General features: G+C 44.6%; 53 protein-coding genes (1 of these 53 only partly in view). 44 read left to right on the top strand and 9 right to left on the bottom strand.

What is annotated here, in order from left to right:
• Nucleotides 1-331 precede the first annotated feature (331 nt).
• The 12 genes from JKP82_RS09765 (at nucleotide 332) to JKP82_RS21015 (ending at nucleotide 16,136) form a co-directional block, all read left to right on the top strand.
• Nucleotides 332-2,272 (top strand): TonB-dependent receptor plug domain-containing protein, encoded by a 1,941-nt coding sequence (locus JKP82_RS09765; protein ID WP_218396811.1) that lies wholly within the window; start codon nucleotides 332-334, stop codon nucleotides 2,270-2,272.
• A gap of 176 nt (nucleotides 2,273-2,448) precedes the next feature.
• A complete protein-coding gene (locus JKP82_RS09760; RefSeq protein ID WP_218396809.1) occupies nucleotides 2,449-3,603 on the top strand; it encodes an HmuY family protein in 1,155 nt (384 codons plus the stop codon).
• A 3-nt stretch (nucleotides 3,604-3,606) separates the two neighbouring features.
• Nucleotides 3,607-4,713 (top strand): heme/hemin ABC transporter substrate-binding protein, encoded by a 1,107-nt coding sequence (locus JKP82_RS09755; RefSeq protein ID WP_218396807.1) that lies wholly within the window; start codon nucleotides 3,607-3,609, stop codon nucleotides 4,711-4,713.
• 98 nt (nucleotides 4,714-4,811) lie between these two features.
• Complete coding sequence (locus JKP82_RS09750; RefSeq protein ID WP_159534738.1) at nucleotides 4,812-5,963, top strand: FecCD family ABC transporter permease; 1,152 nt, start codon at nucleotides 4,812-4,814, stop codon at nucleotides 5,961-5,963.
• Nucleotides 5,950-6,768: an ATP-binding cassette domain-containing protein gene (locus tag JKP82_RS09745; RefSeq protein WP_218396805.1), complete on the top strand. Its 819-nt coding sequence runs from the start codon at nucleotides 5,950-5,952 to the stop codon at nucleotides 6,766-6,768. Before JKP82_RS09750 ends, JKP82_RS09745 begins: the two co-directional genes overlap by 14 nt.
• A 21-nt stretch (nucleotides 6,769-6,789) precedes the next feature.
• Nucleotides 6,790-7,518 carry a HugZ family pyridoxamine 5'-phosphate oxidase gene (locus JKP82_RS09740; RefSeq protein WP_218396804.1) on the top strand — a complete coding sequence of 243 codons (729 nt, stop codon included), beginning with the start codon at nucleotides 6,790-6,792 and terminating at the stop codon, nucleotides 7,516-7,518.
• 347 nt (nucleotides 7,519-7,865) lie between these two features.
• Nucleotides 7,866-9,221, top strand: a complete 1,356-nt coding sequence (locus JKP82_RS09735; protein WP_159533781.1) for a GH1 family beta-glucosidase — start codon at nucleotides 7,866-7,868, stop codon at nucleotides 9,219-9,221.
• 52 nt (nucleotides 9,222-9,273) lie between these two features.
• A complete protein-coding gene (locus tag JKP82_RS09730; RefSeq protein ID WP_218396802.1) occupies nucleotides 9,274-10,620 on the top strand; it encodes a glycoside-pentoside-hexuronide (GPH):cation symporter in 1,347 nt (448 codons plus the stop codon).
• A 56-nt stretch (nucleotides 10,621-10,676) separates the two neighbouring features.
• Entirely contained in the window at nucleotides 10,677-11,678 is a 1,002-nt protein-coding gene (locus tag JKP82_RS09725; protein ID WP_159533777.1) for a LacI family DNA-binding transcriptional regulator, read from the top strand.
• Between the two features lie 79 nt (nucleotides 11,679-11,757).
• Nucleotides 11,758-12,840, top strand: coding sequence for a methyl-accepting chemotaxis protein (locus JKP82_RS09720; protein WP_218396801.1), 1,083 nt, complete (start codon nucleotides 11,758-11,760; stop codon nucleotides 12,838-12,840).
• 59 nt (nucleotides 12,841-12,899) lie between these two features.
• On the top strand, nucleotides 12,900-14,405 hold the full coding sequence (locus JKP82_RS09715; protein ID WP_159533773.1) for a sensor histidine kinase: 1,506 nt from the start codon (nucleotides 12,900-12,902) through the stop codon (nucleotides 14,403-14,405).
• A 150-nt stretch (nucleotides 14,406-14,555) separates the two neighbouring features.
• Nucleotides 14,556-16,136, top strand: a complete 1,581-nt coding sequence (locus JKP82_RS21015) for a methyl-accepting chemotaxis protein (protein ID WP_159533771.1) — start codon at nucleotides 14,556-14,558, stop codon at nucleotides 16,134-16,136.
• Nucleotides 16,137-16,224: 88 nt separating this feature from the next.
• Here JKP82_RS21015 and JKP82_RS09705 read toward each other — a convergent pair whose 3' ends face one another.
• A complete protein-coding gene (locus JKP82_RS09705) occupies nucleotides 16,225-16,512 on the bottom strand; it encodes a YebG family protein (protein ID WP_129740309.1) in 288 nt (95 codons plus the stop codon).
• A 327-nt stretch (nucleotides 16,513-16,839) separates the two neighbouring features.
• Here JKP82_RS09705 and JKP82_RS09700 point away from each other — a divergent pair, with 327 nt between their 5' ends.
• The 6 genes from JKP82_RS09700 to JKP82_RS09675 all read left to right on the top strand — a co-directional run bounded on the left by JKP82_RS09700 (nucleotide 16,840) and on the right by JKP82_RS09675 (nucleotide 24,092).
• A complete protein-coding gene (locus JKP82_RS09700; protein WP_218396799.1) occupies nucleotides 16,840-18,012 on the top strand; it encodes a GAF domain-containing sensor histidine kinase in 1,173 nt (390 codons plus the stop codon).
• A 339-nt stretch (nucleotides 18,013-18,351) separates the two neighbouring features.
• A complete protein-coding gene (gene rpsF / locus JKP82_RS09695; protein ID WP_013786398.1) occupies nucleotides 18,352-18,750 on the top strand; it encodes a 30S ribosomal protein S6 in 399 nt (132 codons plus the stop codon).
• Between the two features lie 11 nt (nucleotides 18,751-18,761).
• Entirely contained in the window at nucleotides 18,762-18,989 is a 228-nt protein-coding gene (rpsR, locus tag JKP82_RS09690) for a 30S ribosomal protein S18 (protein ID WP_013786397.1), read from the top strand.
• Nucleotides 18,990-19,015: 26 nt separating this feature from the next.
• Complete coding sequence (gene rplI / locus JKP82_RS09685; protein ID WP_218396797.1) at nucleotides 19,016-19,468, top strand: 50S ribosomal protein L9; 453 nt, start codon at nucleotides 19,016-19,018, stop codon at nucleotides 19,466-19,468.
• Nucleotides 19,469-19,860: 392 nt separating this feature from the next.
• The gene (locus JKP82_RS09680) at nucleotides 19,861-23,001 is read left to right on the top strand and encodes an efflux RND transporter permease subunit (RefSeq protein ID WP_218396796.1); all 3,141 of its coding nucleotides are present in this window, start codon (nucleotides 19,861-19,863) and stop codon (nucleotides 22,999-23,001) included.
• 14 nt (nucleotides 23,002-23,015) lie between these two features.
• The gene (locus tag JKP82_RS09675; protein ID WP_218396794.1) at nucleotides 23,016-24,092 is read left to right on the top strand and encodes an efflux RND transporter periplasmic adaptor subunit; all 1,077 of its coding nucleotides are present in this window, start codon (nucleotides 23,016-23,018) and stop codon (nucleotides 24,090-24,092) included.
• On the opposite strand, the gene JKP82_RS09670 is transcribed toward JKP82_RS09675, so the two are convergent.
• On the bottom strand, nucleotides 24,089-24,730 hold the full coding sequence (locus tag JKP82_RS09670) for an MOSC domain-containing protein (RefSeq protein WP_218396793.1): 642 nt from the start codon (nucleotides 24,728-24,730) through the stop codon (nucleotides 24,089-24,091). The genes JKP82_RS09675 and JKP82_RS09670 overlap by 4 nt on opposite strands.
• Nucleotides 24,731-24,862: 132 nt before the next feature.
• Between JKP82_RS09670 and JKP82_RS09665 the strand changes: the two genes are divergently transcribed.
• The 5 genes from JKP82_RS09665 to dnaB all read left to right on the top strand — a co-directional run bounded on the left by JKP82_RS09665 (nucleotide 24,863) and on the right by dnaB (nucleotide 29,299).
• Entirely contained in the window at nucleotides 24,863-25,438 is a 576-nt protein-coding gene (locus JKP82_RS09665) for an RNA polymerase sigma factor (RefSeq protein WP_159533759.1), read from the top strand.
• Nucleotides 25,431-25,991 carry a hypothetical protein gene (locus JKP82_RS09660; protein ID WP_218396791.1) on the top strand — a complete coding sequence of 187 codons (561 nt, stop codon included), beginning with the start codon at nucleotides 25,431-25,433 and terminating at the stop codon, nucleotides 25,989-25,991. The genes JKP82_RS09665 and JKP82_RS09660 overlap by 8 nt, the downstream gene beginning before the upstream one ends.
• Before the next feature lie 11 nt (nucleotides 25,992-26,002).
• Nucleotides 26,003-26,983: a DUF4097 family beta strand repeat-containing protein gene (locus JKP82_RS09655; protein WP_246604382.1), complete on the top strand. Its 981-nt coding sequence runs from the start codon at nucleotides 26,003-26,005 to the stop codon at nucleotides 26,981-26,983.
• 270 nt (nucleotides 26,984-27,253) lie between these two features.
• Nucleotides 27,254-27,724: a hypothetical protein gene (locus tag JKP82_RS09650; RefSeq protein WP_218396788.1), complete on the top strand. Its 471-nt coding sequence runs from the start codon at nucleotides 27,254-27,256 to the stop codon at nucleotides 27,722-27,724.
• 189 nt (nucleotides 27,725-27,913) lie between these two features.
• The gene (gene dnaB, locus JKP82_RS09645) at nucleotides 27,914-29,299 is read left to right on the top strand and encodes a replicative DNA helicase (protein ID WP_013786388.1); all 1,386 of its coding nucleotides are present in this window, start codon (nucleotides 27,914-27,916) and stop codon (nucleotides 29,297-29,299) included.
• 124 nt (nucleotides 29,300-29,423) lie between these two features.
• Here the strand turns inward: dnaB and JKP82_RS09640 are convergent, their stop codons facing one another.
• The 5 genes from JKP82_RS09640 to rsd form a co-directional block, all read right to left on the bottom strand.
• A complete protein-coding gene (locus JKP82_RS09640) occupies nucleotides 29,424-30,605 on the bottom strand; it encodes an OmpA family protein (RefSeq protein ID WP_159533751.1) in 1,182 nt (393 codons plus the stop codon).
• Nucleotides 30,606-30,695: 90 nt separating this feature from the next.
• Nucleotides 30,696-31,142: a secondary thiamine-phosphate synthase enzyme YjbQ gene (locus tag JKP82_RS09635; protein WP_218396787.1), complete on the bottom strand. Its 447-nt coding sequence runs from the start codon at nucleotides 31,140-31,142 to the stop codon at nucleotides 30,696-30,698.
• Nucleotides 31,132-31,596: a chemotaxis protein CheX gene (locus JKP82_RS09630; protein ID WP_159533747.1), complete on the bottom strand. Its 465-nt coding sequence runs from the start codon at nucleotides 31,594-31,596 to the stop codon at nucleotides 31,132-31,134. Before JKP82_RS09630 ends, JKP82_RS09635 begins: the two co-directional genes overlap by 11 nt.
• A complete protein-coding gene (locus tag JKP82_RS09625; protein ID WP_159533745.1) occupies nucleotides 31,586-32,059 on the bottom strand; it encodes a transcriptional repressor in 474 nt (157 codons plus the stop codon). The genes JKP82_RS09630 and JKP82_RS09625 overlap by 11 nt, the downstream gene beginning before the upstream one ends.
• A gap of 74 nt (nucleotides 32,060-32,133) precedes the next feature.
• Nucleotides 32,134-32,580: a sigma D regulator gene (gene rsd / locus JKP82_RS09620; RefSeq protein WP_159533743.1), complete on the bottom strand. Its 447-nt coding sequence runs from the start codon at nucleotides 32,578-32,580 to the stop codon at nucleotides 32,134-32,136.
• Between the two features lie 170 nt (nucleotides 32,581-32,750).
• On the opposite strand from rsd, the gene nudC reads away from it, so the two are divergent.
• The 3 genes from nudC to JKP82_RS09605 all read left to right on the top strand — a co-directional run bounded on the left by nudC (nucleotide 32,751) and on the right by JKP82_RS09605 (nucleotide 35,506).
• Nucleotides 32,751-33,584, top strand: a complete 834-nt coding sequence (gene nudC / locus JKP82_RS09615; protein ID WP_159533741.1) for an NAD(+) diphosphatase — start codon at nucleotides 32,751-32,753, stop codon at nucleotides 33,582-33,584.
• Between the two features lie 243 nt (nucleotides 33,585-33,827).
• Entirely contained in the window at nucleotides 33,828-34,919 is a 1,092-nt protein-coding gene (gene hemE / locus JKP82_RS09610; protein WP_013786381.1) for a uroporphyrinogen decarboxylase, read from the top strand.
• A 56-nt stretch (nucleotides 34,920-34,975) separates the two neighbouring features.
• Nucleotides 34,976-35,506, top strand: a complete 531-nt coding sequence (locus tag JKP82_RS09605) for a hypothetical protein (protein WP_159533739.1) — start codon at nucleotides 34,976-34,978, stop codon at nucleotides 35,504-35,506.
• 44 nt (nucleotides 35,507-35,550) lie between these two features.
• Here JKP82_RS09605 and queG read toward each other — a convergent pair whose 3' ends face one another.
• On the bottom strand, nucleotides 35,551-36,702 hold the full coding sequence (gene queG, locus JKP82_RS09600) for a tRNA epoxyqueuosine(34) reductase QueG (protein WP_159533737.1): 1,152 nt from the start codon (nucleotides 36,700-36,702) through the stop codon (nucleotides 35,551-35,553).
• Nucleotides 36,703-36,708: 6 nt separating this feature from the next.
• On the opposite strand from queG, the gene JKP82_RS09595 reads away from it, so the two are divergent.
• The 15 genes from JKP82_RS09595 (at nucleotide 36,709) to JKP82_RS09525 (ending at nucleotide 54,512) form a co-directional block, all read left to right on the top strand.
• Nucleotides 36,709-38,208: an NAD(P)H-hydrate dehydratase gene (locus tag JKP82_RS09595; RefSeq protein WP_218396785.1), complete on the top strand. Its 1,500-nt coding sequence runs from the start codon at nucleotides 36,709-36,711 to the stop codon at nucleotides 38,206-38,208.
• A 75-nt stretch (nucleotides 38,209-38,283) separates the two neighbouring features.
• Nucleotides 38,284-38,766, top strand: coding sequence for a tRNA (adenosine(37)-N6)-threonylcarbamoyltransferase complex ATPase subunit type 1 TsaE (tsaE, locus tag JKP82_RS09590; protein ID WP_159533733.1), 483 nt, complete (start codon nucleotides 38,284-38,286; stop codon nucleotides 38,764-38,766).
• A gap of 65 nt (nucleotides 38,767-38,831) precedes the next feature.
• Nucleotides 38,832-40,211, top strand: coding sequence for an N-acetylmuramoyl-L-alanine amidase (locus tag JKP82_RS09585; RefSeq protein WP_218396784.1), 1,380 nt, complete (start codon nucleotides 38,832-38,834; stop codon nucleotides 40,209-40,211).
• 35 nt (nucleotides 40,212-40,246) lie between these two features.
• Nucleotides 40,247-42,007, top strand: coding sequence for a DNA mismatch repair endonuclease MutL (gene mutL / locus JKP82_RS09580; RefSeq protein WP_218396782.1), 1,761 nt, complete (start codon nucleotides 40,247-40,249; stop codon nucleotides 42,005-42,007).
• The gene (miaA, locus tag JKP82_RS09575; RefSeq protein WP_159533727.1) at nucleotides 42,000-42,956 is read left to right on the top strand and encodes a tRNA (adenosine(37)-N6)-dimethylallyltransferase MiaA; all 957 of its coding nucleotides are present in this window, start codon (nucleotides 42,000-42,002) and stop codon (nucleotides 42,954-42,956) included. The genes mutL and miaA overlap by 8 nt, the downstream gene beginning before the upstream one ends.
• Nucleotides 42,957-43,033: 77 nt before the next feature.
• The gene (gene hfq / locus JKP82_RS09570) at nucleotides 43,034-43,285 is read left to right on the top strand and encodes an RNA chaperone Hfq (RefSeq protein ID WP_013786373.1); all 252 of its coding nucleotides are present in this window, start codon (nucleotides 43,034-43,036) and stop codon (nucleotides 43,283-43,285) included.
• Between the two features lie 17 nt (nucleotides 43,286-43,302).
• Nucleotides 43,303-44,592: a ribosome rescue GTPase HflX gene (hflX, locus tag JKP82_RS09565; protein ID WP_057795589.1), complete on the top strand. Its 1,290-nt coding sequence runs from the start codon at nucleotides 43,303-43,305 to the stop codon at nucleotides 44,590-44,592.
• A gap of 71 nt (nucleotides 44,593-44,663) precedes the next feature.
• The gene (hflK, locus tag JKP82_RS09560; protein ID WP_159533725.1) at nucleotides 44,664-45,815 is read left to right on the top strand and encodes an FtsH protease activity modulator HflK; all 1,152 of its coding nucleotides are present in this window, start codon (nucleotides 44,664-44,666) and stop codon (nucleotides 45,813-45,815) included.
• A gap of 5 nt (nucleotides 45,816-45,820) precedes the next feature.
• Nucleotides 45,821-46,702, top strand: a complete 882-nt coding sequence (gene hflC, locus JKP82_RS09555; protein ID WP_013786370.1) for a protease modulator HflC — start codon at nucleotides 45,821-45,823, stop codon at nucleotides 46,700-46,702.
• Between the two features lie 287 nt (nucleotides 46,703-46,989).
• The gene (locus JKP82_RS09550) at nucleotides 46,990-48,591 is read left to right on the top strand and encodes an AbgT family transporter (protein WP_220099906.1); all 1,602 of its coding nucleotides are present in this window, start codon (nucleotides 46,990-46,992) and stop codon (nucleotides 48,589-48,591) included.
• Between the two features lie 157 nt (nucleotides 48,592-48,748).
• A complete protein-coding gene (gene hemH / locus JKP82_RS09545) occupies nucleotides 48,749-49,828 on the top strand; it encodes a ferrochelatase (protein WP_159533723.1) in 1,080 nt (359 codons plus the stop codon).
• A gap of 36 nt (nucleotides 49,829-49,864) precedes the next feature.
• Nucleotides 49,865-50,278 carry a DUF4112 domain-containing protein gene (locus tag JKP82_RS09540; RefSeq protein WP_159533721.1) on the top strand — a complete coding sequence of 138 codons (414 nt, stop codon included), beginning with the start codon at nucleotides 49,865-49,867 and terminating at the stop codon, nucleotides 50,276-50,278.
• 95 nt (nucleotides 50,279-50,373) lie between these two features.
• Nucleotides 50,374-51,252, top strand: coding sequence for a dioxygenase family protein (locus JKP82_RS09535; RefSeq protein WP_159533719.1), 879 nt, complete (start codon nucleotides 50,374-50,376; stop codon nucleotides 51,250-51,252).
• 179 nt (nucleotides 51,253-51,431) lie between these two features.
• Complete coding sequence (locus tag JKP82_RS09530) at nucleotides 51,432-53,072, top strand: acetolactate synthase large subunit (protein ID WP_159533717.1); 1,641 nt, start codon at nucleotides 51,432-51,434, stop codon at nucleotides 53,070-53,072.
• A 9-nt stretch (nucleotides 53,073-53,081) separates the two neighbouring features.
• On the top strand, nucleotides 53,082-54,512 hold the full coding sequence (locus tag JKP82_RS09525; protein WP_218396781.1) for an aldehyde dehydrogenase family protein: 1,431 nt from the start codon (nucleotides 53,082-53,084) through the stop codon (nucleotides 54,510-54,512).
• 57 nt (nucleotides 54,513-54,569) lie between these two features.
• Here the strand turns inward: JKP82_RS09525 and JKP82_RS09520 are convergent, their stop codons facing one another.
• A complete protein-coding gene (locus JKP82_RS09520) occupies nucleotides 54,570-54,929 on the bottom strand; it encodes a DUF2237 family protein (RefSeq protein WP_159533713.1) in 360 nt (119 codons plus the stop codon).
• A gap of 167 nt (nucleotides 54,930-55,096) precedes the next feature.
• On the opposite strand from JKP82_RS09520, the gene ubiG reads away from it, so the two are divergent.
• The 3 genes from ubiG to JKP82_RS09505 all read left to right on the top strand — a co-directional run.
• Nucleotides 55,097-55,909 (top strand): bifunctional 2-polyprenyl-6-hydroxyphenol methylase/3-demethylubiquinol 3-O-methyltransferase UbiG, encoded by an 813-nt coding sequence (gene ubiG / locus JKP82_RS09515; RefSeq protein ID WP_159533711.1) that lies wholly within the window; start codon nucleotides 55,097-55,099, stop codon nucleotides 55,907-55,909.
• 346 nt (nucleotides 55,910-56,255) lie between these two features.
• On the top strand, nucleotides 56,256-57,197 hold the full coding sequence (locus JKP82_RS09510) for an esterase/lipase family protein (protein WP_420838758.1): 942 nt from the start codon (nucleotides 56,256-56,258) through the stop codon (nucleotides 57,195-57,197).
• Nucleotides 57,197-57,671: the start of a lipase chaperone family protein gene (locus tag JKP82_RS09505; protein WP_159533709.1), read on the top strand. 536 nt of this gene lie beyond the right edge of the window; the window shows 475 of its 1,011 coding nt (coding positions 1-475); the start codon lies at nucleotides 57,197-57,199; the stop codon falls past the right edge of the window. The genes JKP82_RS09510 and JKP82_RS09505 overlap by 1 nt, the downstream gene beginning before the upstream one ends.

Below are 57,671 nucleotides of genomic sequence, written 5' to 3'. Positions count from 1 at the left end.
GCCCTGAACTCACTTATTAGTAGACGGAATTTCGTGTTCGCATTTGGCTTATTGGTTACTTTGCGTTAACGAATTAGTTCGGTATTTGTTAACACTTTGTTGGTCAGTATAGGGTGCGAAAATGAAAATGCAAGCGCTTACATTGTTTGATTGTATGCGTTTACATTTTTAGTTAAATATTACAAATACCTGCTGTCTTTTCCCACTTTTTTAACAGTTTGACATCGTAACGTTTAGATTATTTTCCATTAGCGCTTGCTTTTTTTGTTCAAACAAATAAGATCAAATGCAAATTGTTATCATTTGCATTATCAGGTAAGAGCTGAATTAAATGACTTATTTTTATACGGTTACCTTGTTGTTAACGGGCTCGCTATTGCCATCACTTGCATTAGCTGACGTAAAGGCGCCGGTTGAACACGTAGTCGTTACGGGAACACGTACACCCAAGCTTTTAGGTGCATCACCGGTAAAAATCGATGTGGTAGATAAAGCGGAAATTTCCAGGCTTAGCAAGGGAACGCTAAGGCAAGTGTTAGAAGTTATGCCCGGTGTGGTAGTTCGGCGCAGCCAAAAAGACGGCTACAACGTACAGCTGAATGGGTTTAACGGCGACCATGTCTTGGTGTTAATTAACGGACAGCCAGTTATTTCTCCTACAGGCTCTTCGGTCGATTTAGATCAAATTAGCGTTGCCAACATTCGACAGATTGAAATTGTACGCGGCGCAGCATCGGTTCTTTATGGTAGTTCGGCCATGGGAGGCGTTATTAATATTATTACTGATGTGCCAGAAGGCGCACAGTTATCCGCCGACTATGAACTTTCTCACTACAGTGATGGGCTCGACGGCGATACCCTAGGGCATACGGCTAAGGTTAGTGCGGCTAAAGCGATAAAGCACTGGCAGCTAGGATTGACCGCACAGCATATTACGAACCCCGGCTTCGATTATGACCCAGAATCCGTGTCTCAGGATGGTGGTGCGGTGGATAAATCCTTTGTGCAGTTTTCCTTATCAACAGGTATCAGAGACCTTGATTTTAGTTACAAAGGCCAATGGCTGGATGAACAGAAAGACAAACCTCAGTCCTCTATTCCAGGGCAAGTCAGCATTATCAGCTATGTGTCTAGCGTTACCCAGTGGCAGCACGATGTAAAATTTGCTCAACAGCAGAATTGGCATATTAATGGGCGCTATTTGTCTCACGATGAACAAAGCGGAAACACCAACGGCCTGCGCCAAACCGATATTCAATTAGCAGAAATTGAAGCGCAGAAAATTCTATCTTTGGGCGATGTTGAGTGGGTAGGGGGATTGGTAGCCCATGCTGATAACTTAGATCAGCAAAATGTGGCAACGGGAACGGTAGAAGTTGACGACGTTAGCCGAGAAAGTACCGAAGCCTACTTGCAAGCCAATTGGCAGCAAAACGACACCCAAGCATTGCTGGGCCTTCGAGTACAAAATGATTCTGATTTTGGTTGGCATACGGCGGCAAAGCTTAGTGGTAGTCAAAGCTGGAAACTTGATGAAACCACATTCCAAGTGCGTGGCGGTGGTGGTACTAGTTATCGAGTACCTAATTTAAAAGAACGTTACTACGTGTTCGATCACAGTAACTTAGGCTACATGGTTTTGGGCAATGAAGACCTTGTGCCGGAAACTGCGCTAAGTGCCAATGTAGGGGTGAATGCGCGATTAGCATCTAAACAAAGTCGCTGGTGGTATCAGGCCGATATCGATTTTCACTACACAGAAGCAGAAGACTTTATTACCACCGCGGTAGATGTGGAAGCGTCGCAAGAAGCAGGTCTTGATATTTCTATGTACGAAAACCTTGATGAAGCCACGCTTTATGGTGCTGATTTGAGCGTAAGCGCGCAAAACGATAACTGGCAGTGGCAACTTAATTATAGCTACTTGCATGCCGTAGATGGTGATTCTGAGCGTTTGCCTGAACGACCCACTCATCTAGTGAAAGCCTCAGTGACCTATCAATTTGAAAAAAGTGATACCAGCGTTCAACTGTATGGCGTGCATGAAAACGACGTCTCTCCAACTTCTGGTTACACCGTTACCGTGAAAGACAGCTACACCACCTTAAATGCCGTGGTTCAGCACGACTTTTCTCGCCATTGGCAAACCCGTTTGGGGGTTGAAAACCTTACCGATGAACATCGCTCACCAGATTCACTCGCGGTGGGGGCTTTTGATGCTCGGCCTATTTCAGCTCGCCGAGTTTATTTGGGCGTGAGTTACCAATACTAACCCTCTGGAAAGATCCAGTACTTAAAAACAAAAAACTTAAAAATAGAGAACTTAGGAACCAATATCTAAAGACAGAAAAAGCCAGCAATAAGAAACAATAACAGAATTAGATCATAGCGCCGTTTACTCAATTAATCCCAACGGCTAAACACACAATATAGAAAAGGAAAGAACACATGAATAAAAAATACTTAGCATTATTACTTGCTGTGTCTCTGGGGCTTGTGGCCTGTGGTGGCTCTGATAGTAGCGATCCAATCGTTGAAACGCCTGACCAAAGCGGTGAAGACAGTGACGAGGAAGCAGATGACAGCTCGGGTGATGAAGGTGAAAGCAGCAATGAAGTGGCCACAATTTACGGGCCATATAGCACAGGCAGTACATCTGAACCTGTTGCTGTTTATTTTGATTTAGATACACAAACCCAAGTGACCCTGACTGAAGAAGAAGCCGCGAGCGACACCACCTGGGATATAGGCTTTAAACGCACTTCGGTATTTTTAAACACAGCACAAGAGACGCCGGTAAGCGTCTACTTTACTGCCAACAACAGTGATTTCTACGACGAAAATGGCGCAGCTGTGGCAGATTTATTTCTAAATGCGACCGCTGATAGCGAACTTGATGATTATTTAGCGGTGACAACGAGCGACGTGCCAGATGCAGAGGCATTTTCTACTGATGCTGAGTCTGCCGTTATTGGCGATACCTTTTATAATTATGACACCACAACCCATGTAGTAAGCGCGGCTAGCGATATCTACTACGTAGTGTCATCCGATGAAAACTACACCAAATTCCATGTGAGTGACATTGTGACTGAAGGGCGCGGTATTGGTGAAATCACATTGGGCGTCATGCATCAAAGTGTACTCGATGGACAAACTACGTTTGCTGAAGAAGTGTCGCTAAGTGTTAATGCAGTAGGCTGTACTGCGCCTATTTACATCGATTTCGATGTGCAGCAAGAGGTGACTGAAACCGATGCATGGGATATCACTATCCCTTGCGCTGATGAAGCGGGTGAATTTACCCTGTCTATTGCCGACGATGCTACTGTACTTCGTACCGATGCTGACACCTATGCCGGAATAGATACCGAAGCCGCTGCATTTTATGGTTTCAGTGCTGAAACCGTTAGTGACTATGCGTTTACGGCTAACAACTGGTACTACTACGACAGCACAAGTCACTTACTGTATTCCCAGTTTGGGGTATACCTTATTCAAGCGGGCGACAGCGTATTTAAATTCCAAATAACTAGCTACTACGATGAAGACGGTACATCAGGCGCATACAGTTTCCGCGCCGATCCCGTTACCGAGGAATAAGTAATGGCGAAAACCAAATTGCCCAGCTTATTCAGCACGAGAAAAATGCTATATGTACTAAGCGTAATGAGTGTATTTTGGTGTTTAAGTAGTGGCAGCGTTCATGCTGCCACTACGTTCTCAGCACTCACAGCCTCCTCAGCACCTATGGCTCACAACCATCAGCAACCTGAAACGCCCCGAATTATTGCTGCAGGTGGCAGTGTAACGGAAATCATTTATGCGCTAGGGCGGGGTGATTGGGTGGTGGCGACAGACAGCACAAGTATGTTTCCCGCCGCGGCAACTGAGGTCCCAAAACTAGGCTATTTTCGCCAACTTAGTACCGAAGGTGTATTAGCTCAACAGCCTTCTTTGCTATTGGGGGCAAGTGCTACAGGCCCCGAACCCATGTTAGAGCAGGTGGCAAATGCAGGGGTTGATGTACACGTTTATCATGTCTCGAAAGACCTCGACGGCTTAAACAAGATGATTCTTGATATCGGTCACAGAGTATCGGCGGTGGAAAAAGCCAAGCAGCTTGTTACTGACTTACATCGTCAAGTGGACGCACAGCGAGTGCAATATTCTGAAGCAATAGCGTCTTACGGAAGTACAGATTATTCCAACACCATTAGTGCACTTTTCGTGGTTGCGAATAATGATAGAGGCATTACTGTGGCAGGGGCCGATACTGTGCCGCAAGCACTGTTTGATACCTTGGGTATGACCAATATTGCAAGCGATCTCAATGGCTACAAGTTAATGGATGCTGAGTCGGTACTCACCCGTAACCCTGATATTGTGTTTGCTGCAGGGCATATGCTGCATGGCGAGAGTGCGCTGAATTCTCTGTGTTCACACCATGCGATTGCCGCAACATTTGCAGGTCAACATTGTTTAGTCAAAGCAATGGATAGCAATATTGGGTTAGGACTGTCCCCCCGTTTTGCTATTGCGCTAAAAACGGTTGCTGAACATGGGTTACGTGCTTTATCTATAAAAGCGCCAAATACCGCAATTCAAGAGCAGGCTATTCAAGAGAGTATTGTTAAAAGACCTATTAAAGAAAGTACGGCCGTAGATAAAAGCACAAAGACAGAAACTCAGGGTATGGGAAGGTTCGAGTGACAGCGTCTACCTCAACCCACGACTCTGCCACTAGCTCACCGCTGGCAAAAGCGTCGCCGACAAAGCCCCGGGTGACAAATAACACGCTGTCAAAAAAGATGCAGAAACATAATGCATCAGCAGTCATAGTAAACCTACTTGTAACGAGGGCAAAGCGTAAACAACATGGTCTAGCACTCCTCGGTGCGATGTTGCTGTTAAGCGTTTACGTAGGCGTTGTGAGTGGTAGTTTATCGATTAACGTGGGCGAGCTTTTGTGGCACGAACTTTCTCAGCTAACTGGGCAGTTTTTCTCTCAAGGCGCGTTGATTGAAGAAAGCGGCGCTAATCGACAGGCAACGCCATTAGGCGTTTCAACAACATTTAATAGCACGCACTGGTATGTGCTTACTGAACTGCGACTACCACGGGTTATTATGACCCTATTTATTGGCGCGCTATTGGCTGTGTCAGGTTGTGCTATGCAGGGCTTGGTGAGAAACCCATTGGCGGATCCAGGTTTAATCGGTATTGCCGGCGGCGCGGCAGCGGCAGCAGCAGTCAGCATGGCTATCGTGCCACCACTTGTACCCGCGCTTGCCTCTGTTTGGGTGGCACTTTGGGCGTTTGGCGGGGCGTTATTGTCCGTGTGGACCGTGTTACGTTTTGCTAATAGTGCGCAAGGTGTATCGGTGGCTACGCTAATACTTGCTGGGGTAGCAATAAATGCGTTCACCGGCACCATTATTGGCGCCATTAGCTATGTGGCTAGCGACGATGCACTTCGCCAAATCACCTATTGGACAATGGGCAGTTTAGCAGGCGCTAGCTGGACAATATGCGCGCTGGTGGCGGCGGCCGGCGTTATCGCTATTACAGGCTTAATGGTGTCTCGAAATGCACTTAATTTATTAGCCTTAGGTGAAAACGAGGCGGCTTACATGGGGCTGAATGTAGCGCGTTATAAGCAAATTATACTGTGGTTGGTGGCATTTGCTGTCGCCCTAGCAACCGCTTTGTGCGGCATTATTGGGTTTGTGGGTTTAGTTGTGCCGCACATGTGTCGCACACTGTTTGGCGTTAATCACAATGTACTCATTCCTGCTTGTGCATTAATGGGGGCTCTGTTGTTGACGGTTGCCGATACGTTGTCTCGTACATTATTCACTCCAATGGAAATCCCTATAGGTATTGTCACATCCGCCATAGGAGCACCTTTTTTCTTGTATCTGTTATGGCAACAAAAAGGGGTATTTAATGGCTCGCTGTAACCAAACTGAATCACAGACGCATGAAACGCTACTCACCCTCATTAATGTCGATGTTATCAGGGGAAAACGACAGCTATTGTGCAACCTCAACCTTGTCTTTAATGCGGGTGAATTTATTGCCCTTGCGGGCGAAAACGGCTGCGGGAAATCATCCCTGCTTACTGTGATAGGCGGCTTAGCGCCACTTGAGAAAGGCGCGCTTTTGTTTAACGGTGAGCCCCTAAGTGAAATAGGTTTGCGAAATCTTGCAGACTATCGCGCAGTCATGGCGCAAAGTGCCTCAACTCCTTTTGGCTTTTTGGTCGATGAAATATTGCAGTTAGCGCGTCATCACATTGTTGAGTCACCTGAAAATCGACATCACATTATCGGCAAGATTGCTGAGCAGTTTGACATTACTCACTTGTTGTCACGAAATATTCAAACCTTGTCAGGGGGAGAGCGACAAAGGGTATTTTTAAGCAAAGCAATATTGCAGTTACTGCCAGTAAACCCACAGAGCAGCTTAGTGGGAAAGTTGTTGTTGCTTGATGAGCCTACCTCGGCACTAGACTTACGCCATCAAAAGTTGGTGATGCAGCAATTGGTCAGTCTCAGTAACCAGGGGCTATGCATAGTTTGTGTGAGTCACGATCTCAATTTAATTTCACCCTATTGCAGCAGAATGATTTTACTGGCTGAGCAGGGGTGTATAGCCGATGATAAGCCGGAAAATGCGCTAACGATAGACACATTAGCACGCTGCTATCACACCCAATTAAACCTTATTCGTAACCAAGAGCACGATGTGTTTGTTACGCATTAATTTGAACAGAAGGAGTTTCTTATGAGCATGCGAGATATTGCATTTTCAGCAAAACAATTAAGCCGAACTCACCACAGTGGTGTGCTAGGAACCCATTCCACTTCAATGCCTGGGTATCCTTTTGGCTCGGTTGTTCCCTATTACCTTACCCCTGCCGGTGATGCCATTATCTACATTAGTGATATTGCCCTGCACACTCGTAATATTAAAGCGAATGATAAAGTTAGTTTGACCATATTCGATGCTGGTGAGGATGACTCTCAAGCCAATGGTCGAGTGACTATTATGGGTAACGCAGAACTGGCTAAAAAAGAGGATGTGAAAGCACAATATCTAAGATTGTTTCCACAGGCTAAAGGTTATGAGCAAACCCACGACTTTAATTTTTACGTTATCCGCGCTGAGCGTGTGAGATTTATCGGCGGGTTCGGGAAAATTCATTGGATCGATAAAGGGTACTGGCAGGTTGAAGAGCAAGAGTGGCATAAGTCGCCAGACGGTATGATCACTCACATGAATGAAGACCATCAAGATGCCATGCAGTTAATTTTACAGCATAAAATCGGGGTGAATATTGAGCATCCTATTATGCACAGTGCCTTTCCAGAAGGTATGCATTGTGGTAGCGAGGAAGCGACCTGGTTCATTCCATTTGAATCCATTTGTGAAACTTCCACCGATGTTCGAAAAGCCCTTGTCAAACTGACTAACGATGCACGCACGGCATTGAACATACCCAAAGCGAGCTAAAAGATTCGCGCTATCGAAACGTCGTGTTCTTTTATCGCCGCATGTGCTAGACAGCCTGCCATTAATGATAACCCAGCGAAGTGCTTCGCTGGGTTATCATCTGTGAATGAAATGTAAAATTCTTCCCTGTTACTACTTGTTGCTATATGAAAGCGCTTACATATAATGCTACACTTCGTTTCGTAGGGTGGCACTATACACAAGCTGCCAATAGAGCACCTTACATATAGTGCTAATACAACTTGGCTTCACACAATCTCAACATCGTTAGTGACCGTCGTATTTATTTTTTTAACGACTGCTTTAGACAGGCGCTGATACATTCATTCGAATAAGGTTTTGTACACATGGAAATTTTAGCCCAACCAGGCTCTCCCTTTATGCAATCAGATTTCACCATGGGTGTGGCGACATCGTCATTTCAAATTGAGGGCGATGCAGACAACAGAGAGCCAAGCATTTGGGATACCTTTTGCAATACACCTGGAAAGATTGCCGATGGCAGTCACGGCCTCGTGGCATGTGATCATGTGAACCGTTTGGAAGAAGACTTAAGCATTATTGATTCGTTAAATGTAGACGCTTATCGGTTCTCTATCAGCTGGCCACGAATTATTAGAAAAGATGGTTCGGTCAATCAGCAAGGGCTTGATTTCTACCTTGCTTTGCTAGCAAAGTTAAAGCAAAACAACATTAAGCCATATGTCACTCTGTATCACTGGGATTTGCCTCAGTATTTAGAAGATGACGGAGGCTGGCTAAATAGAAAAACGGCCTATGCGTTTGCTGAATATGTGGATGTGGTGAGTAAAGCTTTTGGTGATAAGGTTTACTCATACGCCACATTAAACGAACCCTTTTGTAGTGCCTATTTAGGTTACGAAGTAGGGGTTCATGCTCCAGGGAAAGTGGGCAAAGAATTTGGAAAAAAAGCGATACATCACTTGTTGTTGGCCCACGGTTTAGGCATGCGCGTTCTACGCAAAAATGCACCCAATATCGAGGCTGGCGTAGTACTTAACTTTACGCCGTTCTACGCAAATTCTAGTGATGAAAAAGATATTCGCGCCACAAAATTAGCACATGATCATCATAACGACTGGTACATTAAACCGTTAATGCATGGTTGTTACCCTGCTCTTATCGATGACATTCCGGCAGCTCACCGGCCAGATATTCTCGATGGCGATATGGATATCATTTCTGAGAAAATAGATTACTTAGGTGTGAATTATTACACTCGCGCTAAAGTCACCGATGATGGCTCTGAAGATCCTTGTCAATTGCCAGCCCCAGAGGAAAGTGAAACTACCGCAATGGGCTGGGAAGTTTACCCGCAAGGGTTAACTGATTTACTGCTACAGTTGCATAATGACTACCAACTACCACCGCTTATTATCACTGAAAATGGCTTGGCCAGTGATGATACGTTATCGATGGATGGTGTCGTGAACGATGAGCAGCGTATTCGATATCTAACCACTCACTTGCAGGCGGTAGCTGATGCAATTGAAGCAGGGGTCAATATAACAGGCTATTTTGTTTGGAGCTTGTTAGATAATTTTGAATGGGCGCTGGGTTACGAGAAACGCTTTGGTATTATTTACGTTGATTACGATACGCAAAAACGAACGTTAAAAGCCAGTGCACTAAGACTACAACAATTGCTAGAAGAAAGACGAAAAGCGTTAAACGCAGCCTGATAGATGCGCAATTGATTAAAAGTATAAAATAATAAAGATAACGGTGAAGCCAATGGTAAGTGCAAAGGAAAAGATTGCCTACGGGTTAGGCGATACGGCAAGTAATTTCATTTTTCAAACCGTCATGCTGTTTTTGACATTTTATTATACCGACGTTGTTGGCATACCGGCTGCAGCGGTAGGGAGTATGTTTTTACTCGTACGAGTATTTGATGCCGTTACCGACCCTTTAATGGGTTCTTTGGCCGACAGAACAAGAACGCGGTGGGGCGCATACCGCCCCTATTTATTATGGTTGGCTTTGCCTTTTGCGCTTTGCAGCGTGCTTGCGTTTACCTCTCCTGAATGGCTTACCGAAGAAGGTAAGCTTTACTATGCATTTATCACCTACGCACTGCTAATGATAATGTATACCGCCATTAATATTCCTTATTCTGCATTAGGCGGCGTGCTAAGTGCCGATGCTTCAGAACGCGTATCTATTCAGTCTTATCGATTTGTATTTGCCATGGGCGGAGGCCTGCTGGTGACATCATTTATGCTGCCATTGGTTGATTACTTAGGTAATGGCAACGAAGCACTTGGGTATCAGCGCGCCATGATAGTGATGAGCATAGTGGGGATGGTACTTTTTCTGCTTTGCTTTGCCGGTACTAAAGAGCGGGTGAAACCTGCCAATGAAACGCCTGCGCCTTACAAAACCCAGTTAGCGGCTATTTGGCAAAATGATCAGTGCCGAGTGCTTTGTATGGTAGCTATCGTGTTACTCACCGGCATGGTAATGCGAAACACGCTAGCGCTCTACTATGTGAAGTACGTGTTGCAGCGGCCAGAGTCGGCCACATTATTTGTTACCGCCGGTATGGTGGGAAGCATTATAGGCTGTGCGTTGGCGAACCCAGTAGCTAAACGATTTTGTAAAATCAAAGTTTACACCTGGCTTCAGTTAGCCAGCGCAGTAGTGTGTATCGTGAATTATTTTGTGCCTTATCAAGAGTGGTTTACGGCCATTTCACTGCATTTCCTTTGGGGCCTTATCTTGCAAATGGCTACGCCGCTACTGTGGGCAAAAATTGCTGATGTGGTGGACTATGGCGAAGATAAAACGGGGCTTCGTATGACTGGGTTAACGTATTCAACTGTGGTCTTTTTCATTAAAGTTGGACTGGCCTTGGGCGGCGCACTTGCGGGGTGGTTACTCGCATCAGTTAACTATCAACCAGACGCCTTTTCACCGGATGTGGCAAAAGGCATAGTGGCGTTATTTTGTATCGGGCCAGCAATCGCTTCGATAGGTGTTGCGATTATTATGCGCTGGTATACATTAGATAACCAAAAAATGTTGGCAATTCAGCAGCGACTTGGGTTGACCACAGACGACGCGCATCGCGGGTCGTAATAATAACTACGCAAAGCAAGGATATACACAGCGCACGTATGCACTGTTAATGCTCTATGGTAACGATTAAGCAAGTAAGTGAACTAGCTGGCGTGTCGTCAGCAACAGTATCTCGAGTTATAAACAACACAGATACCGTTAAAGAGAAAACGCGCCAGCAAGTGCTTGATGCGATGGAGAAGCTTGGCTATCGACACAATGTCATAGCGGCTTCCCTTGCCTCAAATAAAACCCATACCGTGGGGTATGTGGTACCTGAACTACATGGCTCATTCTTTGGTGCCATGATGGCGGGCTCTGAAAAAGTGCTTAGACAAGCCAATAAGCATATGTTTGTGGTGACCGGACACAGTGATGAAGCTTTAGAGAAAAAAGAAATTGAAGCCTTGCTGAGTCGCCGTTGCGATGCGCTTATTCTGCATGTTGAGGCGGTCAGCGATGAGTACCTTGTAGACCTTGCCAGCCAAGATGTTCCTATTGTTGTGGTTAACCGCTATATAGAAGCTATTGGTGAAAAATGTATCAGCCTAGACAATGTGCTCGGCGCATATCTAGCCACTAAGCACCTTATCGATTTGGGCCATACTCAAATTGCTTACGCCGCCGGTGCCTTGTTTAAAGCGGATGGTATCAACCGTTTACTTGGGCATAAAAAAGCATTAAAAGAGGCCAGCTTTCATTTCGATGAAGACTCTGTAGCAGAAGGGAATTTCCAAGCTTTCTCTGGTGAGAAGTGTGTGGATGAACTGTTTAGTCGCAACGTAAGTTTTAGTGCAATCGCCTGTGCAAATGATGAAATGGCATCAGGCGCCATTAACTCACTAAGAAAGCATGGTAAACGCGTACCGGAAGATATCTCTGTCATTGGGTTCGATAACGTCGATTTTGCTAGTTACCTTACCCCTAAGTTAACGACTGTGAACTACCCTGTGCGCGAGATTGGTGCTATGGCATCACGCTGGATTTTAAATCAGGCTTATGGCGATAGGAAAATGACAATGGAACATATTTTATCGCCTAAATTGATTATTCGAGGGACCACCAGAAAATTTGAGTAAATTCAACCAACGACGAATGGTGAAGTTACGCTTTTTTCTGTTATGCTAAATTTTCACACAAATAAAATTTGGTCACCCTATGTTCGTTTCTCGAAGCAAATACTTAGAAAAAGAGTCTCAGGCCTCTCAACTTGAAAGCCGCTATCAAGTTGCCCTTGATAAAATATCAGACTTAGAGTCTGAAAATGCAGAACTTCATCGGCAAGTTACCGAGTTAAGCGATGCCTCAAGGCAAATTGATGACGATGTGGTAACACGTTGTTTAGTTACCTCTTTGAACCAAGTGGAAGGTATACGAGAAACCGTTTTAGGGTCTTATCAAAAAATAAACGCCGAAAACCAATCAATATCAGATATTAATGAATTGTTTGAGCAATCTTCCCACGTACTTACTAAAATTGTTAAAGACATGAGCGGTTTGAATACTCAAATGGTGAGTATGAGCGAGCGCATTTCTGGCTTATCAAGCACAGCCGATAACATTAATAAGTTTGTTTCTACCATTACCAGTATATCGGATCAAACCAACCTACTGGCATTGAATGCCGCTATTGAAGCGGCGCGAGCAGGTGATGCTGGTCGCGGTTTCAGTGTAGTTGCCGATGAGGTGCGCGCACTGGCAACTGAAACAAACAAATCAGCCACAGAAGTGTCTGAACTGGTAAACGATATTATTCAATCTACGGCAAAAGCGGTTTCGGGTGTCAACGAATTAAGAGGTAATAACGAAGAGCTAGAAGAGGGAATTAGCACCCTTAATAGCAGCTATGAAACCATGGTTTCTCATTGCGATAGTATGAAAACGACTATCAACGAGGGCTCCTTAAGTACCTTTATACAGACGGTTAAGCTCGATCACGTAGTGTGGAAGTCTGATGTATATGCAGTTTTATTTGGTTTCAGCGATAAAAAACCAAGTGATTTTGCTGATCACGTCAGTTGCCGTTTAGGAAAATGGTACAGCGAAAATCAAGGTGCTGCTATTGGTAAGTCGTCGTCATTTAGAGAATTAGAAACACCTCATGCGGCAGTACATCGTGCGGGTGTGGCTGCTATCAACGCAAAAGCAGAAGGTGATACTTCAACACTAGAATCAAAAGTAGTTGAAATGGAACGCTCTAGCGAGAAAGTAATGTTGTTACTAGATAAGATAGCCAGCTAACCAGTTAACTCATATACCTTGAATGTGTTTAAAGCGATATAGACTAAAAGGCTTTTATATTGAGCGATGCTTCAATACCCCCTAGCCCTAAGGAAGTTGCTGACTTAAAAGCTCAAGTGAAAACACTTGAGCGACAACTTAAGCGCCAAAAAGTAGCGAGGGAAAACGCTGAGTGGTTTTTAGAAAGCTACTCAAGCGATGCCTATTCGGCAACCCAAGCCCTGCGTAAAGCATTACATGAATCGAAAAAAAGAGAGCGGGAATTAATTTTTCTAAATCGCTCCGCTTCCCACCTTAAATCTTCCGATAGCGGTGCTAGTTTTATCTTTTCAGCCATTGAATCAGCAGTTGAATTCAGTGATGCCTATTGTGGTCTGGCCTTCATTACGAAAGCGGGAAAGGTGATTCAGGGAGGTGACAACAAGGTTTGGCAAATAGAGAACGGTTGGGTTGATGGCAATGATTTTGCCAAGGTTATTTTAAATGAGCTGCCACTCTCTGTAACAGATAATTATAGCCAATGGTGTGTAAATATCGTTGAAAGGCCAGACACTCATGAAGAAGCTTACGTATTACACTTCATGCAGAATTTGGGCAACGGCGAGCAGGCTTGGCTTGCATTGCTGACCAAAAACAGCGAATTAGATGAAGAGATGTTGTATGTGCTTGATGCAAATAAGCACTACTTACAGTTTGGAATAGGCTACAGAAGTTCCAAACACGAAATCAAGCATCATAAAGCCGCCCTCTCATCGATGGAAAAAGACCAACGCTATTTGCAAGAAAAGCTAATAACTGCAGATAAAATGGCCATGCTGGGTCAGTTGGCGGCAGGTATAGCTCATGAGATTAACAATCCTATAGGTTACGTACGCAGTAACACGTCAGTGGCTGGCGATATTTTTAAGGATTATCAAAGTGCTTTATCGGAAATAAAGGTACTTTGTAAAGACGCAGGTGGAGAAATAGAAGCCCGTTATTTGGCGCTTGAAAACACTTACTCATTAAAAGAGAGTGCCGAGGCTATCTCTGAAATGTTTGAAGAGTCTTCAGAGGGTATCGAAAGAATTATCGATATCGTTAAAGCGCTAAGAGGCTTTTCCTATCCCAGCGGTGGAAAGCGTGTCGCCATCAATGTTGCCGAAGCGATAAACTCAGCCTTGCGAATTACTAACAATCTGCATAAGTACAAAAATAAAGTCATATTCACGCCCCCTGAGACCGCTGTAGAAGTCATTGGCAATGCGGGGCAAATACAGCAAGTACTTGTCAATCTGCTCACTAACGCCATTTACGCCACGGATGAAGGCAAATGCATTAAGTTTGATGTTGAATCAGTAGAAGGGGATGCGGTCATTACTTTGCAAGATGAGGGCAAAGGTATGTCAGAGGAAGTCATTGGCAAAATGTTTACGCCATTTTTCACCACTAAACCGCCTGGCGATGGTACTGGTCTTGGCATGTCTATTTCACTCACTATTATTGAAGAACACGGCGGCCAGTTTGAAGTAACTAGTGAAATCGATAAGGGAACCACAATTAAGGTGCGCCTACCGCTCGCGTAACTTTTTAGATTATATCAATATAATTATTATCTTATTCTTTTGCTACTTTAGTATTAATCTTCCCAATAATGTTCTACGCTTTTAGGCAATTACCAAGAAATAGGGTTCTCCTATTTACTTTTAACACCGCTATAGCAATGGATCTTATTAGTGAAGAAAAGCCAGTCTGTCACCCAACGCGAATACAAATTCCCTTCTCATTACCGCCTTATCTCTTCTACTGACAAACGTGGTGTTATACAACATTGCAATGACGAATTTGTGGAGGCAAGCGGGTATAAACGAGAAGACTTGATAGGAAAAAACCACAACATTATTCGTCATCCGGATATGCCCTCTGGTGTGTTTAAAGAAATGTGGCGAACCCTAGAGTCGGGACAAAGCTGGGCTGGGTTGGTCAAAAATAGAAGAGAAAATGGCGACCACTATTGGGTGTCAGCATTCGTCACTCCCGTATACGAGGGGGGGAACGCGGTGGGTTATGAGTCAGTTAGAATTCATGCCGCCGATAAAGAGATAATACGCGCGTCGAGCATATATGGCAGACTATCTGCCGGAAAATCGCCAATTCCCTTTGCTGCAAAGCTTGGTCAAACACTTTCACCCATGTCACCCATGATAGTGGTAAGTTTACTATTGTTGGTAGCGATTGGCTTTACCGCTGGTTTAGTACCCCTAGGTGTTACTTTCATTGCATTACTGACTATGATGTTTTGGCAATCGGCAAAAAGCCGGAGCTACTGGCGGGAATTTCTTTCGTTAAGCCCTGCCAGTTACAGTAATGCACTTGTGGCACAAACATATTATGCCGATGTGGATTATATCGCTCAGGCTAAGTTGGCGTTAGGTTGCGAACTAGCGCGTACTCGCACGGCATTAACCCGTATTAAAGATGCATCTGACGGGTTAGAAGGTATTGCGGTTTCAACTCACAGCCAAGCTGAGTTAACCAGTAAAACGATTATTCAGCAGAATCTTGCCACCCAGCAAATTGCCACAGCAGTAACTCAAATGAGCCAGGCTATTCAAGAAGTGGCTGAACGGGTAGAGAGCAATGCGGTTAGCGCTAGAACTGCCGCGACTAACGTACAAATGGGTAACGACAAAGCTGAAGAAGCGATGCAGGCCATACTGTCATTAAAAGGCGCGGTGGAGTCAATTTCCGATACCGTTACCGAGCTTGCTCAGTCCACCAGTGATATTGGCGAAGCCGCTAGCATCATTTCTAGCATCGCTGATCAAACTAACCTGCTAGCACTAAATGCTGCTATAGAAGCTGCTCGTGCTGGTGAGCAAGGGCGCGGCTTTGCTGTTGTTGCCGATGAGGTGCGTACGCTGGCTTCTAAAACTCGCGTGTCCACTGATAAAATTCACAACATTATTCAAGAGCTTGTTGATAGAACGGAACGGGCCGTAAAGGTGTCTTCGGAAGGATTGGTGTCTGCTGAGCACGGCAGTGCAATTGTTGAAGAAACCCGAGGCGCACTACAAGAAATCAATAATGCAGTAAGCGGTATTGCCTCTGCAACCGTTGAAATGTCCTCTGCTGTAGAAGAACAAAGTACCGTGGCCGAGCATATTAATCAGCAGCTCGTAGATGTAGCTGATAGTGCGGAAGAAACGCAGAAGTCATCAGAAGCCTCGCTCAAAGTTGGTCGAGATCTTCGTGACACCGTAAATCAAGTTAACGGGTTAATTGCTCGTTTTAACACGGATAAACGCACAGGATAATCTGTGCTGATTGTTTTTGAGCGTGCTTTTAACCATTTTATATTTACGTTAGCTCCACGTAAAAGCACGCCGAGCTTTTCTGCAACGCCTATCCGTTGGCTTTAAGCTTTACCACGTCGGCACTCTCATCTTCTAGTACACTCTGGGCTGTCGCACCTTTAAAAATTTTGCTCACCTTGTCTTTATTCTTAGACAACATGATAGTGAGTTCTTCAACAAGGCTATCTTCAATGCCTAAGCCCTTTGCTTGAATGTATTCAGCAAGGTTGTCGGCAGCGTCGAGCATTTTATCGTACTGATCTGCTTCTTTTTTATCGGTAGTTACCAATTTTTCTACCCCTTTGTGCGTGACAACATACTGCGTGGTAATGGCCATGTTAGGTCCCCTTAAATGAATAGACCATAAAACTGTACAATATTTAACTGGATAAATAAACAGTATTTAAGGTTTTTTGATATTATTTTTTTTCAACTTAAGTATAGTGACTACATGGGCGAAAAAACCGCTTTAACATCGCTACGCCCAAGGTCAAAAATTTACGTTTTTCTTTTTAATTGCAGTCTTCAATTAGTCTTTATCTAGCAATGTAACATCGAATAACAGTAAATTTATCAAGAGGTGCGTCACTGTTTCTTATTAGAGCGTGAAATCGAGTGCCGAAAATCGGCGTGATAAAGATGACTTAGATACGAAGAGGATGTAATGAATTCTTCAATTGAGCGAGATATTCGCACTATTCAATCGATAGAAGCTGTTCCACATATTATGAAAATGTTATCAGACGCCACAGGTCTTCGCTTTATTTGCGTGGCCAGAGTGACTGAAGATAATTGGACAATGTGTGCTGTTCTCGACGAGGTGAATTTTAATTTAATACCTGGCGATGAACTCGATATCAAAACCACCTTTTGCAATCAGGTAAGAAAATCTACGAAACCAGTAGTGATTGAGCACGCTAAAGAAGATACCGTTTATCGAGAAAGCGAAATACCCATCATGTATGGCTTCGAAAGTTACTTTTCTTACCCCATTTACAACAAAAATGGTGAATTTTTCGGTACGCTTTGTGGTTTAGACCCACTTCCTGCGGTATTAAAAACCGATAAAATTGAAAATCAAATAAAGTCTTTCGCCGAGCTGATTTCAAGGCAGATGGAAGTGGATGAGCGCCTAATCGCGGCTGAAACTAATCTTATCAGCGAGCAAGCTGCCGCTAAATTGCGTGAGCAATATATTGCTATTTTAGGCCACGATTTGAGAACACCATTATCGGCGCTTAAAATGGGTGTAGACTTCCTTGTTGACCATGCCAGCGATGCCACTTCCCAAAAAGTGCTATCTCGAATGGATAACAGCGCTAAACGCATGACGCGACTCATTAGTGACGTGATGGATTTTACGCACGGGCAAATGGGCAAGGGGATTCAATTAAACGTTAAGCCAGTGAGCGATTTAGAAAGCGTTTTAGCTCATACGGTAACTGAACTATCGAGCTTGCATTCAGACCGAGACATACGTGCGAATATCAATATAGACGGCACCTTTTCATGTGACCCGGAGCGTATCAGCCAGTTACTGTCTAACTTGCTGATTAACGCGATCGTACACGGCGATAGAGCGCAGCCTATTAAAGTGATAGCCAATGTCGAACAAGAAACACTTACAGTTAGCGTGTCTAATGGGGGGGCCCCAATAAGCGCTGATGTTATCGATAAGCTATTTCATCCATTTTGGCGAAATGAAAACAACAAAAAAAACGGTGGCTTGGGTTTAGGTTTGTTTATCGCCTCGCAAATTGCTGAAGCACATAAAGGCAGCTTGATGGTGCATTCCGATGAGAATGAAACCGTGTTTTCTTTTAAGGCAGCATTGTAAACTACAAGGTTAAGCATCGGGCTTAGCCTTTTAAACACCTAAACTTTTAAACAATTAGCTCGGTTTTATTGCAGTTATAGTTTTGCTCTCTACCTGAATCAACCATGGCTTTTGATAGCCGCTTCAAAAGGTCGACGAGTCCCGCTACCAACCTCATTATTAAGCGTATTTAGCCCTATATCATCAAAACATGCGCAAACATAAAATTTGCCGGTGATTAATGCTTGTACAAAAGCAGGTATGTGCGTATAATCCGCGCCCTTACAGCCACCCTAACTAGGTTCCTTGTCTCTATACAGTCTGGCTGTACTGTCGAGGCTACAACCGTAAGGAGCAATAATGCGTCATTACGAAATCGTATTTATGGTTCACCCTGATCAGAGTGAACAAGTACCTGGTATGATCGAACGTTATACCACTATTCTTAAGCAAAACGATGGTCAGATTCATCGTTTAGAAGATTGGGGCCGTCGTCAATTGGCATACCCAATTGAAAAGCTGCACAAAGCCCACTATGTATTGATCAATGCTGAAGCGACTGCTGAAGCTGTTGACGAGCTGGAAAATGCTTTCCGCTACAACGACGTTATCTTACGTAACATGGTAATGCGCACTAAAAACGCTGTAACCGAGCCTTCTCCTATGACTAAAGAAGAGCGTCGTGAGCGTCGTGACGATTCTGCACCTCGTACAGAGCGCGCAGAAAGAAGACCTGAATCCACTGAAGATAACGCTTAAGGAGATCACCCATGGCTCGTTTTTTCAGACGTCGTAAATTCTGCCGTTTCACTGCAGATGGTGTGACTGAAATCGATTATAAAGATATCGCTACTCTTAAGAATTATATCACAGAGAGCGGTAAGATTGTCCCTAGCCGTATCACTGGTACAAGCGCAAAATATCAGCGTCAGCTGTCTTCTGCGATTAAGCGCGCACGTTTTCTTGCGTTGCTTCCGTACACTGATTCACACAAGTAATTTGGCGTAATTAAGGGGTAGTTAAGATGAACATCATCCTACTAGATAAAGTCGCCAATCTTGGCGGTCTGGGCGACCAAGTAGCTGTTAAAGCTGGTTACGCTCGTAATTTCCTGTTTCCACAGGGTAAAGCAGTTCCTGCAACTAAAGCGAACGTTGAAAAGTTTGAAGCACGTCGTGCTGAACTTGAAGCGAAAATCGCTGAGCAGCTTGATGCTGCTAATACACGTGCTGAAAAACTAAATGAACTTGCAGAAGTAACTCTTGCGGCGCCAGCTGGCGACGAAGGTAAACTTTTCGGTTCTATCGGTACACGTGACATTGCTGATGCAATCACAGCAGCTGGTGTTGAAGTAGCTAAAGCGGAAATTAAACTTCCTACTGGCACACTTCGCGACACTGGCGAATATGACATCGACTTACAACTTCATTCTGATGTAACCACTTCTATTAAAGTGATCATCATTGCTGAAGCATAAGCGCTGACGTATACGAAAAAACCGCTCTTATGAGCGGTTTTTTTATATCTGCATGCATCTCAACCACCTCAAGGTTATTCGCATTACATACTTCCTCATAAAAGACTCACTATACTTTCGCGTTTTCTAGATTTTCCCACGTACTCTTCTTATGATCTCATACACAAATATGATGCTCATCAACATCGGTCGTCAATATGTAACAAGTTATTAATTATTTCGTTAAATTAATGATAAATTACGACCGTTGGTCGTCGATAGATTGCTGTTTTTTACAGCATTAAACGAAAATGTCGGTTAACCCATAAATTGTTCTTAATATAGCTTTAAACTTTTCCTGTCACAGCTGCGACCTATAGTAATCCAAACTACAAAAAGCATAGTGCTTCATTATGGACATTACACGTGCAGCAATAAAAAATGCGTCTGGGGTAGGAATTGGCATCGCAATATTAGTCTTTCTTGGGCTATATAGCTTATTCAATTTGCCAGTTCAGCTTTTTCCAGACATTGAAAGACCCAATATCAATATCCAAACTTCCTGGCGGGCAGCGTCTCCTCAAGAAATTGAATCGGAAATAATAGAACCACAAGAAGAGGTGCTTCAGGGAATACCTGGGCTGGTCTCGATGAACGCGTGGTCGAATCAGGGAAATGCGTGGATTAACCTCCAATTTAGTTTGGGTACAGACATGCAAAAAACCCTTATTGAAGTGATAAGCCGCATGAACAGAGTGCCGCCATTACCTAGGGATGCGTTGTCACCCAATATTATGTTGGCAGGCAGCGGGGGGGATGCGCCTGCGCTAACCTACTTTTTTATGCAGCGACTGCCCGGCAACCCTAACGAAATAAATACCTACGTTACCTACTTCTCGGACGTGATAAAACCTCAGCTAGAATCTATACCCGGCGTAGCCCGTGCCCGTATGGAAAGTGGGGTAGGTGGCGAAGAAGAATTCCAAATTGTGTTCGACCCTTTCAAGGCGGCGCAACTCGGTATCGATTTAACCGCTATCACTACCGCATTGGGGCAAGCTAACGATGTTTCTGGTGGGTTTGTGGATGTTGGACGCCGCCGGTATACCCTGCGTTTTGAGGGGCGTTACGAACCGCAAAAAATGGGCGAAATGATTTTAGAATGGCGTGATGGCAGCCCAATCACACTAAGTGATATTGCTGAAATTACTATTACCCGCGCAGATGGAGCTAATTATAGTGTACAAAACGGCAACCCCGCTATTTCTATTCGCGTTGATAGACGAAACGACGCTAATGTTCTCGCTACGCTGGATGCGGTAAAGAAAAAAGTTACCGAGATAAACAAAACTTACCTAGAAGCTGAACAATTGGTAATGGTTCAGTCCTTTGATGCTTCTATATTTATTAAGCGAGCGGTGCAATTGGTTACCAGTAACCTGTTCATCGGGGTTATGCTCGCTATCGGCATCTTGTGGTTGTTTATGCGCCAATTAAAAGCCACGCTCATTGTCGCGCTTGCTATTCCTATCTCTTTACTCAGCACGTTTGTTGTACTTCAAATCACGGGGCGTTCACTGAATATCATTTCTCTTGCTGGGTTAGCGTTTGCGGTAGGAATGGTCTTAGATGCCGCCATTGTGGTGCTAGAGAATATTGTTCGCTTAAATAAAAAGGCCATGTGTCGCCAGGAAAGTGCTTATTTAGCCACAAAGGAAGTATTCGGGGCCTTAATGGCTTCGACAGCCACAACGGTTGCTATTTTTATTCCGGTGATGTTCTTAAATGATGTTGAAGGACAGTTGTTTGCAGACTTAGCCTTAACCATCGCTATTGCCGTATGTATGTCGTTAGTGGTTGCCGTAACGGTTTTACCCGTTGTGGCTAGCCGTTGGCTTATAGAAGATGTACCCGAAGACAAATTATTGCCACTGTGGAAATCCATCACCACTAAAATTATGACCTTATCATCAACAGGTATGCGTCGAATTATTATGATAGTGGCTCTGATGGGCATTCCCATCACAGGCAGCTACTTGTTAATGCCATCAATGGACTATTTGCCCCCCGTTAAGCGAGATGCGGTAGATGCCTTCTTAATGTTACCCGCAGGTGCGAGTGAAAATTTTGTCGCTGAAGAGGTGATGCCGGTCATTGTCGAGCGATTAAAGCCCTACATGGAGGGTGAAAAATCTCCGGCGCTTAAAAACTACTACATCATCACTTGGCCCAACGGCGGCACTTTAGGGGTAAGGGCTAAAGATCAGTCTCAAGTAAAAGCGTTAGAGGCCATTGTGCGAGATGAGGTACTAAAAGATTTACCTGATACTCAAGCGTTCGCGCAACAAGGTAATTTATTCGGTGGCTTTGGTAACGGTCGCTCGATTGATATTCATTTACAGGGTACAGATCAAGCCATGCTGAGCGTAGCGGCGCAAGCGGGCATTGATAAACTAAGAAGTATTTTCCCCACCGCCAATGCGCGGGCGAATCCACCGTTGGAACAGTCTGAGCCTGAACTGCAATTTTATCCCAACGACAGTCGATTAGTTGAGGTAGGGTTAAATCGCGGGCGTATGGCGGGTTTAGTGCGCGCAATGGGCGATGGAATGTATGTGGGTGAGTATTTTAATGGCACAAAGCGGATGAATATCATTTTCCGCTCAGAACCATGGTCAACCCCTGAAGATTTAAGTGCTACGCCAATAATGACCCCCATGGGGGAAGTGGTGCAATTAGGTGAGCTTGTCGAGATGAAACGAACGGTAGGGCCTAGTCGCATTCAGCGTATTGATGGTAAACGCACACTTACGCTCAATTTTAATCCGCCTGACGGTATGAGTTTGGAAGATGCCATGACGGTGATTAAAGCCGATGTTGAACCGGCTATTATGGCGATGATGCCAACAGATGGGGCAATTCATTATGGCGGCAGTGCCGATAGCTTGAAAGGGGCAATTGCCTCAATGGCAGATAATTTTTTGTTTGCTATGTTATTGCTTCTTCTTTTAATGGCAGGGCTATTCAAATCGCTTAAAGACAGCGTGTTAGTGGTACTGTCTATTCCACTGGCCACCGTGGGCGGCGTGGCGGCCATTAAAATCATGAATAGTTTTACCTTTCAACCGATGGATTTACTTACCATGATTGGTTTCATTATTCTGCTTGGTCTAGTGGTAAATAATGCCATTTTATTGGTGCACCAAACCCGAGTGGGGCAAGCTAATGGGCTCAATCGTGACGATGCCGTGGAGCAGGCAATCCAATTGCGGCTTCGACCTATTTTTATGAGCACACTGACGTCTATTTTCGGCATGCTCCCTCTTTTATTACTCCCTGGCGCTGGCAGTGTTATCTATCGCGGGTTGGCAGCGGTGATAGTCGGAGGGATGTCAATTAGCACGGTGTTCACCTTAGTGTTGCTGCCCACTCTACTTAGACTGACAAGAGCCGACTTTGGCTTCAAAGACAAAGTAAAAGTCCCGATTGATGGTACGCCGAGCGGTATGCCAACAAAAATCGTAAAACTAAGCAAATTTTCAGACTTAAATTAAAGGATGCAACCACTATGAACATTAAAATAGCCCTCGTAGGCATTAGCGTGTGTTGCTTGTCGCTGAACCTTATTGCACAAGAAGCGGAGCAAGTGCCTCCTGCGATGTTGGTTCAAGTTGATGAAGCTAGAGAAGAGGCGATAACCGCATTAACTTGGGTGCCTGGTACCGTAATGAGTCGAACTGATTCAGATGTCGCCTCTGAGGTTGATGGCCGAATCACGTGGATGGCGAATGTAGGAGATAGTGTCGCAGCGGGTGAGGCTTTAGCAAAAATTGATGATACCCGATTGCAAATCACGCTCAGTCAAAATCAATCTAATATTGCAAGGTGGCGCGCTCAGGTTACCTTGTTCGAAAAGCGCTTGGCACGTTACGAAAATTTGGAAGCCAGTAAAAACACGTCGCGAGGAGAATTGGAAACCGTAGTGGCTGATTTAGAAAATGCACGTCAGGAGCTAGAGCAAGCCACACTGGCAAAAAATTTAACTGAATATCACATTCGACAAAGTAGTGTAAAAGCGCCATTTAACGCCTTGGTGGTTGACCGCATACAAACCCCAGGGGAATACACGAGTATTGGTCAAACACTGATTCGGGTGGTAAATCCCAATAATATCGAGGTGCAGGTGAGGGCGCCGCTCTCCGTATTACCCTTTATCGAGAGTGGCATGCAGGTTAATGTGCTAAGTAAAACCCACGGGGTAATGGAGTCGGTGCGGGCTATTGTCCCTGTGGGCAATGAAAATTCTCGCATGATGGAAATGCGTATCGCGCTTAAACCTGGAGACTTTCCAATTGGAAGTGCGGTAAGGGTGGCGGTGCCGAGTAGTGAGGAGCATGGTGGCGTGACTATTCCTAGAGATGCACTCGTTTTAAGAAAATCCGGTACTTACATTTACCAGCTCAATCAAGACAATGAGGCTCAGCAAGTTAAAGTAGAAACCGGTATAGGTATGGGGAGTAGAATTGAAGTATTTGGTGAAGTAGACCCCACTCAATTAGTTGTCATTCGCGGGGCCGAGCGTTTAAAACAAGGACAAAAAGTGCGTCACGAGTGGGAGGGGGATAGCCTGACAGCGCGCAACTAGCCTTTTCGGCTTATGCGTGCGCATTTATCCCGCCATTCATCATCAATAATGGTTAAGTTAGCCAAGTTGGTCGCTAATTCGACATCGGTTTTTGTGTGCGCACAGCGCATGAGTGTTTGCACATTAACGGTGTCGTCCTCTCTGTTAACCAAGGTTACTGAGTCACCGACGTTAATTGCACCGGTTTCAAGCACGCGGTAATACCAACCTGTTATCCCTCGCTCGCCTACAAATCTGTCTAGGTTTTGAATATTGAAACGCTGGGATATTTTACTGCATGGTGCTCGCGGTGCACTCACTTGCAGCACAACCTCACCAAACTTCCATACGTCTCCGATATAAACCGTGGCATCGTCCATACCATCCACACTGATATTTTCCCCAATACTACCGGGTTCAAACACACCCTCTGGGAAATGTTTGCGCAGCGTGAAGTAATGAAGGGGGCTAAATTGATGCAAAACCTTTTCAGGCCCACCATGAAGTTTCTTGTTTGATTGTTGATCTTCATCGGTACAATCAAGATGAACGGTTAGCTGTGAAACCGCGCTTTTTACAATACTACTCGGGGCACCACGAGGGCCAAGTGGTTGGGGCTGACCTGCGAATAAAGCATCAACTTTCAAGGGTGAGGACATACAAACTCCAAAAATAAGTTATTGCTAATTTAAACCTTTATCACATAGGGTACGACTAACCTTTTAAGAATAACAAGAAGGTAAGCCAAAAATGTTGAAAAAATCGGTTTACGAAAAAAAAATGAGATTGTCATGGAGCGCACTTTAGCAAAGGTTACCAACTTGACTAACGATGATGAAAGCCAGCACGAAGCCGCGGTTCTCCTCGCGGCTAAGCAGGGTGATAAAGTGGCCTACAAAACCTTGTATCATAACCATGTCGGGCGAGTGTACGCGCTGTGCTTCCGTTTAACAGGCGACCGTGGTCTCGCCGAAGACGCCACACAAGAAGTATTTATTCAGTTATGGTCAAAGTTAGACAGATTTGACGGACAAAGCCAGTTTTCAACTTGGTTACATAGTGTATCAGCCAATGTGACCGTGTCGTATTTGCGCAAACAGCGCAATTGGGTGCAGCGTATGTTTAATATTGAAACCAGTCCAGCGATGGAGATGCCAGCAGAGGCAGACAGTAGCCAAGTCGATTTAGAAGCATTAGTGGTTAGATTGCCACAAAGAGCACGAATGGTCTTCGTACTGCACGCTATTGAAGGCTATAGGCATGAAGAAATTGCACAAATGTTAGACATGGCAGTAGGCACCAGCAAAGCGCAGTTTCACCGCGCTAAACAACTGCTAAAAACCTGGATGGGGTGTGAAGATGAATAAGTTTGATAACGCCTTAAAGGCTGAGATTCAACGCCTACCTAAAACTCGTGAGCCTGAAAGAGATTTATGGCGCGGTATTGAATTGTCACTACACAGCCAAGTAAGCGGCAAAGCCGATGAAAATGGGCTAAATAACGAGCCCTCAGGCCAAGACAAGCGCGGCACAATTGCTCGCTTATCTACCAAACCTTGGTTGGCGATGGCAGCGAGTGCGATGCTAGTCAGTGTTATATGGTTTTTCTCGCCAGCTTTTACCACGGATGAAACAAGTGGTGAACAACCTAAGCTCGCAGGCTATGCGTTAGTTGATGCACTAAGTGAGCAGCAAGATGATCAGATGACATCCTTGCTAGCAAGTTACGACAGTGCGCCAGAATTAAGTGAAAACTGGCAGGCGCAATTAAAAGAATTAGACGATGCTGCTGGCGTGATAAAAGCAGCATTAAAAGATGATCCAAATAATCGAGCACTATTAAAGATGTTAAAACACGTATATCAACAGCAAATCACATTAATTGAGCGAGTGCACGCGCCCAAATGGCAACAAATTTAAGGAGTTTTATTATGACTATCATTCGCAAAACCTTAGCTAGTGTACTTTTTCATGGTGTACTTTTAAGTAGCACAATGTTGGCGTTTACTGCGCATGCGGGCGAGAAAATAGACCGCGTACTTGATGCCCCAAATAACGTTAAAATTGATATAGAGCACGTCAACGGTGACGCTGAAATTAGAGGTTGGGATAAACCTCAAGTACACGTTACCGGTGAACTGGGTGAAAACACCGATGAGTTTATATTCGAACAACGTGGCAATGTTATCGTTATTCATGTTGAAGTGGAGCGTAGCGGCAAGCACTGGTGGAAAAACAAAGATGAAGGCGATGACCTGATTATTTTTGTGCCCAAATCCAGCGACGTTAACTACACCGCGATTAATGCTGATGTGCAAATAAACGACATTATCCAAAGTGTTAATGTTGAAGTGGTAAACGGAGATGTAGACCTAACCGACATTGGAAATCGGGTTAAAGTAGAGTCGGTAAACGGTGACATTGTGTTAAATAATGTTAAAGGAAAACTGGATATTGAAACGGTAAATGGCGATGTAGAAGCCGTTCATTCAGGTAAGGAAGGTGTGTCTTTCGTTGCCGTTAATGGTGACCTAAGGTTAAGTACATCCAGTCCTGACGTAGCTGTGGAAACGGTTAATGGTGGCATAGATTTAACCCTAGAGAAGATAGACTCTCTTAGTGTGACCACCGTGAATGGTACCACGAATGCGCGCCTGCATTTAAATGAAAACGGGCGACTGAAAGCCAGTTCAGTAGGCGGAGAGTTACGTTTTAATCTTCAACCTAAAGTATCTGCACAATTTGATATTGAGACCCATGCAGGTGGCAAGATTATTAATAACGTTAGTAGCGATGCGGTTAAAAAACCAAAATACGGCCCCAGCAGCTGGCTGCGATTTATCAATAATGGTGGTTCTGCGAGTGTTGATATCTCAACGGTAAATGGGCGTATTACCTTAGATACTCAGTAGCAACAGCAGCCGAGGGAAGCAAAGCATTGGCGTTTTTGCTTGAAATAAGCACTAACGCCCCCATATATAAATTAAGTTAAGGCAGATTAGTACCAGATTGCGACAGGGTGCTAATCCATATTGCGCATAATTAATACGCAATTGATCTGCCTGCCGCAGTTTTGTGTCTATTTACCCCACGCTAGTGAACGTAACGAATCTCCCCACGTCAAAATAGCAACGTCGATATCCGCAAATAGCGCTAAATTATCAATAATTAGGGAAAGAGCTTTGAATATTCTTAGCCATTTAAAACGCTTTTGGCGCTTTCACGGTTTGATAGCCGGTGCAATAAGCATTAGCGTATTAACATTAGGGTGCGCAGTACAAGATCCTGCTTTCTTTGAAGGCACATGGGTGGTAACCCAAGTTTACCAGCCAGGTATCTCAGCACACAGCGCTACAGAAGCTAACGACGTGTTAGGTAGTTCGTTGGTTTACCATTCAGATGGTGCACATTTAAATCAGCAGGCATGTGAATTACCCGAGTATACCGAGAAGAAAATTGATTCTGACGAAATAGCCGCTAGTTTTAAAATAGAGGGAAATGCGTTAGGTTTCGACGAGGGGAAAATCTCGCAGGTCGAGCTTTCTTGTGCAAATGGCCCGCAGGCGTTAGGCTCAGTGCTGCTGTTTCAAGAGCATAATGTTGCTTATACCGTTTTTGACGGCACCTTTTTTCGCATTGAAAAAACGCTCTAAGATAACCATCTTGGGGTGAAGTTGTTGGAAGAGCCCTTACAAGACAAGCGCTTCACAAACGTTAGGATTTCGCTAGTCGTTAATAATTTTTGTTAACCTTCATTTATGATCCCTTCCTCCATTGTTCAACGTTGCGCAAAAGCGCATAATAGTGAGCCGTGCTTCAAGTAAACAGAGTAGGTAGTGTAAGTGGTATCCCCTCCAAAAGGCGATAATAATGTAGAGAAGTTGAAAGTTCCCCCTCATAGTATTGAGGCAGAACAGTCTGTTCTTGGCAGTATGCTTATTGATCCAGAAAGTTGGGACAAAGTAGCGGAACTTGTTACCGATACCGATTTTTACAACCGCTCGCATCAAACCATATATAGCGCCATAACTCGTTTATTAAACAGAAGCGCACCGGTCGACCTCATCACGGTTTCTGAAGAGCTTGAAAAGCACGATGAACTTGAAAATGCAGGTGGCTTTGCTTATCTCGGAGAGCTCGCAAAAAATACGCCAAGTTCTGCGAATGTGGTGTCATATGCGCAAATTATCAGTGAACGTGCAATTACACGTGAGCTTATCGGTGTAGCCCATGAAATCGCAGAAGTTGGATATAACCCCGAGGGTCGTGACAGCGCTGATATTCTCGACTTAGCGGAAAGCAAAGTATTTGAAATAGCAGAGCGTCGCACCGGCGAAAATGAAGGCCCCCGTGATGTAGAAGCGGTTTTAGGTAAGACCATTGACCGTCTTGAAGTCTTGGTTAAAACCAACAAAGAAGTAACCGGTGTTACTACAGGTTTCACGGACTTAGATAAAAAGACCAGTGGTTTACAGCCCTCAGACCTTATTATTGTTGCGGCGCGTCCCTCAATGGGTAAAACCACCTTTGCGATGAACTTGGTTGAAAATGCCATGATGTCCGAGGAAAAGCCGGTTTTAGTGTTTAGTTTAGAGATGCCCTCTGAACAAATCATGATGCGTATGCTGGCGTCACTTAGTCGAGTGGATCAAACCAAAATTCGTACCGCTCAGTTAGATGACGAAGATTGGGCGCGTATCTCTAACACCATGGCGATGCTCAAAGACAAAGACAGATTATTTGTTGATGATTCATCTGGCCTTACGCCCATGGATGTGAGAAGCCGTGCGCGTAAACTCGCTCGCGAACGTGGTGGTATAAGCTTGATCATGATTGATTACCTTCAACTTATGCGTGTGCCCTCACTAAGTGACAACAGAACCTTGGAAATTGCTGAAATTTCTCGCTCACTCAAAGCATTAGCAAAAGAATTAGAAGTGCCAGTAGTTGCCCTATCGCAGCTTAACCGAAGTCTAGAGCAACGAGCAGATAAACGCCCAGTAAACTCAGACTTGCGTGAATCTGGCTCTATCGAGCAGGATGCCGACCTTATTATGTTTATCTATCGTGATGAGGTTTATCATGAGAACAGTGAAGAGAAAGGCGTAGCAGAGATTATTATAGGTAAACAGCGTAATGGTCCTATCGGAACCAGTCGCCTTACGTTCCAAGGCCAGTTCTCTCGTTTTGACAATTATGCCGGCCCAGCAATGCCTGACGAATATTAACCAAGTATAAACGTTTGCTGTCGATGAATGGCAACAAGGTTAATTGTTGAAAAGAAAAGAAAAGAAAAGAAAAAAGCAATAAAAAAGGCGCCATTAGGCGCCTTTTTTTGTGTCTGAAAGAAGCTTACTTCTCTTCAGGAACCTTAACAGTATCTTTAACAGTCACAGAGATGCGACGGTTAACACGATGTGCTTCGGCATTTTTAGCTGTATCTAGTAAACGAGTCTCACCGTAACCAACAGTTTCTAAACGGCTAGCATCGATATCGTACATGTCTACCATTACTTCTTTGAAAGATGCAGCACGGTCTTCAGAAAGATCCATGTTGTATGCTTCAGAACCTGGTGCAGAAGTGTGACCTTCAATTACTGCAGTAGTGTTAGTGTACTGCTTCATGAATTCAGCGAATTCAGAGATTTCTGGGTCACGAGGTGCTTTAACAACAGAACTTTCATTGTCGAAAAGAACGCGTAGTGTAATTTCTACCGTTTCTTCGTCAAATACTGTACAACCTTTAGCGTCAACTTTAACGCCAGCAGCTGTGTCTGGGCACATGTCTTTCGCATCTACAACGCCGTCGTTGTCAGCATCTTTAAGTGCACAACCTTTAGCATCAACAGTAGTACCTGCTGGCGTGTTAGGGCACTGATCTACACTGTTAAGTACGCCATCGTTGTCGTTATCCACGCTACAACCCGTTGCGTCAACACGAACACCAGCTGGTGTCATAGGGCACTGATCACGGCTGTCGATTACACCATCGTTGTCTGCGTCTTTTGGCGCAGAAGGTGTAGATTTACCGAAAGGAATAGCTAAACCAAGTTTCACACTGTAGTCGTTATAGTCTTCACCAAAGTCATGGTAAGTAGCAATCTCTGTAACAATCTTAACAGACTCAGAGATATCCCAGTGTTTACCAATACCGATGTTACCTAGTGTGGTTGACTCGCCGACTGATTGGCGTTTAACACCACCGAATAAGTACCATGCATCGTTAGGCATGAAATAAAGTGCATCTACACCTACCATTTCGCCATCATCGCTAGAACCACCAACGTAGTCTAGTTCTAGAGCCGTAAATTCAACACGTGCTGCCCAGCTTTGAGTGAAACGGAAACCGTATTCGAATGATACGCCTTGACCGTCATCTAGCACTTCAGTAGTAGGACGTTCAACGTCAGTGTTGTAATACAGACCAGAAATACCAAACCAGTTTTTGTACTCTGGCTCAGAAGAATCTTGTGCAAAGGCAGTTGATGAAAGTACGGCAAGCGAAAGCGCCGCTAATTTAAAGTGTTTTTTCATAGTCACATCCTGTTAAACGTTGAGTGATTATCGATTTATGATAATTCTAGCTTGTGCTTAGTTGTTCTAAGCAATTAATATGCCGCTTTGTTATATAGGCGATGTCGCTAGCCCTTGTAATGTGGCAATAATCGTTCGTTGGCCGCCAATATCTCGGTGCTCGCCTAGCATGATGCCCTGCCAAGTACCAAGTTGTAGCCTCCCTTTTTCCACCGGTATTGAAACCTGACACCCCAATAAACTTGATTTCAAGTGAGCTGGCATATCATCACTACCTTCGTAAGTATGCCGGAAAAAGGGCAAGTTTTCTTTTACACTATAGTTAAAGAAGGCCTCCATATCCGACCTAACAGTCGGATCTGCATTTTCATTTATTGTTAAGCTAGCACTGGTGTGTTTCAGCCATAAATGAAGAAGGCCTACCTCCATACTTTCCAGCATGGGCAAAGCGTTAATTATATACTCTGTTACTAAATGAAAGCCACGAGGAAATTCAGGTAATGTAATTTTTTCAGAGTACCAGGAATTATTTGTCAAAGCAGATCTCTAAGTGCGCCAATCCTTCATCGCACATAAATGGAAGGATGATTTTCGCGCCGCTGACCTGATGGCTAATGGTGTGCTGCTTACCAGACACAACAATTGGTGTCGCCATTCCAAATTCAAAACCGCGATCTGCAAGGTCGCGTTTTGCATTTCCGCATATCATGTTGGTGACTTCACCAACCATATCCCCAACCTCTGCATCGAGTTTTTCAGGGCGTTCTCCAACCATGCGCTCCATAATTGTTAGCGCTAACGACTCTTCGAAGGTAATAGACATAGAGCCACGTACGTTAGGGCCCACCATACCAATTAATCCAGATACATCACCTTTAGCTACTTCACCTTGCTTACGCTTAGGTTTACCTGGAGTAAGCTTGGTTTGCGCCATGGTTTCTAACACATTGAGTAAACCCGAGATAAACGGATTAACGAACTCAGCATTCATGGGAGTGCTCCTTTGCAACGGTATTTTCCGTTTGTTGACAATCAGCACAAAGACCATGCGCCTCTATTGTTTGTTTAGATACTTTGAAGCCATTGGCCTCTGCCTGACTATCTAATGTTTCTTTCAAACCTTCAGACTGTATCTCTGCAACGTCACCACAACTGTCGCAAATAAGAAACTGTACAGGATGGTTACAACCAAAATGATAACAGGCGACAAATGCATTGGTCGACTCAAGACGGTGAATAAAACCGAAATCGAGTAAAAAATCAAGCGCTCGGTATACGGTGGCAGGTTTTGCACCGGACTCTGTCTCTTTTAGCGCATCTAATAATTCATAGGCCCCCATTGGACCATGCTTAGCGACTAATATTTCGTACACTTTCTCTCTAAGAGGGGTAAATCTAGCGCCTCTTTGCTCGCAGTATGCGCGAGCTTTGTGGATAAGCGTGGCTTTATTCATTTATTGTTACCGTGGCTATTTTACTAATTATATTGATAATGACGTCATTAATGACAGATGTTCGCCTACTTTACTTACTCTACATTGGCGTACATGTGTGCGATTAATTGATCCTCTAAAGCAAAGCGCTCTTCAAGAGTTTCACCAATATTCGCAAGCTCACTGTCAAAAACAGCAGCTTGTTCAATAGTAAGTGCCTCTGCGAATTTATCATTAAACTGTAGGGCTGAGTCGGTGGTTTGCGTAAGTTTTGGGTAAAGACGCTGTTTTAACGCTTTTCCTTCTACCTCATCGTCAACCAACATATCAAAGACCTCGAAGTGCCCAGCGGAAAGGTAATCCATTAGGTTTTCACAAAAATTAGCAATGTCATTTGCCTCAGGCAATGACTCGCCTTGCTGGTCTAAACCGGCTAAGTGACAATAGGACACAAGCAGTGACTGTCTGGCTAACAGCCAATTATCGACAGTGTCACTTTTACCGCCCCATTTTACTTTTACCTTCTCTAACTGCTGTAACATTTCATGATCCTTTCAATCAGCGCTTGTTCTAATTCAGCGCCTGTTATTTACCAGCATTTTAACCTAGTATAACACTCAGCCTATACGACACAAATTGAACCCACTGAGTTGTCGTAATTAAATATATGTTACCTTACCTTGTATATCTTTAATGGGTGGATGACAGTTTTATGATGATAAAGCGTAGTGACAGTGAAATCGAGACTGAAATCGGGCAGTGGATCATTTTTACCAAAGGTCGGATAGTCATTCGTAAGGGCGAAATAAACGTTCCTTTAGCGCATATCAATGAGTTTACCTTTCTCGAAAATTATCGCGAAGAGGTTCATCAACTCCCTCCATTGCACGAATCTGCTCAGAGAAACGAACCTGTCTTTGTTGTAGATCTTGGCGCTGAAACGATAGAAGATGAACAATGGGAGTCGGTTTCGTTACGGCAATTATTGTTCGAGCAACAAGATATTGGTTTTTCAGTCATAGGTCGCGCTTGGCAATATGTCCATTTTTTAAGAACTCATCAGTTCTGTGGGCAATGTGGTTCGCACACCGAAAGAGTAAATTGGGAAATGGCAGTACATTGCCATCGGTGCCATCACAGAAGTTATCCTCGCGTATCGCCATGCATTATTGTGTCAATTCACAACAATGAAAAGCTGCTACTGGCAAAAGGCGTCAGGCATAAAGAAGCGAATATGTATTCTACCCTTGCTGGATTTGTAGAAAGTGGCGAAAGCTTAGAAGAAGCCGTCCATCGGGAAGTATTCGAAGAAGTAGGGGTAAAAGTAAAGAACCTACGTTACATCGATAGCCAGCCTTGGCCATTTCCACACTCAATAATGGTTGGATTTATTGCTGAGTATGAAAGTGGTGAAATTCGGTGTCAAGAAAACGAAATTGATGATGCACAGTGGTTTAGCGTTGATGCATTGCCAACTATTCCACCGCCATTCTCGATTGCAGGCCAGCTCATCGCTAAAACACTGTCGCAATTAGAAGACAAATAAAAAACCCTGCCGAAGCAGGGTTTCAATGAGTTTAGCACGGTCCCTTTGCGGGCTTCTTTCTCGTTGCTGTATATATTAGTAGCAAACACTTACTATTAGTGCAAGCCCCTTTTTCAAGTATTGTTCGTCGCAATATTAGGCATAAGTGTCGCAAGTTGCCAAATTACGACAGCTTTTTAGCACAAAAGGAAATGAATACTGGTATAATTTCGCCGTTTTATTTTTCTAATTTCAGGTGAACATATGTCGCAAAAAGCTACCAGTGCTGCTAAACCCGCTTTAAAGAATGATCGTTACCTACGGGCGTTATCAAAGCAACCTGTCGATGTCACGCCTGTATGGATGATGCGACAAGCTGGTCGCTATTTACCTGAATACAAAGCAACTCGTGCTGTTGCTGGCGACTTTATGTCTTTATGCAAAAATGCCGAGCTTGCCTGTGAGGTTACCTTACAGCCTCTTCGTCGTTTTCCCTTAGATGCTGCTATTTTATTTTCAGACATCCTAACGATTCCAGATGCGATGGGCTTAGAGCTCTATTTTGAAACGGGGGAAGGTCCGCGATTCAAAAAACCGATCACCTGCAAAGCTGACGTAGATAAAATTGGTTTGCCAGACCCAGAAGGCGAACTGCAGTATGTAATGAATGCAGTGCGCACCATCCGCCGTGAACTGAATGGCGACGTGCCTTTAATTGGTTTCTCTGGCAGCCCATGGACACTTGCTACCTATATGGTAGAAGGTGGCTCTAGTAAAGCCTTCACTAAAATCAAAAAAATGGCGTTTGCTGAACCGGCGATATTGCATGCTTTATTAGAGAAACTGGCCGATTCCGTAACGGAATACCTGAATGCCCAAATAGCAGCAGGTGCACAATCAGTCATGATTTTCGATACATGGGGCGGTGTGTTGTCACCACGAGACTATAAAGACTTTTCATTGCAATATATGGCGCGTATTGTTGATGGACTTACCCGTGAAGCCGATGGCAGAAAAGTACCGGTTACTTTGTTTACCAAGAACGGTGGCATGTGGTTAGAGTCTATTGCTGCTACTGGTTGCGATGCAGTCGGCCTTGATTGGACTATTGATATTGCAGAAGCTCGTGCGCGCATTGGCGACAAAGTAGCGTTACAAGGCAATATGGACCCTTCCATGCTTTATGCCTCACCAGAAAGAATTCGTGAAGAAGTGGGCACTATCTTATCGGGCTATGGCGAAGGTTCTGGCCATGTATTTAATCTAGGCCACGGTATTCACTTAGATGTACCACCAGAAAATGCAGGTGTGTTTGTGAATTCAGTTCACGAACTCAGTGCGCCTTATCATAAGTAGTTATATGTGTAGCTATATCAGTAGCTACGATTCGCCAACAAGCTGGTAAGGAAATCATGAAACCCTGGGTTGTTATTGTACTCATCCTCTTTATTGCCGTGACAGGTTATCAGTTCGGCTTTTACCACGGAAAGTTGGCAAGTTCCAACGTGGAGAAAGAGCGCTTGAATACTGTGCTGGAGCGTTCGCGTACCACTGCAAGTAGCAATCTCAGGGTGATTAAAGCCACCCCTCAAATGTCTGGCGAATCAAACATTCAGACCCCAGAAAACAGTCACAATTTTGCTATGAATGAAGGCCTATCAGACTTTCAGGTTCAAAACGAAATAACGGAATTTTTAGCGTTTCACCCGAGTGGGCAAAAACTGACCCTGAATACGTTTCAATGCACGCAATCCGAATGTGAGTTTACTGGGGAATATTTAGGCAGTCATGCGGGCTTCGAGCAAATGCTTATCGACTTGAAAGCCCAGTCGTGGTGGCAATTTGGTGAAATGCTTGAAGTAAGTAATATTGAAGAGGGAAACACCCAAGTTGGTGTTAAGTTTTCATCTAGGTCCGTGCTCATCAGCGATGCAACTACCTAGTAGGTTTTAATATAACCTGCTTTATTTAACCAGTACCTTCGTGCTTAAGCGTCTCTTGGTAACCCTTTCTCTACTGCTCTGGTTAATCTTTTTTGTTGTCTATTGGCCTTCTCTTCGAACGCTACGCCTGCTTTCTTATTCTCTTGTTGTGCTAACGCCCACAAAATGTGCCGATCCACTTTATCGCTTACCTTTCCAAGGTTTGTCTGAAGGGCGTTAACAGTTTGTGCACTATAATTGGCGTTGCCCAGTGCAACGGCAATATTACGTTGCCATTTTTCAAACCCAATTCGGCGAATGGGGGAACCTTCGGTATTGGTCAAAAAGGTTGCTTCATCCCATGAAAAAAGCGTGGTTAGGCTTTGCCCATGCAATACCTTTCTTGGGTGAAAGTCTTCTTCTTCAGTAATATTGGCATAACGATTCCACGGGCAAATTAGCTGACAATCGTCACAACCATAAATTCGATTTCCCATTAAGGGGCGAAGGTCCTCGGGAATATCCTTGTCTGATTCAATAGTAAGATAGGAAATACAACGTCGAGCATCCACTTTATAAGGAGCGACAATGGCATTAGTAGGGCAGATTGTTAAACATGCTGTACATGTACCACAGCCTTCTTCTACTGGTGAATCAACGGGTAAAGGTAAGTTGATAAAAAGCTCACCTAAAAAGAACCAAGACCCCGCTTCTTTGTTAATGGTTAAGCTGTGCTTCCCTGTCCAGCCTATGCCGGCCTTCTCAGCAATTGCGTGCTCTAAAACAGGCGCTGAATCTACAAACGGCCGGTATTCCGTGTTGCTCAGCGCGGTGGTAATTTTATCACCTAGTTGCTTTAGGCGTTTTCGCAGCACCTTATGATAATCACGGCCGAGTGCATATCGACTGATATATCCTGTGTCTGATTGGCTTAAATGTTTTGCAAATGAAGCATCTGGAGGGAGATAGTTCATTCGCACACTAATAACCCGCAGTGTGCCCGGCACAAGTTCATCGGGGCGAGCCCGTTTCATGCCATGGTTAGCCATAAAGGCCATGTCACCGTGATAGCCGTTCTCTAACCATTCGGTTAAATAGGCTTCATGCTGATGTAAATCAATGTCGCTAATGCCAACTTGCTGAAAGCCTAGCGCGCGGCCCCAAGCCTTGATATCTTGGGTCAATTGAATTAGGTCGATAGAATTAATAGTGGACATGTACTTATGCTAGATACTCAACTCACCTCAAGTTTATCATACAAACTGTTTCGGGCCGATCAGGTCAGAGAAAATGAAGCCGAAGCGGCTGCTCAGTCTGGCTGTGATATGTTCACGTTAATGCAACGCGCCGGTGGTGCGGTATTTGAACAATGCCAAAGCTTATTCGCAAATTCTGACGTGTATTTAGTCTTACTAGGTCAAGGTAACAATGCTGGCGACGGTTACATTACCGCACAAAAGGCGAAAAAAGCGGGTAAAAAAGTACATGTATGCGCCATTGAGCCTGATCGTGTTTTGGAAGGCGATGCGGGCAAAGCACAGCAGCAATGGATAGATGCTGGCGGAAATATAAAACCTTTCGATGATTCCTTGATTGAAAAAGCAGACGTGGTAATCGATGCACTATTAGGTACGGGAATTAACAGCTACATTCGCAATGAATTCGCCGACGTTATCGATGCTATCAACGAATCATCAACTCCTGTGGTAAGTATCGACGTACCATCAGGATTAGACGCGAACACAGGTCAAAGTTTAGGGCGCTGTGTGCAAGCTGATGTCACTGTCACCTTTGTGGGAATAAAGCCTGGTTTGGTCACAGGGGCTGGTAAACAGTCTTGCGGAAAGCTGGTGTACGCTGATTTAGGCATAGGTAAAGCTTTTCAAACTTTAGCGAAAGCCAGTGCAACCTTATTGAATATTGAGCATTTCAAGGGCATGGGGCCTCGCGATGTTCACAGCCATAAAGGTACCTATGGCAGGTTGCTGTGTGTGGGCGGAAATCGCGGAACGGCGGGCGCTATTAGGCTGGCTGGAGAGGCAGCCCTTAGAAGTGGTGCCGGTATGGTACGAGTTTATACCCATGAGGCCTCTACTATCCAAGTAAGCGCAGGTCGCCCTGAATTGATGGTGACATCAAGCCATTTAGATGAGGCCCTAGCGTGGGCGTCATGCGTAGTGATAGGTCCTGGGCTTGGTCAAGATGAATGGTCACAAAGTGTATTCGCTGCTGTACTCAAACACTGTCAAAGTGAGAATAAACCTATTGTCATCGATGCTGACGCGCTAAACCTTTTATGCAAACAGTCAACCGCATTCACACTAGAACACTGCGTGCTGACCCCTCACGCGGGAGAGGCAGGTCGACTGCTGGGTGTGTCGGTTGAAGATGTAGAAAGCGACCGTTTTAATTACGCCAGACAATGTTCACAGCGCTACCATGCGGTATGTGTTTTAAAAGGGGCTGGTACGCTTATCGACAACGAAAAGAAAACATGGGTTTGCCGCCATGGTAACCCTGGCATGGCAACGGCGGGCAGCGGTGATGTACTAAGCGGCATATTAGGGGCGCTTATGGCACAAGGCCTTAGTGTTGATATTGCCGCTAAGTACGGCGTGGTGCTCCATGCTAAAGCGGGCGATGATATTGCCCAGCTTTATGGACAACGTGGTATGATAGCCAGTGATCTATTTGATGCAGTACGTGCATTAATTAATCAGTAAATCTGTTGGCATAGGCTGGTTTGGGCTTAATGTCGATATCAGCCTTTTAGTTTGATTATGTGGAACGTTAAAAAGATGTCTTACCCACACTCTTCATTTTTTGCTGCAACGCCTGAAGATACGTCAGCAATGGCAAAGGATCTGGCGAATGCTGTAGCGGCTCAACAGCCAATAGATGCCATTATATTTTTAAACGGTGACTTGGGCGCAGGAAAGACCACCTTCAGCCGGTATTTCATTCAAGCACTAGGGCATGACGGAAATGTAAAAAGTCCGACGTATACCTTGGTGGAACCTTACGAATTAGAAAATGTCTCAATATATCATTTCGACCTGTATCGTTTATCCGACCCAGAAGAGCTTGAGTTCATGGGGATTCGAGATTATTTCGGCACAGGAAACATTGCCCTTATAGAATGGTCAGAAAATGGCGCTGAATACTTGGCATCGCCAGATATAGTGATTAGTATAAATATTGTGCCAACTGGTCGTCAGTTCAGTGTTGAAGCGACAAGCGTGAAAGGCGCAAAGATATTGCAAGGTTGTAAAACGCTATAAATAGTGAGCTGTGATAAACAATAACGACTATAAGCTTGTGGCAACAAGCAAAATAAAGGCGAAGCATGGTACGTAAAATTCTATCGGTTATGTGCATTTGGGTTGTAGTGCAAACTGTCCATGCAGCCCAAAATCAAATTGATGGGCTAAGAATTTGGCCATCGCCAGACAACACGCGAATTGTTCTCGATATGTCGTCTGCGCCTGAATTCACCTACTTCCCCCTTAAAAACCCACATCGCTTAGTTATCGATTTATCGAATACGAGTGATAGCAAGGTGTTATCGCTTCAATCTGAGTCTGGCGATTTAGTGCGCAAGGTACGCTATTCAACACCGAAAAATAAACATTCTGCGCGGGTAGTAATTGAGTTAAACCGTGCGGCCTCGCCGTCTTTGTTTGCCATGACGCCCACTAAACCCTACGGGCATAGGCTAGTCATTGATTTGAAAGACAGTGGTGCGCCAGCTGCGAGTTCAAGCAGTTCAAATACTTCCGCATCTAGCAAGTCACCGTCAAATAGCTCAACCTCCTCTGTCGTAATGGATGGCTCGAGTAGCCATCGAAATCGGGATATTATTGTGGCCATCGATGCGGGCCATGGCGGTGAGGACCCTGGTTCCATAGGGCCTGCCGGAACGTATGAAAAGCACATTACGCTAAGCATCGCCAAAAAACTTGAAGCCATGATTAATGGGGAGCGTGGTATGCGGGCCATAATGACTCGCAGTGGTGATTACTACGTATCGCCGAACAAACGTCCTGAGCTGGCTCGCAAGAAAAAAGCCGATTTATTGATATCTATTCACGCCGACGCATTTAGCCAACCACAACCCAAAGGTGGGTCTGTGTGGGTATTATCGATGCGCCGCGCTGATACAGAACTAGGTCGCTGGCTAGAAAAATCAGAGCGTCACTCTGAATTACTGGGTGGTGCCGCAGAAGTGATCAGCGACAAATCGAGTGAGCGTTATTTAGCGGAAACTATTCTTGGGCTGTCGATGGACCACAGTATGGCAACCAGCCATGATTTGGGCAACAAAGTGATTGAGGAAATGAAGCAGGTGACTTCTCTGCACAAGCGTTCACCTCAAGCGGCCAGCTTTGCTGTGCTTACAGCGCCAGATATTCCATCAATTTTGGTTGAAGTAGGGTTCATTTCTAACCCGCAAGAAGAGAAAAACCTTAACTGGGGTAAACATAGGGAAAAACTGGCGAAAGCCATGTTTACCGCAGCAAAACGCTATTTCAAACAAGTCCCCCCAGATGGTACATTATGGGCACTGGAACGTGCTGATAGTCGAACCCATACGGTAAGAAGTGGAGAGTCGCTTTCGCTTCTTGCTCAGCGCTACAATGTGAATGTTAGCCGCTTAAAAGCTGCCAATAATTTAAATAGTGATGTGGTGAGAATAGGGCAAATACTAACTATTCCAAGAACCTAGCATCACGTTAATCAATTTCTACCTACGAGTGTCTTTTGTCTATACAATTATTATCGCCACAATTGGCCAACCAGATTGCCGCAGGGGAAGTGGTTGAACGCCCTGCGTCAGTGGTTAAAGAGTTACTAGAAAATAGCCTAGATGCAGGCGCCGATAGAATTGAAATAGATATTGAGAAAGGTGGCCATAAACGCATTCGTCTTAAAGATAACGGCGGAGGCATTGCCAAAGATGAGTTGCAGCTTGCGCTTAGCCGTCACGCTACCAGTAAAATTTCAACATTAGATGATTTAGAGCGCATCTTATCATTAGGCTTTCGGGGCGAGGCCCTTGCTAGTATAAGTTCAGTTAGCCGTTTAACGTTAACCTCAAAAACCGAATCACAAAGCGAAGCGTGGCAAGCCTACTGTGAAGGCCGGGAAATGGCGGTTAATGTTCAGCCAGCCGCACACCCAAAAGGGACCACCATTGATGTGGCTGACCTTTTTTACAATACGCCGGCTAGGCGCAAGTTTCTGCGCGCCGAAAAAACGGAGTTTCAACATATTGAAGATGTGGTGAAGCGCATTGCCCTTAGTTATCCCCATGCTAGTTTTATTCTGAAACACAACGGTAAGACGACTAAGCGCTATATTGCCGATAAACACGGCTCACTTGCCCCTCGTATTGCCGCTGTAGTAGGGCAAAAGTTTATTGATAACGCAGTGCATATCAATGTGGAATACGAAGGAATTACCATGAATGCGTGGCTAGGCAGCGAAGTAATGCTGCGTAGCAGTAACGATTGCCAGTTTAGCTTCGTAAACGGGCGCGGTATGCGAGATAAGTTAATTATGCACGCTATTAGGCAAGCTTACGAAAGTGTGTGGGGTGTACTAGAGCAGCCTTCATTTGTTGTTTATCTAACACTGGATCCAAAAGACGTGGACGTGAACGTACACCCGGCAAAGCATGAAGTTCGCTTTCAGCAAGGGCGCTTGGTACATGATTTTATTTGTAAGACAGTGTGTGATGCATTGCACTCAATTACTAATGAGCGTGAAACTCACCATCATGGTGAAGCTGAAAGCTGTGATGAACCTGTGAGATTTAATCCACCGCAACAAAGTCATGACTATATACGTCCTTTAAGTCATTCTCCGGCCTCGTCATCGCAATCAGGGGGGAGGGCCTCAGGTGGCAACGCTTTATCGGGGCATAGGCAATCGAAAGCACCAACTGCAGCTTATCAATCTAACTTTAATCGATTAATGACGCCAAATAGCGACACGCCAGCATCAAGCGGTCGTGAGCAAAGTCAGCATCTTACACTAAACTCATATTGTAGAATTTACGTACATAATGAAAATGTTTACCTGCTGGACGTAAAATCTTTCGCGAACGTGTATTTACAAAATGTATTTGAAACAGCTGAACATTCACAACCTTTGTTAATGCCAGTGGCGCTTGAAGTTGCCCACGTTGAGCCTGAAAAAATTGCGGCACTTAACGCTCTTAACTTTGAAATTAATCAAGTGGCGGGTAAATACCGATTGCAGCAAGTCCCCGCGGGTACTAGGCACTTCCCATGGATACGTTGGTTTGAAAGGCTGTTAGAGAGCGACGTTGTAAATGATGATAAACGCTATCAATTAGTTTCAACTGACGACCAAGATTTAGATGAAATGTTGTGCGAACAATTATGGCACTGGTTGGATGAGAGAAACGACGTGAAACAATGGGAATATATAGAGCGATTTGGTAAAGTGCGCTCCCTAGAGAGCCTGCTTTCATCATGGGGAAATAACCATGGTTGATGGCATAAAATCTGCATCGAACCAGTATCAGTCTCAATTACCTGTTATTTCCATTATGGGGCCAACAGCGTCAGGCAAGACGGGTTTGTCACTGGCGCTAGCTGAAACAATGGACTGTGAAATTATCAGTGTTGATTCAGCATTGGTCTACACTGAAATGGATATAGGAACGGCGAAACCCACGGCTGCCGAGAAATCGTTAGTTCCCCACCACCTTATTGATATTATTGACCCCGCACAAAGTTACTCTGTCTCACAGTTTTGTAACGATGCGATTAGGCTTATAGAAGAAATTCATGGTCGAAATAGGGTACCAATATTGGCGGGGGGAACAATGATGTACTTTAATGCCTTGATAAATGGAATTTCGCCACTACCTAAGTCAGATGAAAAGATTCGCAGTGAAATCGCCAGTGAAGCAGAAGCTTCTGGTTGGCAAAAATTGCACGACGAGCTTTGCCGAGTGGATCCTATTAGTGGTGACAGAATTCACCCTAACGACCCTCAAAGATTGACCAGAGCATTAGAAGTATTTCGTGGAACGGGCAAAACGCTAACAGACTGGCAAAACGAGAAAGGCAGTCCTTGCCCCTACGATATTAGCCAATTTGCTATTGCTCCAAAAGATAGAAGCGTCTTACATGAGCGGATTGCCCAGCGATTCGACATGATGCTAGGCGATGGATTTGAACAAGAGGTTAAGCGACTGTTTGAACGGGGCGATCTTCATGAAGACCTCCCGTCAATTCGTTCGGTTGGCTATAGGCAAATGTGGCAATATTTAGAGGGCCAATTGTCCTATGAGCAAATGCGCGAAAGGGGCATCATTGCAACTAGGCAACTCGCTAAGCGTCAGCTTACGTGGCTTAGAGGGTGGGAAAACCTCACTTGGCTAGACACATTTTGTAAAGATAATTTGACTAAAATTACAGCGAAAGTCACACTCTAATAAGTTGAGTGTGGTATACATTAGACGTGCAGTGGCCGTGAGTAAGGGCCACGAATAATAAAAACTAAGGATATCAAATGGCTAAAGGGCAATCTTTACAAGACCCATTCTTAAATGCATTACGCAAGGAGCGTATTCCAGTATCTATTTATCTGGTAAACGGCATTAAATTACAGGGACAAGTTGAATCATTTGATCAGTTCGTGATTCTACTTAAAAATACAGTAAGCCAAATGGTGTATAAGCACGCTATTTCCACCGTTGTTCCCGCTCGTGCTATTACTATGCCGAGTGCTACAGGAGAATCTGAAAATACTAAAGCTGAATAAATTAAAAGGTAACGCGCTTGTTTGACCGTTATGAAGCCGGTGAACAGGCTGTACTAGTTCATGTTAATTTTACTGATGAAAACAGCAAAGAAGATTTAGCTGAGCTCGAATTGCTTGTGTCTTCTGCGGGTGTAAACGCGGTAGAAGTTATTACAACTTCGCGAAGTGCACCCCAAGCTAAATTCTTTGTGGGTTCGGGTAAAGCGGAAGAAATTGCAGCAGCAGTTAAAGCGCACGACGCTAATGTCGTTATCTTTAACCATAGTTTGTCGCCCTCTCAAGAGCGGAACTTAGAAGCGGTCTGCCAATGTAGAGTGCTAGATAGAACGGGGCTGATCCTCGATATATTTGCGCAAAGAGCAAGAACACATGAAGGTAAGCTTCAGGTTGAACTCGCTCAGCTGCGTCACATCTCTACCCGTCTTATTCGAGGTTGGACTCACTTAGAGCGTCAAAAAGGGGGGATAGGTTTGCGTGGGCCGGGTGAAACCCAGCTTGAAACTGACCGCCGATTACTCCGTGGGCGCATAAAAGCCATTCTTCGTCGTTTAGAAAAAGTACAAAAACAGCGCGAACAAGGACGTAGGTCTAGAAAGCGTGCTGAAATTCCCACAGTATCCTTAGTGGGCTATACCAATGCTGGTAAGTCTACCCTTTTCAATACTATTACCGATGCGCACGTGTATGCGGCAGACCAATTGTTTGCTACGTTAGACCCTACGCTTAGAAAAATAGATTTGAAAGACGTAGGCCCTGCCATTTTAGCCGATACGGTAGGCTTTATTAGGCATCTTCCACATGACCTCGTGGCGGCATTTAAAGCCACGCTTCAAGAAACCCAAGAAGCTGATCTCTTGCTTCATGTGGTAGATATTGCAGACGCGAAATATCGCGAAACCATTGATGAAGTGAACGCGGTATTGGAAGAAATAGACGCCAGCGAGATTCAACAATTACTAATATGTAATAAGATTGATAAACTAGATGACATAAACCCTCGTATTGAAAGAAACGAGGAAGGTGTTCCAACCCGAGTTTGGCTATCAGCACAAACCGGTGAAGGCACCGAATTGCTGGGGCAAGCGTTAACAGAATGCCTGAGCAAAAGTATGGTTAACTACACGCTTAAAATACCCCCAGCACAAAGTAGTCTGCGTGGTGTACTATTTGAATTGAATTGTATATCTAGCGAGGAATACGATAATCAAGGTGATTGGGTGGTAGATGTTCGAATGCCAATGGCAGATTGGAACAGGCTTGAAAAGCGTTTAGAAAACGGAATATCAGAGTATGTTGTGCGACATTAACCGCTGCTAAATTTTAGCACGGCAATGCATGCGAATTTCAAAAATAAAACTGTAATCTATGGAGTATCAGCATGGCTTGGAATGAGCCGGGTGGCAATAATAACGACCCGTGGAAAAATCGCGGCGGACGTGATCAAGGTCCACCCGATTTAGATGATGTATTCAAGAACTTATTCGGTAAGTTCGGAAAGTCTGGCGGCGGTAGCGGTGGCTCGGGTAAGAGCTTGGGCGGTATCGGTGCTGGTATTTTAATTGGCTTGGTAGTGATCATTTGGGCTGTAAGCGGTTTTTACACCATTCGTGAAGCTGAGCGAGGCGTAGTATTACGTTTCGGTGAGTACGCTAAGCAAGTTGAACCTGGATTACGTTGGGCACCAACGTTTATCGACAGAGTTATTCCTGTGGATGTGCAATCTATTCGCGACCAATCATCGTCAGGCTCTATGCTAACGGAAGACGAGAACGTGGTTAGCGTACAGATGGAAATGCAATTTCGCGTTGTAGATCCGTACCGCTGGACGTTTGCTGTCGAAAGCCCGGAAACGAGCTTAAGCCAGTCTTTAGACAGTGCGATTCGCTACGTAGTAGGCCATTCAACAATGGATGATGTGCTTACTGACGGTCGTGAAGTGGCTCGCCAACGTGTTTGGGAAGAGCTTCAAGCTATTATTGAACCTTACAACATGGGGGTGTCGATTATCGACATGAACTTCCGTGATGCACGCCCACCTGAGCAAGTGAAAGATGCATTTGATGATGCAATTTCAGCACAGGAAGATGAACAGCGTTTCATTCGAGAAGCCGAAGCCTACGCACGAGAGATTGAGCCTCGCGCTCGTGGTCAAGTTAATCGTATGAACGAAGAAGCGCAGGCATATAAAGAGCGTGTAACGCTTGAAGCGCAGGGTGAAGTTGCTCGCTTTGAAGAGTTGCTACCTCAATACGAGAGAGCACCTGTAGTAACACGTGAACGTATCTACATCGAAACAATGGAAGAGGTATTAAGCAATACCAGCAAAATCCTTGTGGATAGTAAAGGTGGGAACAACATGATGTATCTTCCTTTAGATAAAATCATGGAACGCCAGCAAGGCAGTTCAACACCGCGTTCACGCAGCACCTTAGAAGGCTTACAAATGCCAGTGGCTGACGAAGGTCAAAACAGCCGTAATTCATCATCCACCTCTGGTGTGCGTGGTGACAGCTACAGAGAGGGGAGATAATCATGATGAAGAATTTAGCTATTGCAGTATTAGTACTTCTAGTGGTTCTTGCTTCGGGCTCTTTGTTCGTAGTAACTGAGGGCGAACGTGCCATTGTTATTCAATTTGGTAAAGTTCAACGAGATGATGCTACAGGTGATACAAAAGTATTTGAACCTGGTCTTCATTTCAAATTGCCATTCATTGACTCTGTTCGTCACTTAGACGCACGTGTACAAACGTTGGATGACACACCTGACCGTTTCGTTACCAGTGAAAAGAAAGACTTAATTGTTGATTCATACGTGAAATGGCGCATTGACGACTTTGCCCGTTATTACCTATCAACAGGTGGTAATAAGTTGCAAGCTGAAGCGCTATTGAAGCAAAAAGTGAATAACGGATTACGTTCTGAATTTGGTACTCGTACTATTGCACAGATTGTATCTGGTGAGCGCTCAGCATTAATGAACCAAGCAATGGAGCAGGCTTCAACGTCTTCTGATGAGCTTGGTATCGAAATTGTTGATGTACGTGTTAAGCAAATCAACCTACCTACGGAAGTGAGTAACTCAATCTTCCAACGTATGCGTGCTGAGCGTGCTGCAGTAGCAAGAGAACACCGTTCAGAAGGTCAAGAGCAAGCTGAAGTTATCCGCGCTGATATAGACGCAAAGGTAACGGTAATGCTTGCTGATGCTGAACGTAATGCTCGTCAGCTTAAAGGTGAAGGTGATGCCTTAGCAGCAGAAATTTATGCAGATGTTTATTCTAAAAATGCTGATTTTTACAGCTTCTTAAGAAGTATGGATGCATACAAAGCCAGCTTCAATAATAAGCAAGATGTGATGGTGATCGCGCCTGATAGCGACTTTTTCCGCTACATGAACGCATCTAAAGGTAATTAATACCTAACATCGTTTTTCTGTTAAAAAGCCAGTCTTTAGACTGGCTTTTTTGTGCCTGCTGTAAAGTGCATAATTAATTGAAATTTATAGGTTTTACTGAGTTTTTTCGGCGATTTACAAAGGTTTTAAATTGTTCAATTTACCCACCTACTGCCAAAATTGCTCAAAATACGTTAAAATAAGCGCGAATTTATTATTATAAAACGCAGCATTATTGAACTTCATGGCAGATATCACTGCTGCTTAGTGAGTAATGACTGGGTAATAAAAACGACAGAGGGAATGTTTTGATTCCGGAAAATACAAAAGATAAATCTGCCCAAAATCGGGGCGGACAGGGTGGTTTATTCTCCCGATTCCTCGCCACTGTGGAATTTCTTGGAAATTTGCTACCACACCCCGTGACTTTATTCGCGATGTTAGCCTGCTTTATCGTGGTGTTAAGCGGTATTCTTGGCTATTTCGATTTAGCGGTAGTTGACCCTCGTCCTGAAGGAGCAAAAGGTCGCGAAGCTGATGGCATGATAGAAGTCATCTCATTAATGAGCGCGGAAGGCTTGCAGCGTATTGTTACTGGTTTGGTGACTAACTTTACCGGCTTTGCTCCTCTTGGCACTGTGTTGGTTGCATTGCTTGGTGTGTCGGTTGCTGAGCATTCAGGCTTGTTGTCAGCCACCATGCGTTCATTAGTGATGAATGCTTCAAAGCGCACGGTTACTTTTGCTGTCGTGTTTGCAGGTATTATTTCAAATACCGCCTCAGAGCTTGGCTATGTGGTGTTAATACCGCTTGCCGCTATGATATTTCATTCGTTAGGTCGCCACCCTCTCGCGGGTCTTGCCGCCGCCTTCGCCGGTGTATCCGCAGGTTACAGTGCTAACTTGTTGCTTGGCACGGTAGATCCCTTGCTCTCAGGTATTACCGAAGCCGCTGCTCACATGATTGATCCTGATTATGTCGTAGGCCCAGAAGTTAACTGGTATTTCATGTTTATCAGTACCTTTGTGGTGGCCACTATGGGTGCTTTGGTTACTGAGAAAGTCGTAGAGCCTCGACTCGGTAAGTTCGACGAATCAGAAGCTTCTGTAGATTTAAGTAAGCAATCAATGGATGCGCCTTCTGATATTGAGAAGAAAGGGCTTCGTTGGGCAGGCATCGCCTTTGTAGCGGTATGCGGTATTTTGGCGCTCACTATTGTGCCTGAAAACGGTATTTTGCGTCACCCTGAAACCGGCGCGGTAGCGGGTTCTCCTTTCTTAAAAGGCATAGTTGCCTTTATCTTTGTTTCTTTTGCCGTGCCTGGCTTTGTTTATGGCCGTGTTACAGGCTCGATGAAAAATGATCGTGATGTAATTGATGCCATGGCAAAAAGCATGGGCGCAATGGGGTTGTATATTACCCTGGTCTTCTTTGCTGCGCAGTTTGTGGCTTTCTTTAAATGGACTAACTTGGGCACAGTGTTAGCCGTTAAAGGCGCAGCGCTTCTTCAAGCGGCTGGCCTAGATGGCCCGTCAGTGTTTATTTTATTCATCTTAATGTGTGGTGTGGTTAACTTATCGTTAGGTAGCGCCTCGGCGCAATGGGCAGTAACTGCCCCTATTTTTGTGCCTATGCTGATGTTGATTGGCTATTCACCAGAGGTTATTCAGGCGGCGTATCGTATCGGAGATTCAGTAACGAATGTTATTGCGCCAATGATGAGTTACTTCGGGCTTATTTTAGCCATGGCAGCACGGTATAAGAAGGACCTAGGTATGGGCACCTTGATTGCGATGATGCTGCCTTATTCCATGGTATTTATCGTGGGTTGGACCATACTGTTTTATCTGTGGGTCTTTGTATTAGGTATGCCTGTTGGGCCAGGTGCAGCCACCTACTATCAGCCTTAACTGGTTGAAAATATTAAGACTAAAAAGGTGGCAAAGGCCACCTTTTTTAATCGCTAAATTTAATTGCGCCAATCGTGCTAAATTTGTGGTCTATTCACCCAAAATTGCCGTAAATTCAGTATACTAGTTATATTGTTTTTTCAGTGCGGAATAGTTGATGAAGTTCAAAAGCAATCAGGGTTTTACTCACAGTCAATCAGACAAAATAGGCGTGTTGGTTACCAATTTAGGTACACCTGAAAGCCCCACTGCGGCCGCCTTGCGCCCTTACTTAAAAGAGTTTCTTTCAGACCCACGGGTAGTAGAGATCCCTCGTGCGCTTTGGTGGTTCATTTTAAACCTCATTATATTAAATACTCGCCCTAAGCGTTCAGCTGAAGCTTATAAAACCGTTTGGACGGAAGAAGGTTCACCGTTACTGACTATTACGAAAGCCCAAGCAACGGCAATAGAGGCGCGTTGCAAAGCAGAATATGGCGACGATGTCGTGGTTGATTTTGCTATGCGCTACGGCAACCCTGCTATTAGCGACACCATTGAACGCATGTTGTCGCAAGGTGTAAGAAAGTTAGTGGTATTGCCTTTGTACCCTCAATATAGCGCCTCTACTACGGCGTCTACCTTTGATGCTATTGCGAAAGACTTTACTAAGCGCCGCTGGTTACCAGAACTACGTTTTGTGAATCATTACAACGACAGGCCTGATTATATTAAAGCGTTGGCAAATAAAGTGCGCGCATATTGGGAAGAACATGGAAGAGCTGACAAGCTTATTCTTTCTTATCATGGTATTCCAAAGCGTTACTTGTTGAACGGCGACCCCTATCACTGTGAATGTCATAAGACATCACGCTTGTTAGCAGAAGAACTCGGGCTAACTCATGACGAGTACATGACTACCTTCCAGTCTCGTTTTGGTAAAGCAGAGTGGTTAAAACCCTATACTGACGAAACGATGAAGTCTTTGCCAGGCAATGGGGTGAAATCAATTCAAGTGATGTGCCCAGGTTTTTCTGCAGACTGCTTAGAAACTATTGAAGAGATAGGTGAAGAAAATCGTGAATACTTCATGGAAGCGGGTGGTGAAAAATACGAGTATATTCCTGCGCTGAACAGTGACGAAGAACATATCGATATGCTGTTTGATTTAGTTAAAGAGAATTTACATGGTTGGACTGTGAATAAAGATACTGCACTACGAGCTGGCTTAGCTCGCGCCTTAGGTGCCGATAAATAGCCAGTATTTGTTATTACGTTAATAAGGTAGCTAAACATGGATAGTAAAGCCCCAAAGGCACTGTTAAAAGCACAAAAGTTAGCAAATTTACTTGATACCGCTGTTAAGTTACCGATTATTCCTATTCGGATAGGCCTAGACTCTATCGTTGGCCTTATTCCAGGTGCGGGTGATGCACTAATGCTGCTCGTTTCTTTACGCATTGTGTGGCTGGGGAAATCATTGGGAATGCCCAGTGCATTGGTTGCGCAAATGGTAAAGAATTCCGCTATCGATTTTGGCTTAGGCTTTGTTCCCTTCATTGGCGATATCGTTGACGTATTTTATAAAGCAAACCAAAAGAACGTACGCTTAATGGAAAAGTGGTGGATAAGCGAAAATAAAGCCGATGTAGATAGTGCAACCCAAAAGAAGCTGGCGAAGTGGAGCGCCGCGCTAGATAAAGAATAACTTTTCGACTGTAAAGGTAGAGTAAAGAATAAAACTTTATCTGAGATTTTGAATCAAGATTATGCAATCGATGGTTCAACATTCTCAGGTGGGTTATGACAAAAATAGACAATGTCTTGCTGGTAAATCGGCGAACAATAATAAAGGCGGTAGCAGGTGTTTCTGCCATTCCCTTAGTATTTTCGTTTATGGGATGTGGCGGTTCAAGTTCTGATTCGTCTTCAAATCTCAATACGGGTACCTCCGACGATACGTCTGATGATGTATCGGACGATATCGCTGATACGACAGATGGTTGGGCTTCTGGCGGAACGTCCTCAATGACCGACGACTTTCCTGATGATTCGCTTTTTGACGACACTTCCGCCTGCTCGATTACTCTTACTCAGGCGCTAACAGAAGGTCCATGTTATTTTCAAAGTGAATACTTAGACGATATTTCAGATGAGCAAACTGGCCTGCCAATGATGCTTTGTTTACAACTGGTAGACGAAAGCTGTGCCCCGTTATCAGGATATGAAATTGAAGTATGGCATTGCGATGTAGATGGGATTTATTCTGGCGATACCAGCAGTAGTGCAGATAGCAGCAATTTTAATACCTCATTTTGCACAGGAAACGATAGCGACGCTTTACAGTCACAGTGGTTTAGAGGTATCGCCGTTACCGATGCGAGCGGGCGTATTAATCTTAAAAGTTGCTTCCCTGGTTGGTATAGCAGTCGCGCTATTCATATTCACTTTAGAATAAAGCAAAATAATAGCGATGAACTTATCTCTCAATTTGGTTTCTCAGATACGTTTGTGCAAGACATTTGCGTCAATCACACTGATTACGAACATCGAGGCGCGCCTGATACCTTGCTTGGAAGCGACACTGTGTTTAGCAGTGATTCCGACAGTTATTTATTCAATACCGCACAAAACAGCGATGGCTCTCTGCTGGCCTATAAACGAATTATGCTGAGCGCTTAGCATTATTGAATAGGCTTCATGGCATTAACTGGCTATGAAGCCTAGATCAGCGTTTAAATTAAGTAATTATCCTAGATTCATAAATACCACACTAATCGTTATCTATACTCATTGCGTAGCAACCTTTACTAATACGTGTTTGCCACGTAAAAATTAACGGAAAATGGAGTGTAGGATTAATGAAAGCGTCTGACCTTTTCGTAAAAGCGTTGGAAGCTGAAGGTGTAGAGTACATCTTTGGTATTCCTGGCGAAGAAAACCTCGACTTGCTTGAGTCGTTAAGAACCTCCTCAATTAAACTCGTACTCACCCGCCATGAACAAGGCGCGGGCTTTATGGCCGCCACTTACGGTAGATTAACCGGTAAAGTGGGTGTGTGCTTATCTACTTTAGGGCCCGGTGCCACAAACCTCGTTACTCCAGCCGCGTATGCACAGCTTGGCGCTATGCCCATGTTAATGATCACGGGGCAAAAGCCAATTAAAACCAGTAAACAAGGCCGATTTCAGGTTATCGATATTGTCGACATGATGCGCCCCATTACTAAATTTACTACGCAAGTGGTCAGCGGTGACCGTATTCCCTCGGTAGTACGCGAAGCATTTCGGTTAGCATCGGAAGAGCGCCCTGGTGCTGTCCATATAGAGCTTCCGGAAGATGTTGCTGATGAGCACACCTCAGTACCATTGTTAACGCCTAGTACATCAAGACGCCCCATCGCCGAATACAAAGCAATTTCATCAGCCATTTCAATGATTGAAGAAGCTACCTCTCCGTTGTTGTTAATTGGAGCGGGGGCAAATAGGAAATTAACCGCAAAAATGCTGCGCGAGTTTGTCGATAAAACGTGTATACCGTTCGTGACTACGCAAATGGGTAAAGGGGTGCTAAATGAAAGTGACCCTAGATTCGCTGGAAATACGGCATTATCTGATCATGACTTTGTGCACAGAGCGATAGAGAGAGCCGACCTTATCATTAATGTTGGCCATGACGTGGTGGAAAAGCCGCCATTCTTTATGCATGACAATGGCAAGAAAGTGATTCATATGAACTTCGAGTCAGCCGCCGTGGACCCTGTGTATTTTCCACAGCTTGAGGTAGTGGGGGATATTGCCAATAGCATTTGGCAAATTAAAGAAGGAATTACACCGCAAAGTGACTGGAAGCTCGACTTTTACAAAGACGTGCACGATGCCTATGAAAGACACAGAGCGGAAGCAGAAAACGATAATCGATTCCCCATTCTGCCGGAACGCTTTGTGCGTGACATCAGGAAGGTCATGCCAGATGATGGCATAGTGACCCTAGACAACGGTGTGTACAAAATCTGGTTTGCTCGCAATTACCCCGCGTACCACCCCAATACCTTGTTGCTAGATAATGCGTTAGCATCAATGGGCGCTGGTTTACCGTCGGCAATAGCAGCAAAGCTGGTGAAGCCTGATGTGCCTGTTATGAGCGTATGCGGCGATGGCGGCTTCATGATGAACAGCCAAGAAATAGAAACCGCGGTTCGTCTTAAGCTTGACCTAGTTGTGATCATCCTGCGTGACGATGCGTACGGAATGATTAAGTGGAAACAAGCTAATATGCAGTTTGATGAATTTGGTTTGGATTACGGCAATCCGGATTTTGTGAAGTATGCAAAAAGTTACGGTGCTCATGGTTGGCGTGTAGACAGCACAGAATTGCTCATTCCTATGGTGGAGAGTTGTTTAAGGACACCAGGTGTTCACGTTATTGATTGCCCCGTAGACTACAGCATGAACGATAAAACACTGAACCAGACGATTGCCGAGTTAAGCGCGAAATTATAAGGAGTGATCATGTTAAAAGGCAGCTATCCCTATTACCTTGCAAGCGAACCTTGTTTTGCAAATACCGATTTAGACGTAACCAATAAATACACAGGCGAAGTGGCCACAAAAGTGGCATTAGCCGATGCACAAGTCATTGATAAGGCCATTGAGGCTGCCGAAAAAGCACAGCCTGCAATGACGGCATTGGCGCCCTACGAGCGCCAAGCGATATTAGAACATTGCGTTAAGCGATTCACTGAACGTGCGGATGAACTAGGTAAAGCTCTGTGTATTGAAGCAGGTAAGCCGATTAAGGATGCTAAAGGCGAGGTCAGTCGGCTAATTGATACTTTTAAAATAGCCGCTGAGGAATCGGTGAGAATTAACGGGGAAGTGGTTAATTTAGAAATCTCTGCCCGCGCCAAAGGCTACCAAGGTATGACGAAGAAAGTGCCTATTGGCCCTTGTTCGTTTATCTCTCCGTTTAACTTTCCGCTGAACCTAGCCGCGCACAAAGTGGCGCCGGCTATTGCTGCTGGGTGTACGTTTGTGCTTAAGCCCGCTTCTCGCACCCCCATTGGTGCATTGATTATTGGCGAAGTGTTAGCCGAGTGCGAGTTGATGCCCAAAGGGGCATTTTCAATTCTTCCTTGTAGCCGCGATGGTGCCGATTTATTTACGACCGATGAGCGATTGAAGCTACTTAGTTTTACGGGTTCACCTGATGTAGGTTGGGCGCTAAAAGCGAAAGCAGGCAAGAAGCCTGTGGTGTTGGAACTTGGTGGTAACGCCGCTTGTATAGTAGATGAAGATGCTGACATAAGTGATGCTATCGACCGAATTATCATTGGGGCCTATTACCAGTCTGGTCAAAGCTGTATTTCTGTGCAGCGCTTATTGGTGCATTCTTCAATCTACGATGAATTTAAGTCTCGCTATGTAGAACGGGTTGAAGGCTTAGTGTCTGGCGATCCTAGCGATGAAGATACTTTCATTGGCCCCATGATTTCAGAAAGTGAGGCCAAGCGTTTGGAAGGTTGGGTTAATGACGCGAAAGAAGCTGGCGCAAGTTTGCTATGCGGCGGTGAAAGAGACGGTGCCATGCTGCAAGCGACAGTCATGGAGAACGTGCCAAAAGGCTGTGATGCCAACGCTGAAGAAGCGTTTGGTCCGTTATCTATTTTGCAGCCGTTCGACGATTACGACAGTGCCTTAGAGGAAGTGAATAACAGTCGATATGGGCTACAAGCGGGTATTTTTACTCGTGATATCTATAAAGCCCATAAAGCTTGGAACGTGCTTGAAGTGGGTGGAGTAGTAATAGGTGATGTTCCCAGCTGGCGTGTAGATAATATGCCTTATGGCGGTGTAAAAGATTCAGGTCTTGGCCGCGAAGGTATTCGCTATGCCATAGAAGACATGACAGAAACACGCCTAATGGTTATTCGAACGCCCTAGGCTTTAATAGGCAACATAGTTAATAAGCGGGCGCTTCTGATGGGAGCCCCCGCTTTTTTACTCCGCTGCAAAGGCTTCAAGGGTGGTTAGAGGAATAATATCAAGCGCACGCTCGTGGGTTGCTTCTAATCTAACTTTGGGCGCAACCCCCGCTTCATAAGCCTGTAACCATCTGGCGGCGCACAAGCACCATCTATCGCCGGGAAGTAAGCCTGCAAAGTCCATACTGGGCCAAGGCGTGATCAAGTCATTGCCTTGGCGGAGGGAAAATTGTAAAAATTCATTGGTAACTACCGCACACACACTGTGGTTACCCACATCTGCATCGGGCACATAGCAAAAGCCTTCTCTGGTGTAACCTGTGTTACCGCAACACAGTTGTAGTGGTCGTCCATAGACATTTTTAGCATTAGCCAAAACGAATACCTCTTTTTGCGCGTATAAGCATTGATTGTATACCTATTTCTAGTAAAACTCAGGCACCTGCAAGGCGGTGCTTGCACAATGCCCCAAGTGTTCTAGTTACGGGAACCTAGCGTAGATAGATTTGAATGACTTCCTATTTTGTAAACTGGTGTTAGTGCATGTTAGATAAAAGCCAAAAATCAGCGCCCATTAATTTTTCTCAGCAGGAAATTGACCGCTTTGATGCGCTAGCAGAAAGCTGGTGGGATCCCAATGGAAATTACAAAACCGCGTTAGATTTTAATCGTGCACGGCTATCTGTGATTGAGTCTCAAATAACCAGTCACTTTTTACAAAGTGGGCAAGCGCAGGGCTTTTCTCAAAATGCGTCTACAGCAAATTCCCAAACGAATTCCATTGATAAAACAAAGCCTTTCACAGGGCTTTCAATCGTAGATATTGGATGTGGTGGTGGGCTCATCAGTGAACCGCTTGCATTAAAGGGGGCGGATGTCACAGGCATAGATGCAAGCGCCATGAGTATTGAAGTGGCGAAACGGCACGCGAAGCGAAGCAATGTGAAGGTTAACTACATACATGGGCTTTCGTCCGACTTAGTAAGTCAAGATCGCCAATTTGATATAGTAGTTAATGCGGAAGTTGTTGAACATGTGCCTGACCAAGCGCAATTAGTACAAGAGTGTGCAAGCCTAGTGAAGCCAGGCGGATTATTGGTGCTTGCCACGTTAAATAGAACCATTAAAAGTTTTATTATTGCGATTGTAGGCGCTGAATATGTCATGCGATATTTACCCATTGGTACTCACGACTGGCAAAAATTTGTTAAACCCACTGAACTCAACCAATGGGTAGGTAAAGAGTTTACGCTTAGTCATGAGACCGGCATGGCATTAAATCCACTCACCAATGTATGGAAACTTACGCCTAGCCTCAGTGTAAATTATCTCCAAGTTTACCTTCGTACGTTATAAACCCAATAGTAGGTACATTGCCCTCTCGTCGTAGGCCTATTTAAATGCGACCTATTATGAATGTGGCCGCTACTTACTATTTACTTTCGTCAGCTATTCACTCTCGCTATTTTCTTTATTCGCGCATTAAATAGTATGAGGGCGCATACCCTTTCAGAGGACTAGCCCTCTGAATATAAAGTGTTTTACATTTATGCTCCTCGATAACCAAGCTCGCCACTAAAACCTTAAACCAAATCAGCTGAGCATGACTCTCTCATTTTCCTTGTTATTTACATTAATTTAACATAGAAATAACACAGGTCTGGCCTCAGACCACTAATGTTTATAATTCAAGGAACATGCAATGAAACTAAGAACGAAAATAACAACGCTCATGCTGTTTTTGCTTGTCGCAGTATTGCCATCTCAATCTTGGGCAGGCAACTATGCTAAAACACAATACCCTATTGTACTGGTTCACGGTCTCTTCGGCTTTGATGACATCTTGTTTGTAGATTACTTTTACAAGGTGCCTCAAAAACTATCTCGAAACGGCGCAGTAGTTTATATCGCAGAAGTGTCTCCTTCTAATTCAACCGAAGTGAGGGGAGAGCAGTTGCTCAACTATATTGACGATGTACTTGCACTTTCTGGCGCCCAGAAAGTTAACCTAATTGGCCATAGCCATGGGGGCCCAACAGCAAGGTATGCCGCGAGCGTAGCACCAAGTAAAGTGGCGTCAGTGACATCGGTAGCTGGTGTGAACTGGGGAAGCGCTGTGGCAGATGTATTAAAAAGTGGTCTTACGGAAGGGTCTGTACAAGAAGGTACGGTGGGGTTGATCACCGACGCTTTTGCTAATCTTATCGAACTTGCATCGGGTTCAGATCCTCGAGATAAACCCACAGATTCTGTGGCGGCACTAACCTCGCTATCCACCTCTGGTTCAGTGGCCTTCAACGCTCGTTACCCCGAAGGCATGCCCTCGGCCTACTGCCGCAATGACGGCAAACAGGTAGGCGAGAATGGTGTTTACTATTATTCTTGGAGTGGTGGTAGAACTTACACAAATGCGCTGGACGTGGTTGACCCTTTTCTTGCCATCACTGGATTAGCATTTGGTGAAACCAATGATGGGTTAGTGTCTTCGTGCAGTTCTCATTTAGGTAAAGTGCTTAAAGATAACTACAAGATGAACCACCTTGATGAAGTTAACCAAAGCTTTGGCATCACCCATTGGTTTGAAACGAATCCAGTGGATGTATTTGTTGACCAAGCCAACCGTTTGAAAAACCAAGGCTTATAATGAGCAGGTGGGTATTAATGGGAGGGGGCGTTGCCCTCTTTTTCGTACTCGTAGTTATTATTTCAATAAGCGAGAGTCAGAATGTTGGTGATGGGGAGATACGTGAAAATCGCCAACTTTCAACGTCAGCATTACCCAATAAAGAAGCGACAGAAACTGAAATTAAAAAAGCGCTTCAGCCAGTCAAGAAACTCAATGACCACGGCTCAAAATTGCCAGTATTCACCTTATATTTTGGTGTAAAAGACAATTTCGATCGCTTTATTTTTGCTAATAAAGGTGCTTCAGATAGCGAGGTTACTGAACGGTTTGCTGTAAATGCTAATAATATGTATGAGATTAGGTCGGCCATATACGCCGCTGATGTATTCACCCGATATGTTGAATATAAAGTGGCATTGGCAACTACCGATGCCGAAATCGAAAAGGTGCTCACTGTATCAAAAGAGAGCACCGTCACCGATGTTACTTATG

It is taken from the genome of Alteromonas lipotrueae, assembly GCF_019249215.1.
GTDB lineage: Bacteria > Pseudomonadota > Gammaproteobacteria > Enterobacterales > Alteromonadaceae > Alteromonas > Alteromonas lipotrueae.
This window is presented reverse-complemented; position numbering and strand designations above follow the sequence as displayed.

Excerpts from the sequence above, each read along its gene's own strand:
- JKP82_RS09765 (WP_218396811.1), top strand. The coding sequence starts at position 332 with ATGACTTATTTTTATACGGTTACCTTGTTGTTAACGGGCTCGCTATTG.
- JKP82_RS09760 (WP_218396809.1), top strand. The coding sequence starts at position 2,449 with ATGAATAAAAAATACTTAGCATTATTACTTGCTGTGTCTCTGGGGCTT.
- JKP82_RS09755 (WP_218396807.1), top strand. The coding sequence starts at position 3,607 with ATGGCGAAAACCAAATTGCCCAGCTTATTCAGCACGAGAAAAATGCTA.
- JKP82_RS09750 (WP_159534738.1), top strand. The coding sequence starts at position 4,812 with ATGCAGAAACATAATGCATCAGCAGTCATAGTAAACCTACTTGTAACG.
- JKP82_RS09745 (WP_218396805.1), top strand. The coding sequence starts at position 5,950 with ATGGCTCGCTGTAACCAAACTGAATCACAGACGCATGAAACGCTACTC.
- JKP82_RS09740 (WP_218396804.1), top strand. The coding sequence starts at position 6,790 with ATGAGCATGCGAGATATTGCATTTTCAGCAAAACAATTAAGCCGAACT.
- JKP82_RS09735 (WP_159533781.1), top strand. The coding sequence starts at position 7,866 with ATGGAAATTTTAGCCCAACCAGGCTCTCCCTTTATGCAATCAGATTTC.
- JKP82_RS09730 (WP_218396802.1), top strand. The coding sequence starts at position 9,274 with ATGGTAAGTGCAAAGGAAAAGATTGCCTACGGGTTAGGCGATACGGCA.
- JKP82_RS09725 (WP_159533777.1), top strand. The coding sequence starts at position 10,677 with ATGGTAACGATTAAGCAAGTAAGTGAACTAGCTGGCGTGTCGTCAGCA.
- JKP82_RS09720 (WP_218396801.1), top strand. The coding sequence starts at position 11,758 with ATGTTCGTTTCTCGAAGCAAATACTTAGAAAAAGAGTCTCAGGCCTCT.
- JKP82_RS09705 (WP_129740309.1), bottom strand. The coding sequence starts at position 16,512 with ATGGCCATTACCACGCAGTATGTTGTCACGCACAAAGGGGTAGAAAAA.
- JKP82_RS09700 (WP_218396799.1), top strand. The coding sequence starts at position 16,840 with ATGAATTCTTCAATTGAGCGAGATATTCGCACTATTCAATCGATAGAA.
- rpsF (WP_013786398.1), top strand. The coding sequence starts at position 18,352 with ATGCGTCATTACGAAATCGTATTTATGGTTCACCCTGATCAGAGTGAA.
- rpsR (WP_013786397.1), top strand. The coding sequence starts at position 18,762 with ATGGCTCGTTTTTTCAGACGTCGTAAATTCTGCCGTTTCACTGCAGAT.
- rplI (WP_218396797.1), top strand. The coding sequence starts at position 19,016 with ATGAACATCATCCTACTAGATAAAGTCGCCAATCTTGGCGGTCTGGGC.
- JKP82_RS09680 (WP_218396796.1), top strand. The coding sequence starts at position 19,861 with ATGGACATTACACGTGCAGCAATAAAAAATGCGTCTGGGGTAGGAATT.
- JKP82_RS09675 (WP_218396794.1), top strand. The coding sequence starts at position 23,016 with ATGAACATTAAAATAGCCCTCGTAGGCATTAGCGTGTGTTGCTTGTCG.
- JKP82_RS09670 (WP_218396793.1), bottom strand. The coding sequence starts at position 24,730 with ATGTCCTCACCCTTGAAAGTTGATGCTTTATTCGCAGGTCAGCCCCAA.
- JKP82_RS09665 (WP_159533759.1), top strand. The coding sequence starts at position 24,863 with ATGGAGCGCACTTTAGCAAAGGTTACCAACTTGACTAACGATGATGAA.
- JKP82_RS09660 (WP_218396791.1), top strand. The coding sequence starts at position 25,431 with ATGAATAAGTTTGATAACGCCTTAAAGGCTGAGATTCAACGCCTACCT.
- JKP82_RS09655 (WP_246604382.1), top strand. The coding sequence starts at position 26,003 with ATGACTATCATTCGCAAAACCTTAGCTAGTGTACTTTTTCATGGTGTA.
- JKP82_RS09640 (WP_159533751.1), bottom strand. The coding sequence starts at position 30,605 with ATGAAAAAACACTTTAAATTAGCGGCGCTTTCGCTTGCCGTACTTTCA.
- JKP82_RS09630 (WP_159533747.1), bottom strand. The coding sequence starts at position 31,596 with ATGAATGCTGAGTTCGTTAATCCGTTTATCTCGGGTTTACTCAATGTG.
- JKP82_RS09625 (WP_159533745.1), bottom strand. The coding sequence starts at position 32,059 with ATGAATAAAGCCACGCTTATCCACAAAGCTCGCGCATACTGCGAGCAA.
- rsd (WP_159533743.1), bottom strand. The coding sequence starts at position 32,580 with ATGTTACAGCAGTTAGAGAAGGTAAAAGTAAAATGGGGCGGTAAAAGT.
- nudC (WP_159533741.1), top strand. The coding sequence starts at position 32,751 with ATGATGATAAAGCGTAGTGACAGTGAAATCGAGACTGAAATCGGGCAG.
- hemE (WP_013786381.1), top strand. The coding sequence starts at position 33,828 with ATGTCGCAAAAAGCTACCAGTGCTGCTAAACCCGCTTTAAAGAATGAT.
- JKP82_RS09605 (WP_159533739.1), top strand. The coding sequence starts at position 34,976 with ATGAAACCCTGGGTTGTTATTGTACTCATCCTCTTTATTGCCGTGACA.
- queG (WP_159533737.1), bottom strand. The coding sequence starts at position 36,702 with ATGTCCACTATTAATTCTATCGACCTAATTCAATTGACCCAAGATATC.
- JKP82_RS09595 (WP_218396785.1), top strand. The coding sequence starts at position 36,709 with ATGCTAGATACTCAACTCACCTCAAGTTTATCATACAAACTGTTTCGG.
- tsaE (WP_159533733.1), top strand. The coding sequence starts at position 38,284 with ATGTCTTACCCACACTCTTCATTTTTTGCTGCAACGCCTGAAGATACG.
- JKP82_RS09585 (WP_218396784.1), top strand. The coding sequence starts at position 38,832 with ATGGTACGTAAAATTCTATCGGTTATGTGCATTTGGGTTGTAGTGCAA.
- miaA (WP_159533727.1), top strand. The coding sequence starts at position 42,000 with ATGGTTGATGGCATAAAATCTGCATCGAACCAGTATCAGTCTCAATTA.
- hfq (WP_013786373.1), top strand. The coding sequence starts at position 43,034 with ATGGCTAAAGGGCAATCTTTACAAGACCCATTCTTAAATGCATTACGC.
- hflK (WP_159533725.1), top strand. The coding sequence starts at position 44,664 with ATGGCTTGGAATGAGCCGGGTGGCAATAATAACGACCCGTGGAAAAAT.
- hflC (WP_013786370.1), top strand. The coding sequence starts at position 45,821 with ATGAAGAATTTAGCTATTGCAGTATTAGTACTTCTAGTGGTTCTTGCT.
- hemH (WP_159533723.1), top strand. The coding sequence starts at position 48,749 with ATGAAGTTCAAAAGCAATCAGGGTTTTACTCACAGTCAATCAGACAAA.
- JKP82_RS09540 (WP_159533721.1), top strand. The coding sequence starts at position 49,865 with ATGGATAGTAAAGCCCCAAAGGCACTGTTAAAAGCACAAAAGTTAGCA.
- JKP82_RS09535 (WP_159533719.1), top strand. The coding sequence starts at position 50,374 with ATGACAAAAATAGACAATGTCTTGCTGGTAAATCGGCGAACAATAATA.
- JKP82_RS09530 (WP_159533717.1), top strand. The coding sequence starts at position 51,432 with ATGAAAGCGTCTGACCTTTTCGTAAAAGCGTTGGAAGCTGAAGGTGTA.
- JKP82_RS09525 (WP_218396781.1), top strand. The coding sequence starts at position 53,082 with ATGTTAAAAGGCAGCTATCCCTATTACCTTGCAAGCGAACCTTGTTTT.
- ubiG (WP_159533711.1), top strand. The coding sequence starts at position 55,097 with ATGTTAGATAAAAGCCAAAAATCAGCGCCCATTAATTTTTCTCAGCAG.
- JKP82_RS09510 (WP_420838758.1), top strand. The coding sequence starts at position 56,256 with ATGAAACTAAGAACGAAAATAACAACGCTCATGCTGTTTTTGCTTGTC.